Annotated in this window: 32 protein-coding genes (1 of these 32 only partly in view); 22 read left to right on the top strand and 10 right to left on the bottom strand. The window is 60.1% G+C overall.

Annotation, left to right across the window (positions count from 1 at the left end):
• Positions 1 to 192 precede the first annotated feature (192 nt).
• The 5 genes from ntrC to glnA all read right to left on the bottom strand — a co-directional run bounded on the left by ntrC (position 193) and on the right by glnA (position 5753).
• Complete coding sequence (gene ntrC, locus HB680_RS19560; protein WP_213940180.1) at positions 193 to 1629, bottom strand: nitrogen regulation protein NR(I); 1437 nt, start codon at positions 1627 to 1629, stop codon at positions 193 to 195.
• A complete protein-coding gene (gene glnL, locus HB680_RS19555) occupies positions 1626 to 2711 on the bottom strand; it encodes a nitrogen regulation protein NR(II) (protein WP_054055306.1) in 1086 nt (361 codons plus the stop codon). The genes ntrC and glnL overlap by 4 nt, the downstream gene beginning before the upstream one ends.
• Positions 2712 to 2941: 230 nt before the next feature.
• Positions 2942 to 3562 carry a DUF4124 domain-containing protein gene (locus HB680_RS19550; RefSeq protein WP_213940179.1) on the bottom strand — a complete coding sequence of 207 codons (621 nt, stop codon included), beginning with the start codon at positions 3560 to 3562 and terminating at the stop codon, positions 2942 to 2944.
• Positions 3559 to 4068, bottom strand: coding sequence for a DUF4124 domain-containing protein (locus HB680_RS19545; RefSeq protein ID WP_213940178.1), 510 nt, complete (start codon positions 4066 to 4068; stop codon positions 3559 to 3561). The genes HB680_RS19550 and HB680_RS19545 overlap by 4 nt, the downstream gene beginning before the upstream one ends.
• 278 nt (positions 4069 to 4346) lie before the next feature.
• Complete coding sequence (gene glnA, locus HB680_RS19540; protein WP_123402596.1) at positions 4347 to 5753, bottom strand: glutamate--ammonia ligase; 1407 nt, start codon at positions 5751 to 5753, stop codon at positions 4347 to 4349.
• A gap of 329 nt (positions 5754 to 6082) precedes the next feature.
• On the opposite strand from glnA, the gene thiI reads away from it, so the two are divergent.
• A complete protein-coding gene (thiI, locus tag HB680_RS19535) occupies positions 6083 to 7537 on the top strand; it encodes a tRNA uracil 4-sulfurtransferase ThiI (protein WP_213940177.1) in 1455 nt (484 codons plus the stop codon).
• Positions 7538 to 7676: 139 nt separating this feature from the next.
• Positions 7677 to 9497, top strand: coding sequence for a translational GTPase TypA (gene typA / locus HB680_RS19530; RefSeq protein ID WP_109627491.1), 1821 nt, complete (start codon positions 7677 to 7679; stop codon positions 9495 to 9497).
• 224 nt (positions 9498 to 9721) lie between these two features.
• On the opposite strand, the gene HB680_RS19525 is transcribed toward typA, so the two are convergent.
• Positions 9722 to 10162 (bottom strand): YkgJ family cysteine cluster protein, encoded by a 441-nt coding sequence (locus HB680_RS19525; protein WP_213940186.1) that lies wholly within the window; start codon positions 10160 to 10162, stop codon positions 9722 to 9724.
• Positions 10163 to 10422: 260 nt separating this feature from the next.
• Between HB680_RS19525 and HB680_RS19520 the strand changes: the two genes are divergently transcribed.
• The 5 genes from HB680_RS19520 to HB680_RS19500 all read left to right on the top strand — a co-directional run bounded on the left by HB680_RS19520 (position 10423) and on the right by HB680_RS19500 (position 20069).
• Entirely contained in the window at positions 10423 to 12873 is a 2451-nt protein-coding gene (locus HB680_RS19520; RefSeq protein WP_213940176.1) for a glycogen/starch/alpha-glucan phosphorylase, read from the top strand.
• A 288-nt stretch (positions 12874 to 13161) separates the two neighbouring features.
• Entirely contained in the window at positions 13162 to 16776 is a 3615-nt protein-coding gene (locus HB680_RS19515; RefSeq protein ID WP_213940175.1) for a DUF2339 domain-containing protein, read from the top strand.
• Positions 16773 to 18146 (top strand): DUF3999 domain-containing protein, encoded by a 1374-nt coding sequence (locus HB680_RS19510; protein WP_213940174.1) that lies wholly within the window; start codon positions 16773 to 16775, stop codon positions 18144 to 18146. Before HB680_RS19515 ends, HB680_RS19510 begins: the two co-directional genes overlap by 4 nt.
• A gap of 305 nt (positions 18147 to 18451) precedes the next feature.
• Complete coding sequence (locus HB680_RS19505) at positions 18452 to 19462, top strand: class 1 fructose-bisphosphatase (protein ID WP_213940173.1); 1011 nt, start codon at positions 18452 to 18454, stop codon at positions 19460 to 19462.
• A 4-nt stretch (positions 19463 to 19466) separates the two neighbouring features.
• Positions 19467 to 20069 carry a DUF924 family protein gene (locus HB680_RS19500; protein ID WP_213940172.1) on the top strand — a complete coding sequence of 201 codons (603 nt, stop codon included), beginning with the start codon at positions 19467 to 19469 and terminating at the stop codon, positions 20067 to 20069.
• Position 20070: 1 nt separating this feature from the next.
• On the opposite strand, the gene HB680_RS19495 is transcribed toward HB680_RS19500, so the two are convergent.
• The 3 genes from HB680_RS19495 to HB680_RS19485 form a co-directional block, all read right to left on the bottom strand.
• Complete coding sequence (locus tag HB680_RS19495) at positions 20071 to 20403, bottom strand: type II toxin-antitoxin system RelE/ParE family toxin (RefSeq protein ID WP_213940171.1); 333 nt, start codon at positions 20401 to 20403, stop codon at positions 20071 to 20073.
• Positions 20400 to 20672 carry a type II toxin-antitoxin system Phd/YefM family antitoxin gene (locus HB680_RS19490; protein ID WP_213940170.1) on the bottom strand — a complete coding sequence of 91 codons (273 nt, stop codon included), beginning with the start codon at positions 20670 to 20672 and terminating at the stop codon, positions 20400 to 20402. The genes HB680_RS19495 and HB680_RS19490 overlap by 4 nt, the downstream gene beginning before the upstream one ends.
• Before the next feature lie 228 nt (positions 20673 to 20900).
• Positions 20901 to 22793 (bottom strand): methyl-accepting chemotaxis protein, encoded by a 1893-nt coding sequence (locus tag HB680_RS19485; RefSeq protein ID WP_213940169.1) that lies wholly within the window; start codon positions 22791 to 22793, stop codon positions 20901 to 20903.
• Positions 22794 to 23074: 281 nt separating this feature from the next.
• On the opposite strand from HB680_RS19485, the gene HB680_RS19480 reads away from it, so the two are divergent.
• On the top strand, positions 23075 to 23329 hold the full coding sequence (locus HB680_RS19480) for a hypothetical protein (protein ID WP_054054697.1): 255 nt from the start codon (positions 23075 to 23077) through the stop codon (positions 23327 to 23329).
• Positions 23330 to 23360: 31 nt separating this feature from the next.
• On the top strand, positions 23361 to 23930 hold the full coding sequence (locus tag HB680_RS19475) for a lipocalin family protein (RefSeq protein WP_213940168.1): 570 nt from the start codon (positions 23361 to 23363) through the stop codon (positions 23928 to 23930).
• 120 nt (positions 23931 to 24050) lie between these two features.
• Here HB680_RS19475 and HB680_RS19470 read toward each other — a convergent pair whose 3' ends face one another.
• Complete coding sequence (locus tag HB680_RS19470; RefSeq protein WP_213940167.1) at positions 24051 to 25415, bottom strand: formimidoylglutamate deiminase; 1365 nt, start codon at positions 25413 to 25415, stop codon at positions 24051 to 24053.
• Between the two features lie 146 nt (positions 25416 to 25561).
• On the opposite strand from HB680_RS19470, the gene hutC reads away from it, so the two are divergent.
• From hutC to HB680_RS19405, 13 genes are all read left to right on the top strand, one after another.
• On the top strand, positions 25562 to 26272 hold the full coding sequence (gene hutC, locus HB680_RS19465) for a histidine utilization repressor (protein ID WP_177331472.1): 711 nt from the start codon (positions 25562 to 25564) through the stop codon (positions 26270 to 26272).
• Positions 26269 to 26838: a HutD family protein gene (locus tag HB680_RS19460; RefSeq protein WP_213940166.1), complete on the top strand. Its 570-nt coding sequence runs from the start codon at positions 26269 to 26271 to the stop codon at positions 26836 to 26838. Before hutC ends, HB680_RS19460 begins: the two co-directional genes overlap by 4 nt.
• Positions 26839 to 27308: 470 nt before the next feature.
• Positions 27309 to 28991, top strand: a complete 1683-nt coding sequence (hutU, locus tag HB680_RS19455) for a urocanate hydratase (protein WP_213940165.1) — start codon at positions 27309 to 27311, stop codon at positions 28989 to 28991.
• Positions 28992 to 29170: 179 nt separating this feature from the next.
• Positions 29171 to 30643 (top strand): cytosine permease, encoded by a 1473-nt coding sequence (locus HB680_RS19450; RefSeq protein WP_213940164.1) that lies wholly within the window; start codon positions 29171 to 29173, stop codon positions 30641 to 30643.
• Positions 30644 to 30712: 69 nt separating this feature from the next.
• Positions 30713 to 31681, top strand: coding sequence for an ABC transporter substrate-binding protein (locus HB680_RS19445; RefSeq protein ID WP_213940163.1), 969 nt, complete (start codon positions 30713 to 30715; stop codon positions 31679 to 31681).
• 70 nt (positions 31682 to 31751) lie between these two features.
• Positions 31752 to 32603: a proline/glycine betaine ABC transporter permease gene (locus HB680_RS19440; protein ID WP_133837848.1), complete on the top strand. Its 852-nt coding sequence runs from the start codon at positions 31752 to 31754 to the stop codon at positions 32601 to 32603.
• The gene (locus tag HB680_RS19435) at positions 32600 to 33430 is read left to right on the top strand and encodes a glycine betaine/L-proline ABC transporter ATP-binding protein (protein ID WP_213940162.1); all 831 of its coding nucleotides are present in this window, start codon (positions 32600 to 32602) and stop codon (positions 33428 to 33430) included. The genes HB680_RS19440 and HB680_RS19435 overlap by 4 nt, the downstream gene beginning before the upstream one ends.
• Before the next feature lie 151 nt (positions 33431 to 33581).
• Entirely contained in the window at positions 33582 to 35105 is a 1524-nt protein-coding gene (hutH, locus tag HB680_RS19430) for a histidine ammonia-lyase (protein WP_213940161.1), read from the top strand.
• A gap of 119 nt (positions 35106 to 35224) precedes the next feature.
• Positions 35225 to 36757, top strand: a complete 1533-nt coding sequence (gene hutH / locus HB680_RS19425; RefSeq protein ID WP_213940160.1) for a histidine ammonia-lyase — start codon at positions 35225 to 35227, stop codon at positions 36755 to 36757.
• A 249-nt stretch (positions 36758 to 37006) separates the two neighbouring features.
• Positions 37007 to 38212 (top strand): imidazolonepropionase, encoded by a 1206-nt coding sequence (hutI, locus tag HB680_RS19420; RefSeq protein WP_213940159.1) that lies wholly within the window; start codon positions 37007 to 37009, stop codon positions 38210 to 38212.
• A gap of 14 nt (positions 38213 to 38226) precedes the next feature.
• Positions 38227 to 39030 (top strand): N-formylglutamate deformylase, encoded by an 804-nt coding sequence (gene hutG, locus HB680_RS19415; protein WP_213940158.1) that lies wholly within the window; start codon positions 38227 to 38229, stop codon positions 39028 to 39030.
• Positions 39031 to 39254: 224 nt separating this feature from the next.
• Entirely contained in the window at positions 39255 to 40202 is a 948-nt protein-coding gene (locus HB680_RS19410; RefSeq protein WP_213940157.1) for a choline ABC transporter substrate-binding protein, read from the top strand.
• A gap of 149 nt (positions 40203 to 40351) precedes the next feature.
• A protein-coding gene (locus HB680_RS19405; protein WP_213940156.1) for an alpha/beta hydrolase crosses the window boundary here: on the top strand, positions 40352 to 40921 show its 5' portion. Its footprint extends 348 nt past the window's final position; 570 of the gene's 918 nt are visible here — the first part of the coding sequence; it begins with the start codon at positions 40352 to 40354; the stop codon falls past the right edge of the window.

Below are 40921 nucleotides of genomic sequence, written 5' to 3'. Positions count from 1 at the left end.
ATTTCGAGTTGCATTGACCTGGGATATCGAGGCGAACTCAGTTATTTCGAGTTGCATCGACCTGGGATATCGAGGCGAACTCAGGATGTGAAAGCCATGAAGATCGGCTCCCTTTACCCTCTCCCCTTTGGGGAGAGGGTTGGGGTGAGGGGCTGGTTTTTGAAGACGACGGAGGCTTTGAGCGAATTGGGATTAACCCTCTTCCCCCTCATCATCATCCCCACCATCAACCTTCATACCCAATTCCTTGATCTTGCGCGTCAGGGTATTACGCCCCCAACCGAGCAAAACCGCAGCATCGCGGCGGCGGCCGGCGGTGTGCTTGAGGGCAGTTTCAATCATGATCCGCTCGAACGCCGGCACGGCGCTGTCCAGCAGACTCGACTGACCACGAGCCAGCGCCTGGTCGGCCCACTGGCGCAGCGCTTGCTCCCAGTTGGTCACCGGCGCGGAATCCTGCGGCAGGTTCAGCAGCTCCGGTGGCAGGTCGCTGATGTGCACTTCGCGACCGGAAGCCATCACCGTGATCCAGCGGCAGGTGTTCTCCAACTGACGCACGTTGCCGCCCCACGGCAGGTTCTTCAGGTATTCCTCGGTTTCGCTTTTCAGCAGCTTCGGTTCCACCGCCAGTTCTTGCGCGGCGCGGGCGAGGAAGTGCTTGGCCAGGGTCGGGATGTCTTCGCGACGGTCCGACAACCGTGGGATGTGGATGCGGATCACGTTGAGGCGATGGAACAAGTCCTCACGGAATTTTCCGGCGTGCACCAGGGTTTCCAGGTTCTGGTGGGTCGCGGCGATGATGCGCACATCGACCTTCACCGGCGTATGGCCGCCGACGCGATAGAACTCGCCATCGGCCAATACCCGCAGCAAACGGGTCTGGGTGTCCGCCGGCATGTCGCCGATTTCATCGAGGAACAACGTGCCGCCGTCAGCTTGCTCAAAGCGCCCGCGACGCAGGTTGGCCGCACCGGTGAATGCGCCTTTCTCATGGCCGAACAGCTCGGATTCCATCAAGTCTTTGGGGATCGCTGCCATGTTCAGCGCAATGAACGGCGACGCCGCCCGTGGACTGTGGCGGTGCAGAGCGTGGGCCACCAGTTCTTTACCAGTGCCGGATTCGCCGTTGATCAGCACGGTAATGTTGGAGTGGCTCAAGCGTCCGATGGCGCGAAACACTTCCTGCATCGCCGGCGCTTCGCCGATGATTTCCGGGGTACGGGTCAAGGCGACCGGGACTTCCAGGCCTTGCTGTTCCTGAGCGTGCTGGTTGGCGCGCTTGACCAGGGACACCGCTTCGTCGACGTCGAACGGCTTGGGCAGGTATTCAAACGCGCCGCCCTGATACGAGGCCACCGCGCTGTCGAGGTCGGAGTGAGCGGTCATGATGATGACCGGCAGCCGTGGGTGTTGTTCGCGAATCCGCGCCAAAAGGTCCAGGCCGCTGGCACCCGGCATACGGATGTCAGAGATGATCACGTCCGGCTGCTGGCGCGCCAGGCGGCTCATCACGCCATCGGCGCTGTCGAAGCTTTGCGTGGTCATGCCTTCTTGCTGCAAGGCTTTTTCCAGGACCCAACGGATTGAACGGTCGTCATCGACGATCCACACGGTTTCACTACGGCTCATGTCGATGTGGCTCCTTGTTCCAGTGGCAGAAAGATCGAGAAAGTGGTGTGGCCTGGGTGGCTGTCACATTCGATCAAGCCCTGGTGCTGGCTGATGATGTTCTGGGTAATGGCCAGGCCCAGCCCGGTACCGTCCGGACGGCCGCTGACCATGGGAAAGAAGATGGTTTCCTGCAAGTCCGCAGGGATGCCCGGACCGTTGTCGATGATCTCGATTTTGGTCACCAGGCGATGGCGCACGTGGCCGATGGTGAACTGGCGCATGGCGCGGGTGCGCAAACTGATGCGGCCCAGGCGCAACTCGTTCTGGCTGCTGATGGCCTGCATCGCGTTGCGCACGATGTTCAATACGGCCTGGATCATTTGCTCACGGTCGATCAGGACGTCGGGGATACTCGGGTCGTAGTCGCGCACCAAGGTGATGCAGCCCTGGCTTTCGGCTTCCACCAACTGACTGACCCGCTCCAGCACTTCGTGGATGTTGCACATGGCCAGGGACGGCAGTTTGTTGGAGCCGAGCATCCGGTCCACGAGGTTTCGCAGGCGGTCGGCTTCTTCGATGATGACGTTGGTGTAGTCGCGCAGGCTTTCTTCCGGCAACTCACGGGCGAGCAATTGTGCGGCGCCGCGAATCCCGCCCAGCGGGTTCTTGATTTCGTGAGCGAGGCCGCGCACCAGCATCTTGCTGGTTTCCTGCTTGGACAGCTGCGCCTCTTCTTTGGTGATCCGCAGCAAGCGGTCACGGGGATGCACTTCCAGCAGCAGCATCGTGTCGCCATTGCTCAGAATCGGCGTGACCGCGTAATCGACGGTCAGGGTCTGGCCGGTGAGGGCGGTGAGCATCGCTTCGCGTTTGGTGAACGGGTGCGCCTGCTCGACCGCTTGGCGCAGAGAATTCAGCGCTTCGGTGGATTCGGTGAACAACTCACTGATGAACTGCCCATGGCTACGCTGGCCGCTAATGGCCAGGAGCATTTCCGCCGCCGGGTTCATGTACTCGAGGCGCAGTTCGGCGTCGAGCAGGATGGTGGCGGTGGTCAGGTTGTCGAGTAGCAGTCGATGCAGTGCGTCGCTTATGGTCATCAGGACCTCTTTTGGAGCAGGGCGCGCGCATGAATAAAGCGCTGATGCGGGGAAAATGCAAAAACCAAACCAAAGCTCCGAAAAGAAGCGTTTAGAGCCTGAAACGGGCGTTTGACGCTCGATCGCGTGGCGTTCTGCCAGCTTTAGCGGGTACTTTCGAACCAAAATGGGCTTGGATGTGGGTATGGTGCAACCTATTGCACCAATATAGTGCGCAAAGCTGAACGAGTTTAGAAGAACTTCAGGAAGGGGTTTTTTTCTTCGGGAGGTTTGTCTTGGAGCGGACATTCCGGGCGTTGGCCGTAGTCGGTGAGGGTGCAAGGCTTGACCTTGCGCTTCTGCGCCAGCGAGATGCGCAGCATGTGGAACGGCTGATTGGCCGTGCGCTCGACGGTGCGACCCTGTTCGTCGAGGATTTCCACCGACAGGTTATGCGTGCCGCGATCGATATTGCTCAAAGCAAACACCGGACTAAGACCCGGTTCGGCGGTGGGCTGGCCGTCTAGTAACAAACGGTAGCGATGGCCACGCTGCAGACCGGGTTCGCTGGTAACGCTGACGATCAACTCGCCAGCGCTGCTGCGGATCGTGGCGTCGGGTTCTGGCACCAGTACCCGTAGCATGTCGTAGTGGAACAGCGGTTGTTCTTCGTTTTTTTGCGCGGCAATCACCGGCGCTGCCTTGGTCGGGTTGGCAGGCATGCGATTGCCGGTGGCCAGCGGCACACGTTTGGCGTTGCCGGGGCGCGGTTGGTCGGTGAAGACCCGGTTGCCTTGGGCGTCGACGTAGGTATAGATGTCGGCCATCGCCGGAAAAGCGATCAGGCAGGCGATCAGCAGCCAGCCCTTCAAGGCGTATGCACCCGCTGCACGGTGAAGGTCACGCTGGGGCTTTGCTGGACGACGCTTTCCCCATTGATCACCTGGACCGCGAGGCTGTGTTCGCCGCGATCAATGTTCACCAGTTGCAGAATCGGCACGTTGCTCGGTTGGCCGTAAGGTTGCTCGTCCAGCAACAGCCTGAACAAATGCGGGCCTTGCAGGCGCGGTTTGATCAGCACGCTGACCGTGAACGTGCCGTTGTTGGCGCGCAGGGCTTCGGTGGTGGGCAGGCCGGTCAGTTCCAGCACCTCGTAGGCGTTGCGGGGTTGTTCGCGACTGTTGGCTTCGGCAGGCGGTGTTACTGGCGTCGAGGGCGCGACACTGTTGAGTGGCGGCAACTCCACCGGCTGCGCCTTGACGCCATCGGGCGGTTGATTGCTGTAGGCGGTGTTGCCGTTGGCGTCGGTGTACTTATAGATCTGCGCTGCGGCGGGCAGGGCGATCAACAGCAGTATCAGGAGAAAACCACGACCCATAAAATCGACCGGAAGCGAAGGCGTTGGGTTGCAGCATAGGTCAGGGCTGGCGATAGACCCAAGTCGTTAACATTTGGTGTTGGATTTCTTGTCGGCTGATTATTCCCATGATCAGGTAAAGCAGAGTCAAAAGATCGCAGCCTTCGGCAGCTCCTACAGGTTGTGCGCGTTCCTATGTAGGAGTTGCCGAAGGCTGCGATCTTTTGACTTTGCCCATAAAAAAGGCCTCCCGAAGGAGGCCTCTTTCTGTCACGCCGCGTTCAGCCGGCGCTACCGGATCAGCAGCTGTAGTACAGCTCATATTCCAGTGGGTGTACGAAGGTGCGGACCTTGATTTCTTCTTCGCTTTTCAGAGCGATGTAAGCGTCGATGAAGTCATCGGAGAACACGCCGCCCTTGGTCAGGAACGCGCGGCCCTTGTCCAGCTCTTCCAGGGCTTCTTTCAGGCTGCCGCAAACTTGTGGGATCTCTTTCGCCTCTTCAGGCGGCAGGTCGTACAGGTTTTTGTCAGCTGCGTCGCCAGGGTGGATCTTGTTCTGGATGCCGTCCAGGCCAGCCATCAACAGTGCAGCGAAGCCCAGGTATGGGTTGGCTGCCGGATCCGGGAAGCGAGCTTCGATACGGCGAGCGCGAGGGCTGGACACGTAAGGAATACGGATCGAAGCGGAACGGTTGCGAGCCGAGTAGGCCAGCATCACTGGAGCTTCGAAACCTGGGACCAGACGCTTGTAGGAGTTGGTCGACGGGTTGGTGAAGCCGTTCAGGGCCTTACCGTGCTTGATGATACCGCCGATGAAGTACAGGGCAGTGTCGGACAGGCCGGCATAACCTTCGCCAGCGAAGGTGTTCTTGCCATCTTTGGCGATGGACAGGTGAACGTGCATACCCGAACCGTTATCGCCGTACAGAGGCTTAGGCATGAAGGTCGCGGTGCGGCCGTATGCATCAGCAACGTTGTGTACGCAGTATTTCAGGGTCTGAACTTCGTCAGCCTTGGCTACCAGAGTGTTGAACTTCACACCGATTTCGTTCTGGCCGGCAGTGGCCACTTCGTGGTGGTGAACTTCGATGGTCAGGCCCATCTCTTCCATGGCGTTGCACATGGAGGTACGGATTTCGTGGTCATGGTCGAATGGCGGAACCGGGAAGTAGCCACCTTTGACACCTGGACGGTGACCGCGGTTGCCGCCTTCCACGTCCTGGTCGGACATCCACGAACCTTGTTCGGAGTAGATTTTGAACATCGAGCCCGAAATGTCGGACTTGAATTTAACCTGGTCGAAGATGAAGAACTCTGGCTCCGGACCAACAAATACGGTGTCGCCGATACCGGTCGACTTCAGGTATTCCTCGGCACGCTTGGCGATCGCACGTGGGTCACGGTCGTAGCCTTGCATGGTCGAAGGCTCGATCACGTCGCAAACCAGGATCAGGGTTGGCTCTTCGGTGAACGGGTCGAGAACGGCAGTGCTGTCGTCCGGCATCAGGATCATGTCGGAGGCTTCGATGCCTTTCCAGCCAGCAATGGAGGAACCGTCGAACATTTTGCCTTCTTCGAAGAAAGCGTCATCCAGCGCGTCGCGAGCCGGCATGGTCACGTGGTGCTGAGTGCCTTTGGTGTCCGTGAAGCGCAGATCAATCCACTTGACGTCATGATCTTTGATGAGTTGAACCGACTTCGACATAGTGTCCTCCGGGTGGCTTCGGGCTTAGTAGTGGATGCCCTTAGAATGTGGGTGATGCCGGCGCGATACTCTGCCAAGGCAACCTGCCTCACAAGGGAGCAAATTGCATGCCAGTGCCCCACCATGGGTTTTTTGCCCCAATATCACGCTTATAGAGGTGCATTGCGCCGCAAAGCTGAAATAACTGCCCCGTAATGTAGCGTCTATTTCAACAAATGACCTGTTTTGGTGCGCGCAAAACCTTCTGCATATTAACTGGTTAAACCTTGAGCAATTTCCGCTATAATCCGCGCCCCCCTTTTTCGGCTGGCCCAGCGCGCGCTGTTTTCATGAAACTAATCGTAAAAGTCTTCCCCGAGATCACCATCAAGAGCCGCCCGGTACGGATGCGTTTCATCCGCCAGTTGGCCAAGAACATCCGTGCCGTGCTCCGCGATCTGGACCCGGCTGTGGTGGTGAACGGTGTGTGGGACAACCTCGAGCTGGAAACCCGCATCACTGAGCCCCGGGCCTTGAAGGAGATGACCGAGCGCCTGAGCTGCATGCCGGGCATCGCGCATTTCCTGCAGGTCGATGAATACCCGTTGGGCGACTTCGACGACATCGTGGCCAAGTGCAAGCAGCACTACGGCGATGCGCTGGCCGGGAAGATCTTTTCGGTGCGTTGCAAGCGCGGCGGCCACCACACCTTCTCGTCCATGGACGTGGAGAAATACGTCGGCAGTCAGCTGCGTCGTCAGTGCGGCGCCGCCGGGATTTCCCTGAAAGAGCCGGAAATCGAAGTTCGCATCGAAATTCGCGACCAACGGTTGTACGTGATCCACAGTCAGCACAACAGCATCGGCGGTTATCCGCTGGGAGCACTGGAACAGACGCTTGTATTGATGTCCGGCGGCTTTGACTCGACAGTCGCCGCCTACCAGATCATGCGCCGCGGCCTGATGAGCCATTTCTGCTTCTTTAATCTGGGCGGACGGGCCCATGAACTGGGCGTCATGGAAGTCGCGCACTTCATCTGGAAGAAGTACGGCAGCTCCCAACGCGTGTTATTTGTCAGTGTGCCTTTCGAAGAAGTACTGGGAGAAATTCTCGGGAAAGTCGATAACAGTCATATGGGCGTAGTTTTGAAGCGTATGATGTTGCGCGCTGCGTCGAAGATTGCCGATCGGCTGGACATCGATGCGCTGGTCACCGGTGAGGCGATCTCCCAGGTTTCGAGCCAGACGTTGCCGAACCTGTCGTTGATCGACTGTGTGACCGAGAAGCTGGTCTTGCGCCCGCTGATCGCCAGTCACAAGCAGGACATCATCGACCTGGCCAACGAAATCGGGACTGCCGACTTCGCCAAGCACATGCCGGAATACTGCGGGGTCATCTCGGTGAACCCCAAGACCCACGCCAAGCGCAACCGCGTGGAGTACGAAGAACAACAGTTCGACATGGCAGTCCTCGAGCGTGCGCTCGAGAACGCCAAACTGGTGCCGATCGATCGCGTGATCGACGAATTGGGCCAGGACTTGCAGATCGAAGAAGTCAGCGACGCTCTGGCGGGCCAGATCATCATCGACATCCGTCACCCGGATGCCGCTGAAGACGAGCCGCTGGAACTTGCCGGCATTGAGGTACAGACGATGCCGTTTTATGCATTGAACGCTCGTTTCAAGGAACTGGACCCTACTCGCCAGTACCTGCTGTATTGCGACAAAGGCGTGATGAGTCGCCTGCATGCCCACCATTTGCTCAGTGAGGGGCATGCCAATGTGCGCGTTTATCGACCGAGCTAAGTGCCCGGGGCTGTTTGCCTGTGGCCTGCGTCACCGGCCCCCCGACGCCGCCGTCAAGCTGTAACGGCTTTGCCGGACTCTACTGTTAATCGCTGCCAAGACTTGTCAGCACACCGAATCCTCTGATCGAGATACACAAGTGATCGAAAATCTACGCAACATCGCCATCATTGCTCACGTTGACCATGGTAAAACCACCCTGGTAGACAAACTCTTGCGTCAATCCGGCACCCTGGAGCGCAACGAGCTCAACGACGAGCGCGTGATGGACTCCAACGACCAGGAGAAAGAGCGCGGTATTACCATTCTGGCGAAAAACACCGCCATCAACTGGAACGGCTACCACATCAACATCGTGGACACCCCGGGCCACGCCGACTTCGGCGGCGAAGTTGAACGCGTAATGTCGATGGTTGACTCCGTTCTGCTGCTGGTTGACGCTCAAGACGGCCCTATGCCGCAAACCCGTTTCGTGACCAAGAAGGCTTTCGAAGCCGGCCTGCGTCCAATCGTGGTCATCAACAAGGTTGACCGTCCAGGCGCGCGTCCGGACTGGGTTCTGGACCAGATTTTCGACCTGTTCGACAACCTCGGTGCTACCGAAGAACAGCTGGACTTCAAAGTCGTCTACGCCTCGGCCCTGAACGGCATTGCCGGTCTGGAACACACCGACATGGCTGAAGACATGACCCCGCTGTACCAGTCGATCGTCGACAACGTACCCGCGCCGAAAGTCGACCGCGAAGGTCCGTTCCAGATGCAGATCTCCGCTCTGGACTACAACAGCTTCCTGGGTGTTATCGGCGTTGGCCGTATCGCTCGTGGCCGCATCAAGCCGAACACTCCGGTTGTCGCTATCGACGCCGACGGCAAGAAGCGTACCGGTCGTATCCTGAAGCTGATGGGTCACCACGGTCTGCACCGTATCGACGTTGAAGAAGCAGCTGCCGGCGACATCGTCTGCATCAGCGGCTTCGACCAGCTGTTCATCTCCGACACTCTGTGCGACCCACTGAACGTCGAAGCGATGAAGCCGCTGACCGTTGACGAACCAACCGTTTCCATGACCTTCCAGGTAAACGACTCGCCTTTCTGCGGTAAAGAAGGCAAGTTCGTGACGTCCCGTAACATCAAGGAACGTCTGGACAAAGAACTGCTCTACAACGTTGCCCTGCGCGTTGAAGAAGGCGACACCGCCGACAAGTTCAAAGTCTCCGGCCGTGGTGAGCTGCACCTCTCGGTACTGATCGAAACCATGCGTCGCGAAGGCTTCGAAATGGGTGTTGGTCGTCCGGAAGTGATCATCCGTATGGTTGACGGCGTGAAGCACGAACCGTACGAAAACGTGACCATCGACCTGCCGGAAGAATCCCAGGGTTCGATCATGGAACAGATCGGTATCCGTAAGGGCGACCTGACCAACATGGTTCCGGATGGCAAGGGCCGTGTGCGCCTTGAGTACAACATCCCAGCTCGTGGCTTGATCGGTTTCCGTAACGAGTTCCTGACCCTGACCTCCGGTGCAGGCATCCTGACCTCGATCTTCGACCGTTACGACGTGATGAAGTCCGGCGACATGTCCGGCCGTCAGAACGGCGTGCTGGTTTCGGTTGCTACCGGTAAGGCTCTGACTTACTCGCTGGAAACCTTGCAAGCTCGCGGCAAACTGTTCCTGGGTCACGGCGAAGACGTGTACGAAGGTCAAATCGTCGGCATCAACAGCCGCGACAACGACCTGGGCGTCAACCCAACCAAAGGCAAGAAGCTCGACAACATGCGTGCCTCGGGTAAAGACGAAACCATCGCTCTGGTTCCGCCTATCCGTTTCACCCTGGAACAAGCGCTGGAATTCGTTCAAGAAGACGAATTGTGCGAAGTGACTCCTAAGTCCATCCGTCTTCGTAAGAAGATCCTGGGCGAAAGCGAGCGTACCCGCGCTGCCAAGAAAAGCGGCAACTGAGTTTCGACTTAGTTAAGGCTTAAAAAAACGCCCCCGACCGCAAGGTCGGGGGCGTTTTTGCTTGTCTGGGGTTTATGCGGTGTTTGTGTCGGCCCCTTCGCGAGCAAGCCCGCTCCCACAGGAGATCTTTGGCGGACACATCATTTGTGTACGACACCAATCCAATGTGGGAGCGGGCTTGCTCGCGAAAGCGTTATGTCAGTCGCCGAGGAGCTCAGCGAAGGTTAAAACTTCTCGAGGGTACGGCGACCGGCACTGGTCTCGCGCGCCACTTCTTTAGGCTTGTAAGCGCAATATCCCGGCCGCGGGCCGATTTTCGGGTGGTTGCGGCAAGTATCCGGGCGTTTTTCATAAATAGTGCACAAACGGCTCTTACGATCCAGATACAGGCAATCGTTGTTGCTCATGCGCTGAAGGGTGAAGATCTCGGTCTTCTGGCTGTAACGCTCGACGATCCCTTCCTTCTGCAAGCGCTTGGCGATGTTCTTCGCCGGCTCGCCGCGCTCGAACTCGTCGACGATGCCGATGCGGATCAGATCCTTGATCTTGACCTCGACCGGCAAGGTGCAGCAGCTCGACACGCAGGAACCGCACATCGGGGCAGAGTATTTGGCCCAGGTATCGAGGCGGTCGATCTCCGCGGCGGCGATCAGGTTGGACTTCATCATCGGTTGTTACCAGCGTGTGCATCAGGGCGCGCGATCATACCGGGACTGGTGGATTCTTGAACAACCTTTCGACTGTTTTTTTCTCGGGCGCCGAATAATCACCGTTAATCCGGCACGGCCCCTGCATTGATTCAGGTACATGACAATGTAATGCCGGCCTATCTCGCACTATCAGGAAAAACTGCCGAACCAGAGCCCATACCGCCTGTCAGACCGTCTAGGCTCAGACAACTCAAAGCTCGCTCGAGGTCCTATCGATGACTCAAGAACCACTTGTTCGCGAAGCAGAGGTGGCCGCATTCCGCGACGCCGTCTTGACCAAACTCACCTACGCGGTGGGCAAAGACCCGGATCACGCCTTCGACCACGACTGGTTCGAAGCCATTGCCCTGGCAGCGCGCGACCACATGGTCGAGCACTGGATGGACCACACGCGGCAGATTTACCGCAAAGGCCAGAAACGGGTTTACTACCTCTCCCTGGAATTTCTCATCGGCCGCTTGCTCTACGATAGCCTGAGCAACCTCGGGCTGCTCGACGTCGCCCGCGAAGCGTTGACCGAGCTCGGTGTCGACCTGGAACGCATCCGTCTGCTGGAGCCCGATGCGGCGCTGGGCAACGGTGGCCTCGGTCGCCTGGCGGCGTGCTTCATGGAAAGCATGTCGACCCTCGGCATCGCCGGCCATGGCTACGGCATTCGTTATGAACACGGCTTGTTCCGCCAGGCCATCGTTGATGGCTGGCAACAGGAACAGACTGAACACTGGCTGGATTTCGGTAACCCGTGGGAGTTCGAACGGCCAGAGGTCGTCTACCCGATCGGCTTCGGCGGCAGCGTCGAAACCGTCACCGACGAGGCCGGCAAGTCGCGGCAGGTCTGGTCCCCGGTAGAAACCGTACGAGCGATTGCCTATGACACGCCGGTGGTCGGCTGGCGCGGAGCGAGCGTCAACACCCTGCGCCTGTGGCGTGCCCGCGCCGTAGAAGATTTGCACCTGGAACGCTTCAACGCCGGCGACCACTTGGGCGCTGTGGCCGAAGTCGCCCGGGCCGAAAGTATTTCCCGCGTCCTGTACCCGGCGGACAGCACTGAAGCCGGCCAGGAATTGCGTCTGCGCCAGGAATACTTCTTCGTCGCCGCGTCCCTGCAGGATTTGCTGCGTCGCCATCGCAACATGCACACCTCGGTGTTGACCCTGGGCGACCATGCGGCGATCCAGCTCAACGACACTCACCCATCGATCGCCGTGGCCGAGCTGATGCGGCAGCTGGTCGACGTCTACGATGTCGCGTGGGATGCCGCGTGGCAGGTGACCGTCGATACGCTGTCGTACACCAACCACACGCTGTTGCCCGAAGCGCTGGAAACCTGGCCGGTCGGTTTGATGGAACGCATGCTGCCGCGACACATGCAGATCATTTACCTGATCAACGCCCAGCACATCGACTCGCTGCGGGCCAAAGGCATTCACGATTTTGACGTATTGCGCGCCGTCTCGTTGATCGAGGAAGACAATGGCCGCCGCGTGCGCATGGGTAACCTGGCGTTCCTCGGTTCCCACAGCGTCAACGGCGTGTCCGCGCTGCACACGCAATTGATGCGTAAAACCGTGTTCTCCGAACTGCACAAGCTCTACCCGGAGCGGATCAACAACAAAACCAACGGCATCACCTTCCGCCGCTGGCTCTACCAGGCCAACCCCGAACTCACGTCCATGCTGGTCGATGCCCTCGGGCCGGACTTGCTGGATAACCCGGAAGAGCGTTTGCTCGACCTGGAACCGTTCGCCGAGAAGACCGCTTTCCGCAAGGCCTTCGCCGATCAGCGTCTGCACAGCAAGAAAGCCCTGGCGTACTTGATTCATGAACGGCTGGGCATTGCGGTCAACCCGGCGGCGATGTTCGACGTGCAGGTCAAGCGGATCCACGAATACAAACGCCAGTTGCTCAACCTGATGCACACGGTTGCGCTGTATCAGGCGATTCGTGCCGAGCCGGAAATCGACTGGGTGCCGCGAGTGAAGATCTTCGCCGGCAAGGCTGCGGCCAGTTATCACCAGGCCAAGTTGATCATCAAGTTGACCAACGACATCGCCCGGGTGGTCAACAATGACCCGACCGTGCGTGGTTTGCTCAAGGTTGTGTTCTTGCCTAACTACAACGTCAGCCTGGCGGAGAGCATCATTCCGGCGGCGGATTTGTCGGAGCAGATTTCTACCGCAGGCTTCGAGGCGTCGGGCACCAGCAACATGAAGTTCGGCCTCAACGGCGCGCTGACCATCGGCACGCTCGACGGTGCCAACGTCGAAATGTGCGAACGCATCGGTGCCGAGCACATGTTCATCTTCGGCCTCAGCGCTCAGCAAGTGGAAGCGCGCAAGCAAAACCACGAGTTCAACGCCGCGCCGGATATTGCAGCGTCCCATCGTCTCAATGACGTGTTGCAAGCGATTCGTGGCGGGGTGTTCTCGCCGGATGATCCGTCCCGTTACACCGGGCTGATCGATTCGCTGGTGGACTATGACCGCTTCCTGGTCTGCGCCGATTTTGACTCCTACTGGGACGCGCAGATGCGCGTCGAAGCGCACTGGCACGATTCTCAAAAATGGTGGCGTTCAGCGGTGTTGAACACGTCGCGGATGGGCTGGTTCTCGTCGGATCGGACGATTCGTGAGTACGCCACGGAGATCTGGAAGGCTTTGGAGTAACTTTTAGCAATAATTGCGAGCAAGGCCCGACGTACGTTGGGCCGGATCGATATACTAAGCGCCAACTTCGCCCTTGTGGGAGCGGGCTTGCTCGCGAAAGCGGTCTATCAGTTGACTGAGATGTTGACTGACACGACGCCTTCGCGAGCAAGCCCGCTCCCACATTGGGTTTGTGGTGCAGATGCAATCTGCTCTCACACTGGAATCCGGGTGTCTGGTCACTAGACTCAGCCAGAGGCTGTTGTACCCGGAATCGCCCCATCGCGGGGCCACTTAGGGATATCGACCATGCAATGGATCTTCATGCTGATTGGCCTAGTGCTGGGCTGGATACTCGATGAGTCGTTCAGCGATGCCCTGTTGGGCGCGCTGCTCGGGTTGGGCATCGGCCAGGCCTTTCGCATTGGCCGCTTGAGTTCGCAATCGGCTGAGCAACGTCTGCTGCTTGAACAGGCACAGGTGGCGCTGAATACGGTGCAGCAACGCCTGGCGTTGTTGGAGGTGTCCGGCGTTAAAGCGCCAGAAGCCAGTCAGCCAGAAGCGATTCACCCGGAAGTCAGCGAACCCGTCGCCGCCCCCGAATTCATCCTCGACGACATTCCCGTCGAATCCCCCGCCGAGTCCCCGGAACTGGTCTGGGAGCTGCCGCCCGAACTGCAACCGATCACCGCTGCCGCGACCGAAGCCAGTCGCCCGCTGCCGGCCGATGTCTGGACCCCGGAACCGGTCGCCCGTGAACCACGTCAACCTGCGGCGCCGCGCGAACCGAATGTGTTCGACCGCGCCATCAACAGTGCGCGCAACTGGCTGTTTGGCGGCAACACCGTGCTGCGAGTCGGTGTGGTGTTGCTGTTTCTCGGCCTGGCGTTCCTGCTGCGCTACGCCACCGAAGGCATGGTGGTGCCGATCGAAATGCGTTACGCCGGGGTCGCCGCCAGTGCCTTGGGCTTGCTCGCCTTGGGCTGGTGGCTACGGCATCGCAACAACCATTACGCGCTGATGTTGCAAGGCGCCGGGATTGCCGTGTTGTACCTGACGGTATTCGCGGCGATGCGCTTGCACCCGCTGCTCGACCCGACGGCAGCCTTGGGCTTGCTGGTAGCGGTGACGGTGTTCTCGGCGATTCTGGCGATCACCCAGGATTCCCTGGCCCTGGCCTGCGCCGCCGCACTGGGAGGTTTTGCCGCCCCAATCCTGACCTCCACCGGCGCCGGCAACCACGTCGCACTGTTCAGCTACTTTGCGTTGCTCAACACCGGCATTCTCGCCATCGCTTGGTTCAAGGCCTGGCGGCCACTCAACCTGATCGGTTTTGTCGGCACCTTCGGCATCGGTTTCGCCTGGGGCCTGCGCTCCTATACGCCGGAGTTGCTGTGGAGCACCGAACCGTTCCTGATTCTGTTCTTCCTGATGTATCTGGGCATCGGCCTGTTGTTTACCCGGCGTAAGCTGTTGGAGATGACCGACGCACCGGCGGACGACGATCGCCAAGCGCTGCTGCACTGGTCGGCGCGCAAGGGTGATTACGTCGACGGCACGCTACTGTTCGGGCCACCGCTGGTGGGTTTCGGTTTGCAGTTCGCGCTGGTCCAGCACCTGGAATTCGCCGCTGCTTTCAGCGCGCTGGCGCTGGGCATGATCTACATGGGCCTGGCCCGATTGCTGATGGGCGGTCGCGCGTTGTTGCTGGCGGAAACGTGTCTCGCGCTCGGCGTGATCTTCGCCAGTCTGGCGATCCCGTTGGGCCTCGACGCGCGTTGGACTGCTGCGGCCTGGGCCGTGGAAGGCGCGGGGATTTTCTGGCTCGGCCTGCGTCAGCAACGGCCATTGGCTCGCGCCTTTGCCTTGCTGCTGCAACTCGGTTCGGCGCTGGCGTTTCTCAGCGAATTGCAGCCCGGCGAAAGCAGCCTGCTCGACGGTTCATGGCTGGGCGCGTTGATGCTCGGCGTGGCGTTGCTGTTCAGCTTCTATCAATTGCGCAAAGCCTCGCCGGAACAGACGTCGGCGTGGGAGCGCCAAGGTTTGCCGGTGCTGGCGTGCCTCGGTTTGACGTTCTTGTATCTGCTGGCGCCGTTGTTCTTTCTCACTCACGGCACGGCGATCAGTTGGGCGTTGGCCGGGTTGGCGACGCTGTTCGTCGGCCTGCGCCTGCAATCGCGCACGTTCCTGTTCACCGCGTTTGCTGTGCAGTTGCTCGGCGGCGCGTTGTTCCTGTTGCGGTTGAAAGGGGCGAGTGATGGTTCTGCGGCGGTGTTCAACGCCGGCTGGAGCGGGTTGCTCAGCGCCTCACTGATTGGACTGGCGTTGATCGCTGGCATGTTGCTGGCGGCCCGGGACGAGATGGTGCGCAAGGACGCACGATTGCTGCGTGGCTTGTCGGTGGTGTTGCTGGCAGGTCTGGTGTTGATCAACCTGGCGGTGCTGTTCGTGCTGCCGTGGCAAACGGCGAGTGCAGTGTGGGCCGCCAGCGGTTTGTTCATTATCTGGTTGAGTCTTTACCTCAAGCAGCGTGTGAGTTTTGTCTTCGGCCTGCTGTTGCAGGTGATTGGTGGGGCGGCATTCCTGTTTGCCGGACCGGCTCTGCTGGGGCCGTTGGCCAGTGAAGGTTTGAAACCTCTGGCCCACAGCGGTTTCTGGACGCCACTGGTGCTCGGCCTGGCGGCGCTGGTCGGCGCATGGCGCTTGCAGCTGGGTAATCATGCGTCGGCGTTCGATGCGTTGAGCCTGAATCGCTTGTCCGAATTGTTGCTGGTGTGGGGCGTGGGTTGGTGGGCGCTGGCGTGGATCAGTGAAGTGCTGCGCTTTGCCCCGGTGAATCTGCAAGGGACATTGCTACTCGCCGTCGCGGCGCTGAGTGTGGCGCTTTGGGCCGTGTTGTCGCTGCGCTTGAAATGGCCGTCGCTCGGCTTGGTCTGCACCTTCCTGATTCCGGCGGCGGGGCTGGTGTTGCTCGCCGCGTGGCAGTCGCGTTATCACCCGGCGGCCGACTTCGGCTGGCTGGTGTGGGCGGCGGTGTTCGTCGTGCACTTCATTTCCCTGCGGCGCCTGGCGCCGATGCTGCCGGCGCGCGCCCTCAGTACCGCCCACGTGCTCGGCTGCTGGTTGTTGATCGGTGTGCTGGCCTTGGAGCTGCGTTACGGCTTGCTGTTGTTGTCCGAGCAGTACAACGCCTGGCGCTGGTTGGGCTGGGCGATTCTGCCGAGCCTGTATCTGGTGCTGGCCGCCGCGCCGCGCAACTGGCCATGGCCGGTGTCGACGTATTCGCGCGAGTACCGCGTGTACGCAGCTGCACCGCTGGCGTTGCTGATGCTCGGCTGGTTCTGGCTGGCGAATGGCGTCAGTGATGGCACCGCCGAACCGCTGCCTTATGTGCCGCTGATCAACCCGCTGGAATTGGGCCTGCTGTTTGCGCTGTTCGGGGTTTACGTGTGGTCGCGCAGCGCGGTGACGCAATTTGCCCTGCCGAAGGTTTTCGCCGAGAACGCCACGCAGTTGATCGCCGGCGCTTCGTTGTTCGTGTTTTTCTCCGCAGTGGTCACGCGCACGGCTCACCATTGGGGCGGCGTTCCGTTCGAGCTGGATCAATTGCTGGCATCGATGCAGGTGCAGGCCGGTCTGTCGATCGTCTGGACCTTGATGGCGCTGGGCCTGATGATCGGCGGCCATCTGCGCCATCGCCGTGAAGTCTGGCTGATCGGTGCCGCGCTGATTGGCGTGGTGGTGGCCAAACTGTTCTTTGTCGAATTGAGTAACCGTGGCGGACTCGCCCGGATCGTCTCGTTTATCGGCGTTGGCGTGTTGCTGCTGGTGGTGGGCTATTTCGCCCCGTTGCCGCCCAAGCGTGCCGAAGCTGAGCCGGAGTCTGAAAAACCGGCCCCTGAAACCGAAGGAGTGTCGTCTTGAGCCAGAAGCTGAACCTGGGTTGGTTGGGCGCAGTTGCGCTGGGCGTGGCGCTGTCGGCCAATGCCCAGGAAAAACCTTCGGACTTCAGCACCCAAGTGCCGTTGTCCGTCAGCGGCGAAGGGCCGTGGTATCGCCTCGAGTTGCCGTTGAGCGTGCAACTGAACGCCCGGCAAACCGATCTGAGCGATGTGCGTGTGTTCAACGCCGCCGGCGAACCTCAGGCCTACGCCTTGGCCCGACAAACCGCTCAGTCTGCCGAAAACCGCACCACAACCGACGTGAAGTGGTTCCCGCTGTACAATTCGGCGGACGCCACCGAACGCGCGCCGAGCGTGCGGGTGCAATCCAGCGCCAACGGCACGCTGGTGGAAGTGCAGCCGTCCAGTCAGTTGGAGGCGGGGGAAGAGGTGCTGCGTGGCTGGTTGCTTGATGCCAGCGCCATCAAGGCGCCGTTGCAGCAGTTGATCCTCGACTGGACCAGCGAGCGCGATGGCTTCCAGCGCTTCAGCATTGAAGCCAGCGACGACTTGCAGCACTGGCAGTCGTGGGGCGAAGGGCAGGTGGCGCGGTTGTCGTTTGCCGACGAGCGGGTCGAGCAACATGAAGTCGGCCTGCCGGGGCAATCGGCACGCTACCTGCGTTTGCTGTGGAACACCCCGCAATCGGCGCCGACCCTGACGTCCGCACAACTGGAAAGCGCCAGCACCCGCAGCCTGCCGCTGCCGTTGGTCTGGTCGCAACCCGTGGCCGGCACCCGGTTGAAGGACGGCGAATACACCTGGCAATTGCCGATGGGGCTGAACGTCGAGCGGGTGCAGGTCGAGTTGAATCAGCCCAACAGTTTGGCGCCGGTGACCTTGTCCGGTCGCCGCGAAAGCAGTCTGCCATGGCAATCGCTGAGCAGCGGTTTGCTTTATCGCCTGACCCAGAATGGCCAGGACGTGGTGCAGAACGAATTGACGCTGTCGGGGCAAACCGTGCAGCAATTGAAACTGACCGTGGATGAGCGCGGCGGTGGCCTGGGCGCTGAAGCACCGACCGTTAAATTCGCCGTGCGCTCGACGCAAGTGGTGTTCCTGGCGCGTGGCGCCGGGCCGTATACGCTGGCGCTGGGCAATGCGACGGTGAAGACGGCGAATCTGCCGTTGTCGACGTTGATTCCGGATTACAGCCCGGCGAAATTCTCGACTCTGGGCAAGGCCTCAATCGATGGCGGGGCGGTTGTCACACCGTCGGCGACGGCGGTCGCGGCTGCGACGGCTGACACGAACTGGAAGAAGTTCGGGTTGTGGGCAGTGTTGCTGCTCAGTGTGTTGTTTTTGGCGGTGATGGCGATCAGTTTGCTGCGTAAACCCCCGGCCAAATCCTGAGAATGGCTGGCGCTGCGCGCCATTCGCGGGCAAGCCCGCTCCCACAGTGGATCTGCGTTGAGGCAGAAATTGGATTCACAACACAGTTCAAAATGTGGGAGCGGGCTTGCTCGCGAAGACTGATTGTCAGGCAAAGAAAATCTCAAAACTGCCACCTGTCTCCGACTCACATCCGGTCGGTTTCGAACTACGCTCAACCCGGCACATGAACTCTATTGGGTGTATCACGTCTGATAGGAGGAAATGCGCCCCGACTCGCGTTAAACTGCGCGGGTTTTTAGCCCCCCATTCCACCGGAGCCTTCCATGTCCCGCGTTACCCTGAGTCGCTATTTGATTGAGCAGACCCGTAGCAACAACACCCCTGCCGATCTGCGTTTCCTGATCGAAGTGGTGGCGCGCGCCTGTAAAGAAATCAGCCACGCCGTCTCCAAGGGCGCCCTGGGTGGTGTGCTCGGCAGCATGGGCACTGAAAACGTCCAAGGCGAAGTGCAGAAGAAGCTTGATGTGATGTCCAACGACATCCTGCTCGAAGCCAACGAATGGGGCGGTCACCTGGCCGGCATGGCGTCCGAAGAAATGGACAATGCCTACCAGATCCCGGGCAAATACCCGAAAGGTGCGTACCTGCTGGTATTCGACCCACTGGACGGTTCGTCGAACATCGACATCAACGCGCCGGTCGGTACGATCTTCTCGGTGCTGCGTTGCCCGAACGAATACCTGACACAGAACGAGCCTTTGAACGAAAAGGCCTTCCTGCAGCCAGGCACTCAGCAGGTTGCCGCCGGTTATGCGATTTACGGTCCACAGACCATGCTGGTGCTGACCCTGGGCAATGGCGTCAAAGGCTTCACCCTGGACCGTGAAATGGGCAGCTTCGTACTGACCCACGAAGACATCACGATCCCGGAATCCACCCAGGAATTCGCGATCAACGCCTCCAACCAGCGTCACTGGGAAGCCCCGGTACAACGCTACGTCGGCGAATTGCTGGCCGGCGATGAAGGCCCGCTGAAAAAGAACTACAACATGCGCTGGGTGGCCGCGATGGTTGCCGACGTGCACCGTATCCTGACCCGTGGCGGTCTGTTCATGTACCCACGCGACAGCCGCGAGCCATCCAAGCCAGGCAAACTGCGCTTGATGTACGAAGCCAACCCGATGTCGTTCCTGGTCGAACAAGCCGGCGGCGCCTCCACCGATGGTCACCAGCGCATCCTCGACATCAAGCCCGATGGCTTGCACCAGCGCGTAGCAGTGTTCCTCGGCTCGAAAGAAGAAGTCGAGCGCGTCACGGCTTACCACAAGGAGTAAACCCATGACCGCGCCCTGGCAGCCGTTGCTCGAATGGTGGTTCGGAACTTTCGAATTCCCCAACGAGATAGCGGCTGAGAAGGGCAAGTTATGGTTCGGCAAGCGCGACAGCCAGGACCTCGAAGCGCGCGAGCGTTTCGGGGACTGGGTCGAGCAGGCACTGGCCGGCGGTTTGACCGACTGGGCGCAACGCCCCGAAGGTTGGCTGGCTCTGGTGCTGCTACTCGACCAACTTCCGCGAATGATCTTTCGCGACACCCCCAAATCCTTCTCTGGTGATCTCCGGGCCCAAGCCCTGGTGGCGCAAGGCATTGCTGCGGATTTCGATCGGCAGTTGCGGCCGATCCAACGGGTATTCATCTACCTGGTGTTCGAGCATTGCGAGAACCTGGCGGTGCAGAACGAGGCGGTTTCGCGGTTTATCGCGCTGGTAGACGAACAGCCAGAGGCAGATCGGGCGGTGTTTGCCGATAACCTGGATTATGCCGAGCGGCATCAGAAGGTGATTGCGCGGTTTGGACGGTTTCCCCATCGCAATGCTGTGTTGGGAAGGGCGTCTACGGCTGAGGAAATTGAGTTTCTGAACGGGCCAGGTTCGCGTTTCTAGTTCAAGGATTGCTGTGTAATAGCCGTTTCATTAGCAATGTTGGAAGATCTTTCCGCGTGTCGGCAATGATGTGGACGTAGACCGTTTGCTCTCGCACTTCATAAATGACGCGATTCATCCCCGAGAGGATTTGTCGATATTGGCTGAGGTTGAGCTTCTCGATTTCATCCGGGATGGATCCTGCATAAGGCAAGGTCCCCAAATGACGGATGGCCGCTTTCAGGCTGGCATAGGTGCTTTGCCAAGTCTGGGAAGAGAAGTGTTTGATGAGATAGGTACGTAGATCTTTGAGGTCTGTTTCGGCTGACTGAAGAATGACGACCTTAAAACTCATTGATGGTCGACCCTATCCAGTTCTGCGAAAACTTCTTCGGCATCTCGAAACTTGCCTTCTTCAATCTCTCGATTGCCCATCGCCAAGAGCTTCAACAGAGCCATGGTGTCTTCCTGCTCTTCAAAGCTTTTCACATCCATGACCACCAGCTTCGCTTCGCCATTTTGGGTGATAACCAAGGGTTCCCGGCTTTCTGTGATGGTTTTGACGATTTCGGCCGTATGACTTTTCAGGTAACTGATCGGCTTGATTTGAGAAGAGAGCTTCATGAGGTTGGCCTCGCCAGATTGAATAGGACCGAGTTTAGTCTTAATTCAGTTCTGCGTCAGGCTGTGCGGACCGAAGTTTCTCGCAAAGTGGTTAGAGCTTTATTGCGCTAATGCCGTCTTTCGCGAGCAAGCCCGCTCCCACAGTGGATTTCGGTCGTACACAAAATTTGTGTCTACTGAAGATTTACTGTGGGAGCGGGCTTGCTCGCGAAGGGGCCGGTTCAGGCACTAAATACGGAAGCTGCCAACCAACTGTTTAAGCCGCGCCGCCTGCTGCTCCAGATCCGAGCAAGCACGCAACGTCGCCTGCAAGTTCTCCACCCCTTCCTGGTTCAGCGTATTGATCTCGGTGATGTCGACGTTGATCGACTCCACTACAGCAGTCTGTTCTTCGGTCGCGGTGGCCACCGACTGGTTCATCCCGTCGATTTCACCGATGCGCTGGGTCACGCTGCCCAGGCGTTCGCCGGCCTGGTTGGCGATACCGACACTGCTTTCGCTCTGGCGCTGGCTGTCGGTCATGGTGCTCACAGCTTCCCGGGCGCCGACTTGCAGCTCTTCGATCATCTTCTGTACTTGCTGCGCCGAATCCTGGGTGCGGTGCGCGAGGTTGCGCACTTCGTCAGCCACGACGGCAAAACCACGCCCAGCTTCACCGGCACGCGCGGCTTCGATGGCGGCGTTGAGGGCCAACAAGTTGGTCTGTTGGGAGATGCTGGTGATCACTTCCAGAATCTGCCCGATGTTCACGGTGTTGCTGTTGAGCGTTTCGATGTTGCCGCACGAGTCGCTGATCTTCGCCGACAGCTGCTGCATGGCCGCGATGGTTTTATCCACCACTTGCTGACCGTCTTCGGCCAAGGCCCGGGCATCGCTCGAATGCTGGGAGGCGAGGGCGGCGTTCTGGGCGATTTCCTGGGCGGCGGCCCCCAGTTCGTTGATCGCGGCGGCGACGCTGCTGGTGCGCGAGGCTTGCTGGTCGGAGTTGTACATCGACGAATTGGAGGCCGCGACAACCCGCAACGCCACTTCGTTGACCTGGCCGGTGGCCGAGGCTACTTCGCGGATCGAGGTGTGGATACGCTCCACAAAACGGTTAAACGACGTGCCCAATGCACCGAATTCATCGTGGCCGTGGATGGTCAGGCGCTTGGTCAAATCACCTTCACCTTCGGCGATGTCATGCATCGCGCGGCCCATGGTCAGCAGCGGCTGCATCAGGAAGCTGATCAACATGCCCAGCAACGCGATGATGATCACCACGGCGATGACCATGGCGATGATGGCTGAGGTGCGGAACTCGCTGAGCATCGCGAACGCGGTGTCCTGGTCGAGCACCAGCGCCACGTACCAGTCCGCCGACGGCACACCGTTGACGTGGGTGAAGGAGATGAACTGGGACTTGCCGTCGAGCTCGACTTCTTTCAGGCCCGGGCTGACTTTTGGCGCGCCATTCGGGTACGCCTCGGCGAGGGTCTTGAGCACCAGTTTGCTGTCCGGGTGAATCAGGATCTTGCCATCGGCGCTGACGATAAACGCATGACCGTGACCGCCAAAGTTCAGCGAGTTGATGATCGCGCTGACGCTGGAGAGGTCGATGTCCGCACCGGCCACGCCGATCATCTTGCCCTCATGCTGCACCGGCGTGGCAACGGTGATCACCAGTTTGCCGGACGACGCGGCGATGTACGGTTCGGTGACGATGGTTTGCCGCGCGTTGTCGGCGGCCTTGTACCAGCCACGGGCGCGGGGGTCGTAGTCGGCGGCGCGGTTGCCGGCCGGAATCGAGGTCATCACGCCTTCGGTGCTGCCGAAGTAGCTCAGCTGGAAATTGCCGGTGTAGGCCGGCAGGTCGATGGCGCGTTTCAGGCTGGTCGGGGCGCTGCCGTCCACGGCGATCTGCTGGGACAACGATTGCAGTAACTGGATGCGGCTTTCCAGCCAGGTCTGGATGTTGCTGGTGGTCAGGCTGCCGAGTTCCTGCATCGAAGACTCGGTACTGCTGCGCAGGGTCTGGCGCTGGCGGTAGTCGTTGAAGAGGATGAAGCACGCGAATGCAACGGCCACTACGAGGGCAGCAGCCAACAAGATCTTGTGGCTGAACTTCATGTTTCTGGTCATTAAATGAGCTACCGCGGAGGGACGGGTCAACAGGGGGCGTCAATTTGCCACACTGGCAGACTTAACGCTGCTGTTATGTCGACTGGCCAGCGCCAAAGATTAGACGTCTTTTCGTAAAAGCCGACGAAATGCCGAATAGCGCGAGAAAGTGACTGATTTATCGGCAAACGCCAGACGAGCGGATCAATAAATAGGCGGGTGGTCGGGGAACCAGATAGGGGTTTTCTCTTCTAAGCTTCAGCTTGGCACCTGCCAACCCCCTTCGCTCCAGGAGCTACACCATGTCGCTGCGATCTATCGCCTTGCTCTCGTTCTGCGTGTTGTTGGTCGCATGCAGCAAGGTCAATCAGGAGAATTATTCCAAGCTGTCGGCCGGCATGGCCAAGGCCGAGGTTGAAACCTTGCTGGGTAAACCCGCTGATTGTTCGGGCGCGCTTGGGATGTCCAGTTGCACCTGGGGCGACAAAAACAGCTTTATCAGCGTGCAGTACGCCGGTGACAAAGTGCTGATGTTTTCCGGCCAAGGCCTGAAGTAAACCGGGGCTACGCGCCCACGGGAGAAAAACAATGAAGCGGTTATTGATAGTTCTTTTCGCTGGCCTGGTATTGGCTGGCTGCGCCTCTTCTGGCGTAGATCCGTTAGCACCCAAGACGGTCAACAGCGTCAACCTCAAGCGTTATCAGGGCACTTGGTACGAGTTGGCCCGCCTGCCGATGTACTTCCAGCGCAACTGCGCGCAGTCCGAAGCGCATTACACCCTCTTGCCGGACGGTAACGTGGCGGTGCTCAACCGCTGCTTGACGCCGGACTGGCAATGGGAAGAAGCCAAGGGCACGGCCTGGCCACAGGTGTCGGGCAAGACCGACAAACTGTGGGTCGAGTTCGATACCTGGTTTTCGCGGCTGATTCCGGGTGTGGCGAAAGGTGAGTACTGGGTGCTGTACGTCAGCGACGACTACAAGACCGCGATTGTTGGCGACCCGAGCCGCAAGTATTTGTGGCTGCTGTCCCGGACCCCGACGGTCAACGGCGTGGTGCGTGAAGAACTGCTGAGCAAGGCGCGACAGCAGGGTTACGACACCACGCGACTGATCTGGCGTGCGACGGATACGCAGATGGCCAAGACGTCGAACTAACGGCTAACGCATCACCCATGTGGGAGCGGGCTTGCTCGCGAAAGCGGCTTAACAGTCAACGAAGATGTTGAATGTGATGGCCCTTTCGCGAGCAAGCCCGCTCCCACATTTCGTTTTGTGTCAGCCCAGGAGGTCGCGCAGGACCTGGGTGAACGCGCGGTTACTTTCTTCTTCCCCGGCATGACGCCCATCGCGCACAACCCACTGGCCATTGACCAGCACATCGCGCACCTGGCGATCACCACCGGCAAACAACCAGCGATTCAAAATCCCGTCACCACTGGCCGTCGCCAGGTACGGATCATTGCCGTCCAGCACCAGCCAATCCGCACGCTTGCCAACTTCCAATGCGCCGATCGGCTGCCCCAGCGCCTGAGCGCCACCATCCAGCGCTGCGTCGTACAGCGTGCGGCCAACCATCGGCTGCTCCGCACCATACAAACGATTACGCCGCTGATCCCGCAGACGCTGGCCATATTCCAGCCAACGTAACTCTTCCACCACGCTCAATGACACATGGCTGTCTGAACCGATGCCCATGCGCCCGCCCTGGGCGAGGAAATCCACCGCCGGGAAAATCCCGTCGCCGAGGTTGGCTTCGGTGGTCAGGCACAGGCCGGCGATGGCGCGACTCTGGGCCATCAATGTGACTTCTTCGGGGTTGGCGTGGGTCGCGTGGACCAGGCACCAGCGCTGATCGACTTCGGCGTTTTCGTACAGCCATTGCAACGGACGGCGACCGCTCCAGCTCAGGCAGTCGTCGACTTCCTTCTGCTGTTCGGCGATGTGAATGTGCACCGGGCATTGCTTGTCACTGGCCGCGAGCACTTCGCTGATCTGCTGCGGGGTGACCGCACGCAACGAGTGGAAGCACAGGCCGAGCGATTGCGCCGGTTGCTGCGCCAGGATCGGCTGCAAGCGCGTCTGAAGCTTCAGGTAGTTTTCGGTGCTGTTGATAAAGCGCCGCTGACCGTCGTTCGGGGTCTGGCCGCCGAAACCGGAATGGCTGTAGAGCACCGGCAGCAAGGTCAAACCGATACCGGCGGAACTCGCGGCCTGGCTGATACGCAGCGCCAGTTCGGCCGGGTCGGCGTAAGGTTGGCCATTGGTGTCGTGGTGCACGTAATGAAATTCCGCGACCGAGGTGTAACCGGCCTTGAGCATTTCTATGTACAGCTGGCGGGCGATGACGCCGAGTTGGTCGGGGCTGATTTTTCCGACGAGGCGATACATCAAATCGCGCCAGGTCCAGAAACTGTCGTTCGGATTGCCCGCCACTTCCGCCAGCCCGGCCATGGCCCGCTGGAAGGCGTGGGAGTGCAGATTGGGCATGCCCGGCAGCAGCGGACCGCTTAGCCGTTCGGCACCATCTGCGTGGGAATCGGCCTGGATATGAGTCAAGACGCCGTCGGCGCCGACCTCAAGACGTACATTGTTGGCCCATCCACTAGGCAGCAGCGCGCGTTCGGCAAAGAAGGCGGACATGGTTCAGCACCCCATCGTGTGTTATTTGTATATACATATACAGACGTTTGCCTGCTCGGTAAACTCCGGCAAGCTAGCAACCTTTACTAAACGAACAGGGATTAACCGTGCCGACTCCGCCTGCAGTGTCACCGTTGGCCGCGAACATGGGCGACAGTCCGGCGCCCTTGTACGCCCGCGTCAAACAGATGATCACCCAGCAAATCGACAGTGGAAACTGGCCGCCGCACTACCGCGTTCCGTCGGAAAGCGAGCTGGTCAATCAACTGGGTTTCAGCCGCATGACCATCAACCGCGCCCTGCGCGAGATGACCGCCGACGGTCTGTTGGTGCGCATGCAAGGTGTCGGCACCTTCGTCGCCGAGCCGAAAAGCCAGTCCGCCCTGTTTGAAGTGCACAACATCGCCGACGAAATCGCCTCCCGTGGCCATCGTCATACGTGCCAGGTGATCACCCTCGAAGAAGAGGCCGCCGGTTCCGAGCGCGCCCTGGCCCTGGACATGCGCGAAGGCCAGAAGGTGTTCCATTCGCTGATCGTGCATTTCGAAAACGACATTCCGGTGCAAATCGAAGACCGTTTCGTCAACGCGCTGGTGGCCCCGGATTACCTCAAGCAGGACTTCACCCTGCAAACGCCTTATGCCTATTTGAACCAGGTCGCACCGTTGACCGAAGGCGAGCATGTGGTCGAGGCGATTCTGGCCGAAGCCAGCGAATGCAAGTTGCTGCAGATTGAAAAGGGCGAGCCGTGCCTGCTGATCCGTCGCCGCACTTGGTCCGGCCGTCAGCCCGTGACCGCCGCTCGTTTGATCCACCCCGGTTCCCGTCATCGTCTGGAAGGACGCTTTCATAAATGAGTGAAACTAAGGTTTTACGCGCCAAAGATTACCCACGCATGCCCTGGAAGAACGGCGGCGGCAGCACTGAAGAAATCACCCGCGATGCGGGCACCGGCCTTGATGGCTTCGGCTGGCGCTTGTCGATTGCCGATATCGGCGAGTCCGGCGGCTTCTCGACATTCGCCGGCTACGAGCGGGTGATCACCGTGCTGCAAGGCGAGGGCATGACCTTGCGCGTCGATGGCCAGGACACACGACCGTTGTTACCGCTGGACCCGTTTGCCTTCAGCGGCGAGAGCCAGGTGTCGTGCACCTTGCTCGGTGGGCCGATTCGCGATTTCAACCTGATTTATGCGCCGCAGCGGTATAGCGCGCGGTTGCAGTGGCTGGCGGGTGAGCAGCGGTTTTTCAGTTCGGCGGGGACGGTGTTGGTGTTCAGTGTCACCGAAGTGTTGGAAGTAAAGGTGGGTAACAGCGACGCCCAACTGGGTCGCCATGATTGCCTGCAACTCAATGGTAATTCTGGCCTGCTGGAAGTCTCCGTCAGTGGTCAATGCTGTGTGATCGAGCTGATCGCACGCTGATTCAAAATCCCTAAAAGATCGCAGCCTTCGGCAGCTCCTACATTGATCATGTTCATCGCCAATATCGCGGATGGGCACTGACCCTGTAGGAGCTGCCGAAGGCTGCGATCTTTTCGCTTTTCAACGTTCCAAATCGCGCACCACTTTGTTACCGAACGCCCCAGCGTGGCGCAAAACCACGCTTAAGTAACAGCCGTCACCCTCGCGCAAAAATCCCCCGAAAAATTTCATCTTCGCCAAAACCCTTGATCTACAGGCTTTGCAGCCGTGGCAAAACTTTTCTTGAATGCCCATCCAACAAGTTGGCCGCTTGATTGCATATGCTTGTATGTACAAGTAAAGACGTATGCGTATGAGTCGACCGAGACTCCTCGCAGCGTCCACTGATTCGCTTGTGGCGCAACGACGCGCACAGGCTGGCTTGCCCACTGCCAGGGTTGGTTTGAATTGATCGCTGAGGAGTCTTTTTCGTGACTGACAATAAGCCCACTAAGTACCGTGACGTAGAAATCCGTGCCGCCCGCGGTAACAAGCTGACCGCCAAGAGCTGGCTGACCGAAGCGCCGCTGCGCATGTTGATGAACAACCTCGACCCGGAAGTCGCCGAGAACCCTAAAGAACTGGTGGTTTACGGTGGTATCGGTCGTGCGGCGCGTAACTGGGAATGCTACGACAAGATCGTCGAAAGCCTGACCAACCTGAACGACGACGAGACCCTGTTGGTGCAATCCGGCAAGCCGGTCGGCGTGTTCAAGACCCACACCAATGCCCCGCGCGTACTGATCGCCAACTCCAACCTGGTGCCACACTGGGCGAGCTGGGAGCACTTCAACGAACTCGACGCCAAAGGCCTGGCCATGTACGGCCAGATGACCGCCGGCAGCTGGATCTACATCGGCAGCCAGGGCATCGTCCAGGGCACCTACGAAACCTTCGTCGAAGCCGGTCGCCAACACTACAACGATGACCTGAAAGGTCGTTGGGTCCTGACCGCCGGCCTCGGCGGCATGGGCGGCGCTCAACCGCTGGCCGCGACCCTGGCCGGCGCCTGCTCGCTGAACATCGAATGCCAGCAGGTCAGCATCGATTTCCGCCTGAACAGCCGCTATGTCGACGAGCAAGCCACCGACCTCGACGACGCGCTGGCGCGCATCGAGAAATACACCAAAGAAGGCAAGGCGATCTCCATCGCACTGCTGGGCAACGCGGCGGAAATCCTGCCGGAACTGGTCAAGCGTGGCGTACGCCCGGACATGGTCACCGACCAGACCAGCGCCCACGACCCGCTCAACGGCTACCTGCCGGCTGGCTGGACCTGGGAAGAGTACCGCGCTCGCGCCAAGACCGAGCCAGCAGCTGTTGTAAAAGCCGCCAAGCAATCCATGGCCGTGCACGTTAAGGCGATGCTCGAATTCCAGAAGATGGGCATTCCGACCTTCGACTACGGCAACAACATCCGTCAGATGGCCCAGGAAGAAGGCGTGGAAAACGCATTCGATTTCCCAGGCTTTGTACCGGCCTATATCCGTCCGCTGTTCTGCCGTGGCGTCGGCCCGTTCCGTTGGGCTGCGCTGTCGGGCAACGCCGAAGACATCTACAAAACCGACGCCAAGGTCAAAGAACTGATCCCGGACGACGCCCACCTGCACAACTGGCTGGACATGGCCCGCGAGCGCATCAGCTTCCAGGGGCTGCCGGCACGTATCTGCTGGGTTGGCCTGGGCCTGCGCGCCAAGCTCGGTCTGGCGTTCAACGAAATGGTGCGCAGCGGTGAATTGTCCGCGCCTATCGTGATCGGTCGCGACCACCTGGACTCCGGTTCGGTGGCCAGCCCGAACCGCGAAACCGAGTCGATGCAGGACGGTTCCGACGCCGTGTCCGACTGGCCACTGCTCAACGCCCTGCTCAACACGGCGAGCGGCGCGACCTGGGTTTCCTTGCACCACGGCGGCGGCGTCGGCATGGGCTTCTCCCAGCACTCGGGCATGGTGATTGTCTGCGATGGTACCGACGAAGCGGCCGAGCGTATCGCTCGCGTGCTGCACAACGACCCGGCGACCGGCGTTATGCGTCACGCCGATGCGGGTTACCAGATCGCGATTGATTGCGCCAACGAACAAGGCCTGAACCTGCCGATGATTACCGGCAAATAACGCAATACTGGTGGGATCGCTTTATGTGGGAGCGGGCTTGCTCGCGAAGAGGCCGGCACATTCAACATCTGTGCTGGCTGACCCACCGCTTTCGCGAGCAAGCCCGCTCCCACAGGAAAGCGGTCCTCATACAAATTGGTTTCACGGCAATTCCCATAACAATCCACAGAGGTTGAATCATGGCTGTTAACAACGATCGTGCAAGCAGTAAACCGTTGATCGAGAAGCGCTCGATCGACTACATCCCGGAAGCGGAAAGACACGGTCGTCTGTTGAGCCAGTTCACCCTGTGGCTGGGTGCCAACCTGCAAATCACCGCGATTGTGACCGGCGCTCTGGCCGTCGTGCTCGGCGGCGATGTGTTCTGGTCGTTGATCGGTTTGCTGATCGGCCAATTGCTCGGCGGTGGCGTGATGGCGCTGCATGCCGCGCAAGGGCCCAAGCTTGGCCTGCCGCAAATGATTTCCAGCCGTGTGCAGTTCGGCGTGTATGGCGCGGCCATCCCGATCGTGCTGGTCTGCTTGATGTACCTCGGTTTTACCGCGACCGGAACCGTGCTTTCCGGTCAGGCGCTGGGCCAGTTGTTTGGCGTCAGTGACACCGTCGGTATCCTCATCTTCGCCAGTGTCATCGTGTTGGTCACGGTGCTCGGTTATCGGGTGATCCATTGGATTGGCCGTATTGCCAGCGTCATTGGTGTGATTGCCTTTGTTTACCTGTTCAGTCGGCTGATGAGCCAGACTGACGTGGGTGCGCTCCTGCAAATCCGCCACTTCAGCTGGAGCAGCTTCCTGCTGGCGGTGTCGCTCGCGGCGTCCTGGCAGATCGCCTTCGGCCCCTACGTGGCTGACTATTCACGCTACCTGCCGAGCAAGACGTCCTCGGTGAAAACCTTTTTCGCCGCCGGTGCGGGGTCGGTCATTGGTGCGCAAGTCGCGATGGTCCTCGGCGTGTTCGCTGCCGCCTCGGCCAACGGGCAATTCGCTGGCCACGAAGTCGCCTACATCGTCGGTTTGGGCGGTACCGGTGCCACCGCTGCGCTGCTGTATTTCAGCATCGCGTTTGGCAAGGTCACCATCTCCACGCTGAACTCCTACGGCAGCTTCATGTGCATTGCGACCATCATCAGCGGTTTCCGTGGTGACCTGAAAGTATCGCGCTTGCAGCGTTTGGTCTTCGTGTTGGTGATCGTTGGTGCTGCGACCCTGATGGCGCTGCTCGGCCAGCACTCGTTCCTCGGTGCGTTCAAGTCCTTCATCCTGTTCCTGCTCGCCTTCTTTACGCCATGGAGCGCGATCAACCTGGTGGACTACTACTGCATCACCCGCGAGCGCTATGACGTGCCGGCGCTGGCCGATCCGAACGGTCGCTACGGTCGCTGGAACATGCTCGGTATCAGCATCTATGTGTTCGGTGTGCTGGTGCAGCTACCGTTCATTTCCACCAAGTTCTATACCGGTCCGCTGGTGGCCGCGCTGGGCGATGTGGATATTTCCTGGATCATCGGTCTGGTGCTTCCCGCCGCCCTGTATTACGTGTGTGCCAAAAAATGGCACGGCACAGTGCCCGATCAACTGATTCTGCCGGTCGAGCAGGACAGCGTTGTACAACCTAAAACAAGCGGAGCCGGTCGCGCTGCGGCGCAGGCCTGACGGGACGTGGACAGGGCTGGATGCCTCTTGACTGCCGTAAGCCAACTCATGATTAGGAGCGTCACAACAATGAAATCGAACAAGACCCTGCTGACCACATTGCTTTCCATGGGCCTGCTGGCCAGCGCCGGAGCCACCCAGGCAGCCGGTTGGTGCGAGTCGGGCAAACCGGTGAAATTTGCCGGCCTGAACTGGGAAAGCGCGATGCTGCTGACCGACGTGCTGCAAGTCGTGTTGGAGAAAGGCTACGACTGCAAGACCGACAGCTTGCCGGGCAACTCCATCACCATGGAAAACGCCCTGAGCAGCAACGACATCCAGGTGTTTGCCGAAGAGTGGGTCGGCCGCAGCGAGGTCTGGAACAAGGCTGAGAAGGCCGGCAAAGTCGTCGGCGTCGGTGCTCCGGTTGTCGGTGCAATCGAAGGCTGGTACGTGCCGCGCTACGTGATCGAAGGCGATGCCAAGCGCAAGCTGGAACCTAAAGCGCCGGACCTGAAAAACATCGCCGACCTGGCCAAGTACTCCGCCGTGTTCAAGGATCAGGAAGAACCCTCCAAGGGCCGTTTCTACAACTGCCCGGCCGGCTGGACCTGTGAACTGGACAACAGCGAAATGCTGAAAAGCTACGGTCTGGAAAGCACTTACACCAACTTCCGCCCAGGCACCGGCCCGGCGCTGGATGCGGCGGTGCTGTCGAGCTACAAGCGTGGCGAGCCGATCCTGTTCTACTACTGGTCGCCAACGCCGCTGATGGGTCAGGTTGACCTGGTCAAGCTCGAAGAGAAGCCAGGCGTGGACAAAAGCGTGACCATCAAGGTCGGCCTGTCCAAGACGTTCCACGACGAAGCCCCGGAACTGGTGGCCGTGCTGGAAAAGGTCAACCTGCCGATCGACATCCTCAACCAGAACCTGGGGCGCATGACCAAAGAGCGGATCGAATCGCCAAAACTGGCCAAGATCTTCTTGAAGGAACATCCTGAAGTCTGGCACGCATGGGTGAGCGACGACGCAGCCAAGAAAATCGACGCGGCCTTGTAGGTTAGGCCTCTCCGACTGTCGGCAACGGCAGTCGGACGCTTGATCGCAACCCCTTGATTGAGAGTCTCTTATGTTTCCCGAAAGCTTTACCTTTTCCATCGCCGACTGGGTCAACAGTTGGGTCGATTCGCTGGTCACCAACTACGGCGACGTGTTCCGGCACATCTCCGACACGCTGTTGTGGGCCATCGTCAACCTTGAAGGCATGCTGCGTGCCGCGCCGTGGTGGCTGATGCTGCTCATCGTGGCAGGCGTTGCCTGGCACGCGACCCGCAAAGTGGTCACCACTGCGGTCATCGTCGGCCTGCTGTTCCTGGTCGGCGCGGTCGGCCTCTGGGACAAGCTGATGCAGACCCTGGCGCTGATGATGGTGGCGACGATCATTTCGGTGCTGATCGGCATTCCGCTGGGCATTCTTTCGGCACGCAGCAATCGCCTGCGTTCGGTGCTGATGCCGCTGCTGGACATCATGCAGACCATGCCGAGTTTCGTGTACCTGATCCCGGTGCTGATGCTGTTCGGCCTGGGCAAGGTTCCGGCGATTTTCGCCACGGTGATCTACGCTGCGCCGCCGCTGATTCGCCTGACCGACCTCGGCATTCGCCAGGTGGACGGCGAAGTGATGGAAGCCATCAACGCCTTCGGTGCCAACCGTTGGCAGCAACTGTTCGGCGTGCAACTGCCGCTGGCCCTGCCGAGCATCATGGCCGGGATCAACCAGACCACCATGATGGCCCTGTCGATGGTGGTGATTGCCTCGATGATCGGTGCCCGTGGCCTGGGCGAAGACGTGTTGGTGGGGATTCAGACCCTCAACGTCGGACGAGGCCTTGAAGCCGGTCTGGCGATCGTGATTCTGGCAGTGGTGATCGACCGCATTACTCAAGCGTACGGTCGGCCACGGCATGAGGTGAGCAAATGAACGACGCAACCGTGAGCAAGATCGAAGTCAAAAACGTCTTCAAGATTTTCGGCAACCGTTCCAAGGAAGCTCTGGGCATGATCGGCCAGGGCAAAACCAAGGATCAGGTGCTGGCCGAAACCGGCTGCGTGGTCGGTGTGAACGATTTGTCCCTGAGCATCGGCACCGGCGAGATCTTCGTGATCATGGGCCTGTCGGGTTCCGGCAAATCGACCTTGGTGCGCCACTTCAATCGCCTGATCGACCCGACCAGCGGCGCGATCCTGGTGGACGGCGTGGACATCCTGCAATACGACATGGAAGCCCTGCGCGAATTTCGCCGGCACCGTATCAGCATGGTGTTCCAGAGCTTCGGCCTGCTGCCGCACAAGACCGTGGTGGACAACGTCGCCTATGGCTTGAAAGTGCGTGGCGAGAGCAAGCAAATGTGCTCCGAGCGCGCGCTGCACTGGATCAACACCGTGGGCCTCAAAGGCTACGAAAACAAATACCCGCACCAACTTTCGGGCGGCATGCGTCAACGTGTAGGCCTGGCCCGCGCCTTGGCGGCGGACACCGACATCATCCTGATGGACGAAGCGTTCAGCGCCCTCGACCCGCTGATCCGCGCCGAGATGCAGGACCAGTTGCTGGAACTGCAAAAGACCCTGCACAAGACCATCGTCTTCATCACCCACGACCTCGACGAGGCCGTGCGCATCGGCAATCGCATTGCGATCCTCAAGGACGGGCGCCTGATTCAGGTGGGTACGCCAAGAGAGATTCTGCATTCGCCGGCGGATGAGTATGTCGACCGGTTCGTGCAGCGGCGGGCGGCGGTGGTTTAACAGATTTGTGCCGGCTGTGCTGGCCCCATCGCGAGCAAGCTCGCTCCCACAGTGGATCCCCGGTGTTCACAAAACCTGTGGGAGCGAGCTTGCTCGCGATGAGGCCGGAAAAAGCTGCATCAAAATTCAGGTTTGTACGCAGAGGTTGAAGATGTCCCAGGCTGAAAAAATCGTTATCGCCGACGCCCCGCTGCGTTGGCAGGATGTGGTAGCCGTCGCCCGCCATGGCGCGCAGCTTGAGCTGTCGGCCCAGACCTGGGCGCGGATCGACAATGCCCAGGCCATCGTGCAGCGCATCGTCGCCAGCGGCGAGCGCGCGTATGGCGTCAACACCGGCCTCGGCGCCTTGTGCAACGTCTCGCTGAAGGACGAACAACTCAGCCAGTTGTCGCGCAACACCTTGCTCAGCCACGCCTGTGGCGTCGGCGCGCCCTTGGCCGACGAGCAGACCCGCGCGATCATCTGCGCCGCCATTCGCAACTACAGCCATGGCAAATCCGGTATTCATCGCCGGGTGGTCGAAGGCCTGCTGGCGCTGCTCAATCGCGGTATCACTCCGCAAGTGCCGTCCCAGGGGTCGGTGGGTTATCTGACTCACATGGCCCACATCAGCATCGCGCTGCTGGGTGTCGGCAATGTCAGCTATCGCGGGCAGATCGTCTCCGCGCAGCGAGCCCTGGCCGAAGAAGGCCTGGAGCCGGTTCAGCTCGGCGCCAAGGATGGTTTGTGCCTGGTCAATGGCACGCCGTGCATGACCGGCCTCAGCTGCCTGGCCCTGGCCGACGCGACGCACCTGCTGCAATGGGCCGACGTGATCGGTGCCATGAGTTTCGAAGCGCAACGCGGCCAGATCGCGGCGTTCGATGCCGAGATCATCGCGCTCAAGCCGCATCCGGGCATGCAGCAAGTCGGCATCAACCTGCGGGCGCTGCTCGATGGCAGCGAAGTGATTGCGTCGAGCAAAGGCATTCGCACTCAGGATGCGTTGAGCATCCGTTCGATCCCGCAAGTCCACGGCGCCGCTCGCGATCAACTTGAGCACGCTCGACAGCAGATTGAAACCGAACTCAACTCGGTCACCGACAACCCGATGCTGCTGGGCACGCCGGACGATTTCCGGGTGATGTCCCAGGCCAACCCGCATGGCCAGTCCGTGGCATTGGCGGCGGATTTGCTGGCGATGGCCATGGCCGAAATCGGCTCCATCGCCGAGCGGCGTCTGGACCGTTTGATCAACCCGCACGTCAGCGGTTTGCCGGCATTTTTGGTGGCCAATCCGGGGGTTAACTCCGGGATGATGATCGTCCAGTATGTCGCCGCATCGTTGTGTGCAGAAAACCGCCAATTGGCGCAACCGGCGGTGCTCGACAACTACGTCACCTCGGGCCTGCAGGAAGACCATTTGAGCCTGGGCACTAACGCCGCCCTGAAGCTGCATCGCGCCCTGGAGAACGTCACGCAGATCCTCGCTATCGAGTACTTGTTGGCGGCCCAGGCGTTTGAATTCCTGAAAGAGCAGCGTTTTGGCGCTGGCACCGATTCGGCGTGGCGTCTGTTGCGCGAACGCGTTCCAGCCTACGACCAGGACCGTTGGCTGGCGCCGGACATCGCCGCCGCTGCCAGCGTGTTGAAAGACCCGATTTTGCTGCACAAGGCTTTACCGAATCTGAACTGAAATCCACAACACCAGCGTGCCAAGGCGCCAGCCCCTCTCACAAAGTCGGGAAGCGACGGACAACGGACATTTCCGGAGCGTCTGGTTAGTTAATAAAAACTCTCAAAAGGAGAATAAAAGTGACTGCGCTTAATTTGATTCCCGGCCAACTGAGCCTTGCCCAACTGCGTGATATCTATCAGCACCCGGTCAAAATCACCCTCGACAACAGCGCTTCGGCGCAGATTGAGGCCAGCGTTGCCTGCGTGGAACAGATCCTCGCCGAGAACCGCACCGCCTACGGCATCAACACCGGTTTCGGCCTACTGGCCTCGACCCGCATCGCCAGCGAAGACCTGGAAAACCTGCAGCGCTCACTGGTGTTGTCCCACGCCGCCGGTGTCGGCGAGCCAATCAGCGACGCATTGGTGCGGTTGGTCATGGTGCTCAAGGTCAACAGCCTGAGCCGTGGTTTTTCCGGTATTCGTCGCGTGGTCATCGACGCGCTGATCGCCCTGATCAACGCCGAGGTTTACCCGCACATTCCATTGAAAGGTTCGGTCGGCGCCTCTGGCGACTTGGCGCCTTTGGCCCACATGTCGCTGGTGCTGCTAGGCGAAGGCAAGGCGCGCTACAAGGGCGAATGGATGGAAGCCACCGAAGCGCTGAAAGTCGCTGGCCTGACGCCGCTGACCCTCGCTGCGAAAGAAGGTTTGGCGCTGCTCAACGGCACCCAAGTGTCCACCGCTTATGCATTGCGCGGTCTGTTCGAAGGCGAAGACCTGTTCGCCGGCGCCCTGGCCATTGGTGCCCTGACGGTTGAAGCGGTGCTGGGCTCGCGCTCGCCGTTCGATGCGCGCATCCATGCTGCTCGCGGCCAGAAAGGCCAGATCGACGCGGCTATCGCTTATCGCGATCTGCTCGGTGAGCGCAGCGAAGTCTCCGACTCCCACGAGAACTGCGAAAAGGTCCAGGATCCGTACTCCCTGCGCTGCCAGCCGCAAGTCATGGGCGCCTGCCTGACTCAATTCCGTCAGGCGGCTGAAGTGTTGGCCGTCGAAGCCAATGCCGTGTCCGACAACCCGTTGGTCTTCGCCGCTGAAGGCGATGTGATCTCCGGCGGTAACTTCCACGCCGAACCGGTGGCCATGGCCGCTGACAACATGGCCTTGGCCATCGCCGAAATCGGTTCCCTGAGCGAGCGCCGCATCTCGCTGATGATGGACAAGCACATGTCGCAACTGCCGCCGTTCCTGGTGGCCAATGGCGGCGTGAACTCCGGCTTCATGATCGCCCAGGTGACTGCGGCGGCCCTGGCCAGTGAGAACAAGGCGTTGTCCCATCCGCATTCGGTGGACAGCCTGCCGACCTCCGCCAACCAGGAAGACCACGTGTCGATGGCCCCGGCCGCCGGCAAACGTCTGTGGGAAATGGCCGAAAACACCCGCGGTGTGCTGGCGGTGGAATGGCTGGCAGCAGCCCAAGGCCTGGATTTACGGGAAGGTCTGAAAACGTCGACCAAACTGGAAAAGGCGCGCGCCATTTTGCGTGCTGAAGTGCCGTTCTATGAGAAGGATCGGTTCTTTGCGCCAGACATCAATGCGGCCACCGACCTGTTGGCGACCCGCTGCCTGAATGAACTGGTGTCGGCGAAGTTGTTGCCTAGCTTGTGAGTACTTGAGGGGGATTTTCGGCGTGTTTGAAAACCACCCCCTCACCCCAGCCCTCTCCCCATCGGGGAGAGGGGGAAAGGGAGCCGATCTCTATGCTTTTCAAAACTTGAGTTCGACTTGCGATTTCAGGTCGCAGTAAGCCGAACAAACAACTCGGTCAGGCCCCTCGCCCCTTTGGGGAGAGGGTTAGGGTGAGGGGTCAATCTCCATGACACCCCGTAAAAACCAAAAACCAACGGAGACCCCACAATGAAAACGCTCTGGCAACACTGCCACGTCGCAACCATGGCGCAAGGCGTCTACTCGATCATCGAGGATGCGGCCATCGTGACGTTCGGTGCGCACATTGAGTGGATCGGCCCACGTGCTGAACTGCCGTCCGGCGAATACCCGGCGGTCAACGATTTGAAAGGGGCCTGGGTTACTCCGGGCCTGATCGACTGCCACACCCACACGGTGTTCGGCGGTAACCGCAGCGGTGAATTCGAGCAACGCCTGCAAGGCGTCAGCTACGCGGAAATCGCGGCGGCTGGTGGTGGCATCGCCAGCACCGTGCGCGCCACCCGCGCCGCCAGCGAAGACGAACTGTTTGCCAGCGCCGCCAAGCGCTTGAAAAGCCTGCTGCGCGATGGCGTGACCACGGTCGAGATCAAGTCCGGTTACGGCTTGGACCTGGCCAACGAACGCAAAATGCTGCGGGTCGCGCGTCGCCTCGGCATCGAGCTGCCGGTCAGCGTACGCAGCACCTGCCTGGCCGCCCACGCCTTGCCACCGGAATATAAGGATCGCGCCGACGACTACATCGAGCACATCTGCGCCGAGATGCTTCCGGCCCTGGCCGCCGAAGGCTTGGTGGATGCGGTCGATGCGTTTTGCGAATACCTGGCGTTCTCGCCGGCACAAGTCGAGCGAGTGTTCATCACCGCGCAAGAACTGGGGTTGCCAGTGAAGCTGCACGCCGAGCAGTTGTCCTCCCTGCATGGTTCGAGCCTGGCCGCGCGTTACCACGCACTGTCGGCCGATCACCTGGAGTTCATGGACGAAGACGACGCCATCGCCATGGCCAAGTCCGGCACCGTCGCCGTGCTGCTGCCGGGTGCGTTCTACTTCCTGCGCGAAACCCAGTTGCCACCGATGGAGGCCCTGCGCAAGCACGGGGTGAAAATCGCCATCGCCAGCGACCTCAACCCCGGCACCTCGCCGGGATTGTCGTTGCGCCTGATGCTGAACATGGCCTGCACCTGTTTCCGCATGACCCCGGAAGAAGCGCTGGCCGGCGCCACGATTCATGCCGCCACCGCGCTGGGCCTGGCCGAGACTCACGGTTCGCTGGAAGTCGGCAAGGTCGCCGACTTTGTGGCCTGGCAAATCGATCGCCCCGCCGACCTGTCGTACTGGCTGGGCGGTGACCTGGAAAAACGCGTCGTGCGCCATGGCGTCGAAACAAGCATTTAGTGAGGAGAACAGTTGTGGATAAGGTTCTGAACTTCAAACAAGGTCGCGTGCCGCTGCTGATCAGCATGCCCCACGCCGGCCTGCGCCTGACCCCGGCGGTCGAGGCCGGGTTGATTCCCGACGCACGCAGCCTGCCCGATACCGATTGGCACATTCCGCAGCTGTATGAGTTTGCCGCTGAACTGGGTGCGAGCACCCTGGCCGCTGAGTACTCGCGATTTGTCATCGACCTGAACCGACCGTCCGACGACAAACCGATGTACGTCGGCGCCACCACCGGCCTGTACCCGTCCATCCTGTTCGACGGTATTCCGTTGTTCCGCGAGGGCATGGAACCGTCGGCGGCCGAGCGTGCGACCTATCTGGAGCAGGTGTGGGTGCCGTATCACACCACCTTGCAAAACGAGTTGGCGCGGCTCAAAGCCGAGTTCGGTTACGCGCTGCTGTTCGACGCGCACTCGATCCGCTCGATCATCCCGCACCTGTTCGACGGCAAACTGCCGGACTTCAACCTCGGCACCTTCAACGGCGCCAGTTGCGATCCACAGTTGGCGACGCAATTGGAAGCGATCTGCGCGAAGCACACCGATTACAGCCATGTGCTGAACGGACGCTTCAAGGGCGGCCACATCACCCGGCATTACGGCAACCCGGCGGAAAACATCCACGCGGTGCAACTGGAGTTGGGGCAGTGCACTTATATGGAAGAGTTCGAACCGTTCCGCTATCGCCCGGACCTGGCGGCGCCGACGCAGGTGGTGCTCAAGGAATTGCTGGAAGGGTTGTTGGACTGGGGGCAAAAGCACTACAGCGCTTAAGATCAAAAGATCGCAGCCTTCGGCAGCTCCTACAGGATCGGGTTCTCACACGGTCACAGTAGGAGCTGCCGAAGGCTGCGATCTTTTAAGGCCATCACTGTCGCCACCGTGCAAATCTCGGTCGCCACAGTTCGCTTTTACCCTCTCGGCGCTGCGTAATGTTCGGAGTACGGTGCGTGAAGACGCCGGCCCCCTACAATAATCTGCCGCACGAGATCCTTCCGATGAAAAGACTGTTCACCCGCTGTCTCTCAATCCTCTGCGGTACCGCTGTTCTGAGCACCGGCGTCCTGGCCAGTGAAGACCCTTCCTGCAAGGCCGTGCGCATGGGCGTGGTCAACTGGACCGACGTCATCGCCACCAGCGGCATGGCCGATGTGTTGCTCAATGGCCTTGGGTACGAAAGCAAGCAAACCAGCGCCGTGCAGCAAATCATCTTCGCCGGCATCCGCGACAAGCGCCTCGACATCTTCCTTGGTTACTGGAAACCGGCGATGGACAAGAACATCGCCCCGTTCGTCGCCGCCAACCAAGTCAAAGTCATGGACAAGCCGAGCCTGGCCGACGCCCAGGCCACGCTCGCCGTGCCGGACTACGTAGCGGCTGCCGGGCTGAAAACCTTCGCTGATATTGCCAAGTTCAAGGATCAGCTCGGCGGCAAGATCTACGGCATCGAGCCGGGCAGCGGGGCCAACACCAACATCAAGACCATGATCGAGACCAATCGCTTCGGCTTGAAGGATTTCAAACTGGTTGAGTCCGGTGAGGCCGGCATGCTCGCAGCCGTGCAGCGGGCAGTGAACCACAAGGAGTTCGTGGTGTTCGTCGGCTGGACCCCGCACCCGATGAACATCAACATGAAAATCGCCTACCTGACCGGCAGTGAAGACGTCTACGGTCCGAACGAAGGCGCGGCGACCGTTTCTACGGTGACCGCCCCGGATTACGCCGAGCGTTGCCCGAACGTGAATCGCCTGCTGGAAAACCTGACCTTCACCGCGTCCCAGGAAAGCCAGTTGATGGTGCCGATCATGGAGCGCAAAACGCCGCAGGATGTAGCGAAGCAGTGGTTGCGCGATCACCCGGAAGACCTTCAGCGCTGGCTGGCCGGTGTCAGCAGTTTTGATGGCAAGGATGGTGTGGCGACCGTGCAGGCCAGCCTGAAAAACTAGCCTCAAACGCCAAACCCTGTGGGAGCGGGCTTGCTCGCGAAGAGGGCGTGTCAGTCGACATTAATGTTGCCTGACCCACCGCTTTCGCGAGCAAGCCCGCTCCCACAAGGGGCCTCCTTGATAACCATCATTTCTTGAGCAGCAGGCCCATGGCTCCTTATCCCCTCTCAGACCAAATGTCGGCCTTCGTCGAGAAAACCCTCGGCTTCAACAGCACCGACAGCAGCCTCACCGGGTTGCGCCAGGCCTACAGCGAGATGTGCCGGGCGTTTACGCCGCCACGTCCCGTCGGGCTTGAGGTCACCGACTTCACACTGGCGGGCGTGGCGGTGCGTTCCTATCGACCGCCGGTGACGCCGCCGACCAGCGGCTGGCCGTGCATTCTGTATCTGCATGGCGGCGGTTGGGTGGTCGGGGATTTGGACTCTCATGATTTCATCTGCGCCGAACTCGCGGCGGCATTGGGGGCGATGGTGGTCGCGGTGGATTATCGGCTGGCGCCCGAGCATCCATTCCCGGCAGGCTTCGAAGATTGCCTGAAAGTCTGGCGCGCCTTGTGCTCGGGGCCGTTCTGGTTCGATCCAGGGCGGATGCTGGTTGCCGGGGACAGCGCCGGAGGCAATCTGGCCGCTGCGTTATGCCTGGCCTTGCGCGATGCGGGCGAGCCGTTGCCCGCCGCCCAAGTGCTGATTTATCCGGGCCTGGGTGGCGATCATCAA

The organism is Pseudomonas sp. dw_612, assembly GCF_018449725.1.
GTDB lineage: Bacteria > Pseudomonadota > Gammaproteobacteria > Pseudomonadales > Pseudomonadaceae > Aquipseudomonas.
The sequence above is the reverse complement of the archived record's forward strand: the minus strand, read 5'-3'. Positions and strand labels throughout refer to the sequence as shown.

Coding starts and splice junctions, on each gene's coding strand:
- ntrC (WP_213940180.1), bottom strand. CDS start 1,629: ATGAGCCGTAGTGAAACCGTGTGGATCGTCGATGACGACCGTTCAATC.
- glnL (WP_054055306.1), bottom strand. CDS start 2,711: ATGACCATAAGCGACGCACTGCATCGACTGCTACTCGACAACCTGACC.
- HB680_RS19545 (WP_213940178.1), bottom strand. CDS start 4,068: ATGGGTCGTGGTTTTCTCCTGATACTGCTGTTGATCGCCCTGCCCGCC.
- glnA (WP_123402596.1), bottom strand. CDS start 5,753: ATGTCGAAGTCGGTTCAACTCATCAAAGATCATGACGTCAAGTGGATT.
- thiI (WP_213940177.1), top strand. CDS start 6,083: ATGAAACTAATCGTAAAAGTCTTCCCCGAGATCACCATCAAGAGCCGC.
- HB680_RS19525 (WP_213940186.1), bottom strand. CDS start 10,162: ATGAAGTCCAACCTGATCGCCGCCGCGGAGATCGACCGCCTCGATACC.
- HB680_RS19520 (WP_213940176.1), top strand. CDS start 10,423: ATGACTCAAGAACCACTTGTTCGCGAAGCAGAGGTGGCCGCATTCCGC.
- HB680_RS19515 (WP_213940175.1), top strand. CDS start 13,162: ATGCAATGGATCTTCATGCTGATTGGCCTAGTGCTGGGCTGGATACTC.
- HB680_RS19505 (WP_213940173.1), top strand. CDS start 18,452: ATGTCCCGCGTTACCCTGAGTCGCTATTTGATTGAGCAGACCCGTAGC.
- HB680_RS19500 (WP_213940172.1), top strand. CDS start 19,467: ATGACCGCGCCCTGGCAGCCGTTGCTCGAATGGTGGTTCGGAACTTTC.
- HB680_RS19495 (WP_213940171.1), bottom strand. CDS start 20,403: ATGAGTTTTAAGGTCGTCATTCTTCAGTCAGCCGAAACAGACCTCAAA.
- HB680_RS19490 (WP_213940170.1), bottom strand. CDS start 20,672: ATGAAGCTCTCTTCTCAAATCAAGCCGATCAGTTACCTGAAAAGTCAT.
- HB680_RS19485 (WP_213940169.1), bottom strand. CDS start 22,793: ATGACCAGAAACATGAAGTTCAGCCACAAGATCTTGTTGGCTGCTGCC.
- HB680_RS19480 (WP_054054697.1), top strand. CDS start 23,075: ATGTCGCTGCGATCTATCGCCTTGCTCTCGTTCTGCGTGTTGTTGGTC.
- HB680_RS19475 (WP_213940168.1), top strand. CDS start 23,361: ATGAAGCGGTTATTGATAGTTCTTTTCGCTGGCCTGGTATTGGCTGGC.
- HB680_RS19470 (WP_213940167.1), bottom strand. CDS start 25,415: ATGTCCGCCTTCTTTGCCGAACGCGCGCTGCTGCCTAGTGGATGGGCC.
- hutC (WP_177331472.1), top strand. CDS start 25,562: ATGGGCGACAGTCCGGCGCCCTTGTACGCCCGCGTCAAACAGATGATC.
- HB680_RS19460 (WP_213940166.1), top strand. CDS start 26,269: ATGAGTGAAACTAAGGTTTTACGCGCCAAAGATTACCCACGCATGCCC.
- HB680_RS19450 (WP_213940164.1), top strand. CDS start 29,171: ATGGCTGTTAACAACGATCGTGCAAGCAGTAAACCGTTGATCGAGAAG.
- HB680_RS19445 (WP_213940163.1), top strand. CDS start 30,713: ATGAAATCGAACAAGACCCTGCTGACCACATTGCTTTCCATGGGCCTG.
- HB680_RS19440 (WP_133837848.1), top strand. CDS start 31,752: ATGTTTCCCGAAAGCTTTACCTTTTCCATCGCCGACTGGGTCAACAGT.
- HB680_RS19435 (WP_213940162.1), top strand. CDS start 32,600: ATGAACGACGCAACCGTGAGCAAGATCGAAGTCAAAAACGTCTTCAAG.
- hutH (WP_213940161.1), top strand. CDS start 33,582: ATGTCCCAGGCTGAAAAAATCGTTATCGCCGACGCCCCGCTGCGTTGG.
- hutI (WP_213940159.1), top strand. CDS start 37,007: ATGAAAACGCTCTGGCAACACTGCCACGTCGCAACCATGGCGCAAGGC.
- HB680_RS19410 (WP_213940157.1), top strand. CDS start 39,255: ATGAAAAGACTGTTCACCCGCTGTCTCTCAATCCTCTGCGGTACCGCT.